The following is a 55,825-nucleotide window of genomic DNA, read 5'->3' on the forward strand; positions in this document are numbered from 1 at the left end:
ATGTAGGGCCAGGCGGTGCCGGGCTGCTCCAATGCGGGGCTGTGGAATATCTTCAGCATCTTCAACGATTCGGCCTTGGTACGGTTGGCGCGTGCGATCCGCGCGTGGTCATAGCGTTGCAGCGCCCCCGGAATATCGCCGCCGCCTGCCTCCAGACAGCGCGCGAGCACGTAGGCGTCTTCCATGGTCATGTTGACGCCCATGCCCAGGTAGGGCGTCATCGAATGGCAGGCGTCGCCCAGAAGGGTCACGTGGCCTTTGGACCAGGCGTCCAGCGGGTCGCGGACGAACAACCCCCACCGGAACAGGTTTTCCGAACTGATGAAAAGGTCGAGAATGTCCTGGTGCCAGCCTTCGAAGTCTTTGAGCGCGTCGGCCAGGTCGCCTTTTTCGGACCACGATTCGGTGTGCCAGGTTGAACTGTCGACCTGCGCAGAAAAGCTGACAAACAGCTCGCCATTGCGCTGCACAGGGTAGGTGGTGACATGCGCCGTAGGGCCTACCCATGTCGAGGCAAGCGGCTCGCGGTGCTGTGGCTTGAGCTTGTTCATCGGGGCAAGGCCTCGCCAGGCCAACGCGTCGGTATAGCGGGCAGGGGCGGGCCCGAAAAGCGATTGGCGCACGCGGGAGTGTGCGCCGTCGCAACCTACTACGACGTTGCCTTCCACATACTCGCCATTTTCGATCAGGAGGCGGGCGCGGCCGTCGACGGTTTCGGCGCCGATGGTGCGCACCCCGAAATGAACCGCGTCGGGTTTGAGGCGGACCACGGCTTCGTACAGCACGCGTTGCAGTTCTGCGCGCAACACCTGCACCAGCGTGTGGTCTGCCTTGGGCGAAGCGTTGGATGGCAGAACCGACTTGGATTCGCCGGTTTTCCAGTAGCGGATCAGTCGATCCTGCGGAGGCAGGTTGATTTTCTGCAACTGCTCGGCAAGGCCCAGCGCGTTCATGACCTTGGACCCGTTGGCCGAAATCCATAGGCCGGCGCCGACTTCGCGAAGTTCGGCCGACTGTTCGTAGACGTCGACGTCGTAACCTTTCTGAAGCAGGGCGAGCGCAAGCGTCAAGCCGCCCATTCCCGCACCCGCGATGAGCACGTGGGGGCGGCCTTGTTTATTCGTGGAGTCAGACATTTGTCCCTCTATTGATACTTTGACGGGTTATGGACGAGGTCCATGATGGCTTCGAGAATCTTCACGTATCCGGTACAGCGGCAGATGTTGCCGCGCAGATAGTGGCGCACGGTTTCTTCCGACGGGTTGTCATATCGCGCAAGCATCGACTTGACGGCCAGGATCATTCCGGGGGTGCAGAACCCGCATTGCAGCGCGCCATGGGCGATGAACGCACGCTGCACGGGGTCGAGCTGCCTGCCTTGCGCCAACCCTTCGATCGTGGTGATTTCGCGCTCGTGCGCGTCCGCGCACAAGGTGGTGCAGCTCGAGGCGGGATTGCCGTCGAGCAGGACGGTACAAGCGCCGCAGACCTGCACGTCGCAGGATCGTTTGGTGCCCTTCAGGTGAAGGCGGTCGCGCAATACGTCTATCAGCATTTCGCGCGGCTCGACTTCGACGCTCGCGTGCGCGCCATTGAGCTTGAAGTCTACGCGCATCAATGGAATTTCTTGGTCGATGTGGCTCATGATATGCATGCCCTGATAGCGCGCCCGGCAAGCACCGAGACGAGATGGCGTTTGTAGTCGGCGCCGCCGTGCAGATCGTCGTGGGCTTCGATACTGGCGGCGTCGGCGGCGACAGCGTCTTTGAGCCGGCCCCACGTCTGTTCGGCATCCAGGCCATGGGGAATATCCGAGGCGGCTTGTTCCGCGCGTGCCAGCCGCACGGGCCGCGAGGATATCGCTCCGGCCCACAGGCTCAGCCGTTGCGGATTGTCGGTAGACCAGACCGCTGCGACGCCGACCGCCGGCCGCTCGGTATGGCCGAAGGCGCGATAGGCCGACCGTGTCCCCCGAGATTGCGGCGCGATATTGATCGACACCAGAATCTCGTCTTCGTCGCGGGCAGTGGTGAACTCGCCCAGATGGAAATCCCTGGAGGGCACTTCGCGCACACCTTTGGGGCCGGCGAGCACGACCCAGGCGTCCAGGGCCGACAACATGGTGGGGGCGTCGGCGTGCGGTTCGCCAAAGCACAGCACGCCGCCCAGCGTACCGGCCACTCGTACGCGGATGTTCGCCACGTTCTCGCTCAGTTCGGCATATCCAGGCAGGCGCTCGCGCACAATGGGATGGTTGGCGATGGTGTCATGCGTGGCCAGTGCGCCGATGACGATGGTGTGGTCGGCGTCCAGGCGCACGCCTTTGAGTTCATCGACCTGCTTCAGGTCGATGACGTGTTCATAGCGCAGGACATGGGCTTTCAACGCCACCAGCAATTCGGTGCCGCCCGCGTGGAAGGCTGCCTCGTCACCATGCCGCGCCTTGAGGGCAAGCGCCTCGTCAAGGTTTTTGGGCCGGTGAAGAAAAAATCTCTTCGGCCGCATCACGCACCCCGCTTGCCCAGGCTGGCCGCAACGCCCAGCAGCGGCGCAGCCAGCCACCACCAGTGCGATTCGCCCAAGGCGACCGCCCCGTGTGCCACGCCGATGGCAACGGCAACATTGATGCCCAGCCGGGGCCACAGAAACACCAGTTCAGTAACCGTTGCCCTGGGCTCACGTGCGGCCGGCACAGGCGCGGCCGGCGAGGCGGCTGCTTGGGCGGGCTGGGCGGCGGCGCTTGGCGTCGCGTCCGCAGCCGCGCGTGGCTCGACCGCCGTAGGCGCGACGCGGCCCGTCGGTGTAGTTGCGGATGCGACCTGCTGTGCCGGGGACCTATCCTGGCCGACGCCGGACAGTTCGTCGCGCAGGCGCTGCTCGAATTCAGCGAACAACTGTTCCGAACGCTTGCGGACTATGGGATACCCCAACGATGCCAGCCGGCCGGCGACCTGCATCGTGGCGGTGACATCGAGCTTGCACATGGTGCGGTCGCCGTCGCGCTGTTCTTCCAGGTTGACCACCATGCCCACATCTATGGTGGTGCCGGTGGCTTTGTCGCAGCCTGCGGCCTTCAGCGACACCTGCCGCTGCGGATCGTAGGAGTCGATATGGATGGCGGTGGGAACTTCGAGCTTGAAGGGCCCGATTTTTTGGCGCATTACCGCCGAGAACTCTTTGAGGTTTTCGACTTCAACGACGTTGTCACAGCCGGGGATGAGCGCGGCCACGCGCTTTACGTCGAAGAAGATGGCCCACAACTGTGCAGCGGTAGCCGGCAGCAAGGCGTCGATTCTGAAGTCCATGGCGTCAATAGTTAGTCTTTGGTTGGTTTCTTGTCACGCAGGGCGCGCCAGACGCGCTCGGGCGTGAGCGGAAGTTCTTTCACCCGGATGCCCCACCCTTGGAACAGCGCATTGGCGATGGCCGGCGCGGCAGGCAAGATCGCGCCTTCGCCGCCCCCGCGGGCGCCGAACGGGCCGGGGCCGTCTCCGCTTTCGATCAGCGCGGTGCCGACGTGATGCGGGGCGTCTTCTGTCGTGGGCACCTTGTAGTCAAACAGGGTGCCGTTGACGACCTGGCCGTCTTCGTAGATGTATTCTTCGGACAGGGTGTGGCCCAGCGCCATGACCATGGCGCCTTCGTCCTGGCCTTCCGCCGCCTTGGGGTTGATCACCCGGCCCAGGTCCGCGGCGCCGCCGACACGCAGTACCCGGATGGCCCCTGTGTCTTCGTCGAGGGCGATCTCGAACGCTCCGGCGCCGGTTTCCCAGAACAGCGGCTGGATCTTGAACGCGCCATTCTTGGTATTGGGATTGACGCGGCCGACGCCCAGGAACTCACCGGCCGCCATGCCGTTGAAACGGCGCAGCAGTTCGATCAGTTCTATGGAACCCGCCGGGCCCTGTACGGCGTTATCGACGAGTTGGTAGTCTTGCGCAGACCCGCCCAGAATGTCCGCGGCGGTGTCGCAAACCTGGCGCACGATGTCTTCGCAGGCCAGTTGCACGGCCAGCCCGATGATGACGGTAGAGCGGCTGGCGCCAGTGCCCCAGTCGTAGGGGGCCTGCAAGGTATCGGGCTCGGCCACCGTGATTTTGTTCAGGGGCTGGTTCAGCACCTTGTTGGCGACGATGCGTAACACGCCGCGGCTTCCCTGGCCGATTTCTACCGTATTGGCCGATACGCTGACCGAGCCGTCGGCTCGCAGCCGGACAATGGCGCCGCCTATAGGCATGATGCCAGGGTCGGTGGCGCCCACCGCCACGCCTACCGCGCGGGGGCCTTCGTGGCGAGGTTCGGGCAGGCTGCCCAGGGTATCCAGGGCTGCGCGCAATGAGCGCCGCATGTCGACGTCGATCGGCCTGAGGTCGTGCTTGATGGTCTGGCCCTTGTCGGCCAGGTTGAGCATGCGGAATTCCACGGGATCGATGCCCAGCTCATGCGCGATGATGTCCATCTGGGATTCAGTCGCCCACACGGCCTGCGGGCCGCCAATTGACCGGAAGGCGGCGCCCGGCACTGTATTGGTATAGACGCCGACTGCCTCGAGCTTGAGGTTGGGTATGTGGTACGGACCGATGGCACGGATTGCGGCCTTGACGGCGATGGCCGGCCCCGTGTCGGCATATGCGCCCCCGTTGAGCACGGCGCGTACGGACTTGGCGACGATCTTGCCGTGCGGGTCCACCGCTGTCTTCAGGGTGAGTTCGGCGTCCAGGCGTCTGCAGGTCAGCATCGATTCGGCGATCGACAGGCAGATACGCACCGGCGCGCGGGCCTTCCAGGAGAGCGCCGCTACCAAAGGGTCGATCTTTACGGATGCTTTTCCGCCAAAGCCGCCGCCTACGTAAGGGGAATGCACGCGGACGCACGCCAACGGAACACCCAGGATCTCGGAGCAGACGCGCTGGATCGCGGTGGGCGTCTGGCCGCCGCTCCAGATCTCGAGCGATTTCGGGGTCCAGTGCGCAACGCAGACGTGGGGCTCCATTGCGTAGTGAAAGACCATCGGGAACGTGAACGTGTCTTCAAAGACCCTGACATCGCTCTGGAAAATGCTGTCAGGGTTGCCGCTTTCATAGCTCCATTGCTGAAACTGGTTGGTGCCTGCCACCGGATTGCAATGTCCGCGGAAGTAATAGTCCTTGAGGACGTCCATGTCTTCGTGGACCAGGGCGGCGCCTTCGCTGAGCGCGTCTTGGGCCGTGGTGGAATAGGGCAGCGGATCATATGTGACGTGGATGGCATCGACCGCCGCTTCGGCGGTGGCCTCGTCGATCGCGGCCACCGCGGCCACGGGGTCGCCCACGTACCGGACTTTATCCACTGCAATGACAGGCCTGTCACGCAACGAGAGGCCCCAGCGGATTTCCGTGCCAGGCAGATCTTTCAGATCGTCGCCCGTCAGGACGGCGGCCACGCCAGGCATGGCAAGCGCCGCGCTGACGTCGATCTGGACGATGCGCGCGTGCGGCACCGTACTGCGCAGAATTTTTCCGTGCAGCATATTCGGCACCGTGACGTCGCTTGCGTAGACCGCGGCGCCGGTTACCTTTTCAAGGTAGTCGGCGCGCGGCTCCGCGCCAAGTGAAAGGGGGGGCGTCGAATGCATGATCGGGCCTGGGCCTCAGTTTTCAAGCGAGATGTTCGAGCGTGCGATCACGTCTTTCCACATGGCGGTTTCCGCGGCCTGGCGCTTGGCGACTTCTTTGGGCGTGCTGGACGCGGGCTCTACGCCCACGGCGCCCAGGCGCGCTTTGACTTCCGGAGACGCCATGGTCTTGGCCACCTGCGGAACGACTTTGTCGAGCACTTCTTGCGGCAGCCCTTTGGGGCCGTACAGCGCGAACCACGTCACTGCCTCGAAACCGGGCAGTACGCTTTCAGCAAGGGTCGGCACGTCGGGCAGGGCTTCGGACCGCTTTGCGGTGGTGACGGCCAGGGCTTTCAGCTTGCCGGACTTGATGTGCTGCAGAACTGCGGGGCCTTGCTCGATGGCCATGACCACGCGGTCGGCGATCAGGTCTATGACCATGGGCCCGCTGCCCTTGTACTGCACGGCGAATACATCTACGCCGGCGCGTTGCTTGAACAACTCCATGAACACATGCTGGGACGTTCCCGCGCCTGCCGAACCGTAGCCGAATTTGCCGGGGTTGGCCTTCAGGTATGCGATAAGTTCCTGGATGGAGTTCACCGGCAGCGTGCCGGGGACGACGACGTACGACGGGTTGAAACCCAGCAACGATATGGGTTCGATCTTTTCATAGACGTCGTTCATGCGTGCGCTGAGCAGCGGCAGCACCGAGAACATGGACGAGGCGCCGATAAGCATGGTGTGGCCGTCAGCGGCCGCGCGCGACGCGTAATCGGCGCCGATGATGCCCGATGCGCCCGCGCGGTTCTCAACGACGACCGGCTGCCCCAGTGTTTCCAGGCCGGCAGCTACAGAGCGGGCATACAGGTCGGTGGCCCCGCCCGGCGGGTAAGGCGCGATAAGGGTGATGGGCGTGCTGGGATAGGACTGGGCTTGGACCGCACCCAATATGCCCAGTCCACAGGCTAGCCCGGCGACAAATCTCTTCCAATGAATGTTGCGCATGCTTCGGTACCCCCAGTTTGTAAAAACAATGAAATAGGCCGAGTGCCGCACGGCCCTGTGCGTTCTGTATAGAGGAACGATATTCTGCGTAGCAGTACGCTACAATGTCAACTAGGAAAAGCACCAGACAGAGAAACAAATGTCGGAAGCACCGGATAGCGACACGAAATCGGGCGGGGGCGTTGCCGCGGTAGAGCGGGCAATTGCTGTGTTGAACGCATTCCGTGCGGGCGATAGCTCTTTGTCCCTGAACGAACTTGCGCGCCGTACCGGGATGTACAAAAGCACGATCCTCAGGCTGCTCTCGACGCTGGTGCGTGAGCACTGCATCGTGCGCCTGGATGATGGTAGTTATCAGCTGGGTTCGATGCTGCTGCACTGGGGGGGGCTGTATCAGGCCGCGCTGCGCCTGGATGACCACGTGCCGCCCATCCTGCGCAAGCTCGTGCAGGAAACCGAAGAGGGTGCGTCGTTCTTTACCCGCGAGGGCGACCACCGCGTGTGCCTGTTCAGGGTGGATTCACCACGCTCTATTCGCGACCATATCCGCACAGGCGATCTGGTGCCGCTCGACAAGGGTGCGGCGGGCCGCGTACTCACAGTGTTTGACCCGGGGCTGGCATCCGGGTCGAAGCCGCCCGCGCAGCCGTACATCATTACCATCGGCGAGCGCGAACCCGATATCGCCGCCATAGCGGCGCCGGTGTTCGGGCCGCAGAAGCGCCTGCGCGGCGCGCTGGCATTGTCGGGGCCGGCCGCCCGATTCTCGGACGACTTGATTCCCGCCATGTCCGCCCGTTTGCTGGCCGCCGCGGCGGACTTGACGCGCCGGCTGGGCGGAGACACAACGCTGTTTGACAGCTGGGACGCGGCCGGGCGGTCTGCCGCGTAGCGGGCCCATGGCGGACATGGGCCCGTCGTGGTCAGGCGTGGCGCTCGACGCGCATCGCAGGGTGGACCACTTCGCCTTTTTCCAGGATCTGCTCGCCATCCAGCCATAGACTGCATTCGCGCATCGGCAGGTCAAGATGGCAGGCAGTATCGTTTGTGCCCCCCACCTCCAGGTTGGGGCCCAGGGAAAACAGCACATTGCCATAGAACGACAGCGCGTTCATCACATGTTCGGCAGGGAGCTGCCGCGTTACCGCGAACTGGTACCACCGGGCTTTTTCATTGAGCCCCCAGCCGATGTGGGAAATCGCATAGGCGCGGTCATCGTTGAAACTCTTGATGTAGCTGTCGATCAGGCGCGCGTCTACCCCGCTGCCGGAAATGTCCACCACGTAGCCATCCTTGATCTGCAGAGTGACCGGCGATTCGACATACCGCTTGAACGCGCACAGGATATCGCCCGGCTGCAGCACGACGGTGCCGTTCACGCCGCCATCGTTGCCCTGGGTGAACGCGAAGCCGGATGGAAAGTGGTCCCAGCGGCCGGGCTCGTAGGTGTACCCGTATTCGGAGATGACCGGGTATTGACCCAACTGATACGTAACGTCGGTGCCCGCCCCGGACGTAAAGCGCAGCTCCCTGGCTTGCTCGAGCATGCTCTTTGCATGCTCGACGCGCCGCCGCAGGTCTTCGGTGGGGAACATCTGCTTCAGTACATGGAAGGGTTCCATGACGCGCAGTATGCGCGCGCCCGCCGCCTGGATTTCGGCTTGCTCGCGAGAAAACAGCAGCCCCACCATGTCGATCACCAGGTGCGCCGATTTGAGCGTCCGCATGGCCAGCTCGTTGCCTACCAGAGGGTGGCGCCCCTGCACGCCCACGGCGTTTTTCTGGCCGCGGCGCACATTCAAGTTAAACGTCGTGGCGCCCAGGCTCTGCGCCGCCGCCATGAATGCATTTGCGTTTTCCTGCCATTCGTCGTCAGCTGTCAGGATGACCACAGTTTCTTCGGGGGTCACCTTGCAGAGCTTCAGCTCTTCAATGAACAGATTCAAAACTTCCGCGTCGATTTTCAACTGCGGCTCCTTTTCTATCGTTGGATGGTGGTCGCAAGAATGCCGTCGAGCGCATGCTTGAAAGCTTCGAAGTCTTCAGCTTGCAACTGGTGTCCGACGCCGGGCACCCGCGTAGTCTCCATGCCGGGGCGCAGCTTTAGCATTTCGGCAATGTCGGTGTCGGAAACCACTCCGCCTTCGCCCGCGCACAGCAGGGCGATGGGCGCTTGAGCACGCGCCAGGTCGGTGAACATGTCTTCCTGGTGGAAGTCGTCATACGTTACATGCACGGCGCGTTCGTCGCATGTGCACAGCCATTCTGCGCGCAGGCGTTGCAGGGCTTCGGGCCATGGCGCGGCCGTGCTCTGCTGCATAGCTTGCAGCGCTTCGCCTCGATGGGCTGCGCGCAGCAAAGCCACGGTACGCGCTTTTGGAATAGGGTAAGGGCGGCGACCTGGGCCGCTTGTGGGCGGATCGACCAGCACGATAGGCCCTATTGGCTTGCCGGCCAGCGCAGCCGCGCGCAAGGCGATTCGTGCGCCCATTGAATGACCGATGATAATGGGGTGGTTCAGCGCGGCCGCCGAGATGAAGGCAATGACATCTTGGGCGCAAGCATTGACGCCGTAGTCGATGTGCGGTCCCGATTCGGACAGGCCGCGCCCGCGCACGTCGATGATGTAGCAGTTGTAGCGGGTGGAGAGCCAATTCCCGACGTGCTGCCAGAGCGCGGCCGGGCTGACTATGCCGGGGATGATGAGTACGTCGGGGCCCGGCCCGGGAAAATGCAGGTAATGCTGGCGTATGCCATTTGCGCGCAGATGCGCCCCGATTCCTGGATTCACGCGGGCCCCCGGTGGCGGATAAAAGGTTCGTTTCGTCTAACAGAACCATATTCTATCAAGAAGAACTATATGATCCAATCCTGGTAAGCCCGGATAAAGTGCACAACGCGTGTGATCAAGGGGGCCGGGCGCTGCACCAATATCAGCCGTCCGACGCCGGTGTGCGCGACGCGCGTACCGCGAACACCGCGTTGGCCTTGAGCATGACTCGGCCGTCTACTTGCAGCAGGCACGTCGCGTACAGCAGCCGACGGCCTTGCTTGTCGATGTGCACGTGGGCTTCGAGCCAGTCGCCCGGCCGTACCGGGTTCAGGTATTCCACCGACATCTGCACCGTGACCACCGACAGGCCCGCTTCCTGGTTGATGTAGAACCCCAGCGCGCTGTCTGCCAGGGTGGCCAGCAAGCCGCCGTGGGCGATGTGGTGCATGTTGGTGTGGGCATCGGCCAGGCGCAGGGCCAGCACATGCCCGTGGTTACTTCGATACAGCGCGCCCACCTCGGCCAGGTGGCGCATGAAGGGGCTGCTGGGCGACCAGGGTGTAAAGCCTTCGGGTATGGGGTGGGTCATGGAAGAAGCGTCTTGTGAAAGTTTCCGCCGCCGCGGCGCGACGGGCGGGCGCATTGGCGGTCGAAATGAACGGGGAGCCCGGCCGTCACCGCCGGCCCTGGGCACAGTATAAGAATTGGCGGATGAAACCGACGATTGCGAACGCACAAATTCGGGTCAGGAGCCAGCGCGGCATCCGGTCATCCGGCGCAGGGTTTCGTTATATAGTCAACTTTATAGCGATTGGGTTCTTTCCAGGTAGAGCGCATGAAGGCATTTTCCCTTGCCGCGGGGCTGGCAGCCCTGGCGCTGTCGGCCGGCGCGCCGGCGGCCGAAGTGCAGGTGGCCGTGGCCGCCAATTTCACCGCGCCGATGCAGGCGCTCAGCCAGGCGTTCGAGCGGGACACGGGCCATCGGGCGGTGGCGGCCTATGGCGCGACGGGGCAGTTCTATGCCCAGATTCGGCACGGGGCGCCGTTTGAAGTGTTCCTGGCCGCCGACCAGGAACGGCCGGCGCGGCTGGAAGCCGAAGGGCGTATCGTGCCGGGCTCGTGCTTTACCTACGCCGTGGGGTCGCTGGTGCTGTGGTCGGCGCAGCCCGACCTGGTCGATGACCGCGGAGCGGTGCTGGCGCAGAACGGCTTCAGGCACCTGGCCATCGCCAACCCCAAGGCGGCGCCGTACGGCGTGGCCGCCATGCAGGTTTTGCACAACCTGGGCCTGGTCCCCGCCGTCGCGTCCCGGATCGTGGAAGGCCAGAGTATTGCGCAGGCGTACCAGTTCGTGGCGTCGGGCAATGCCGAGCTTGGCTTTCTGGCGTTATCCCAGGTGTATAAAGACGGCAAGCTCACTGCCGGGTCGGCCTGGATCGTGCCGCCCAGCTTGCACGAGCCCATCAGGCAAGATGCGGTGATCCTGGCCCGGGGCGCGAGCAACCCGGCCGCCCGGGCGTTTGTCGACTTTCTGAAAAGCCCCAGGGCGGCCGAAGTAATCAGGTCGTTCGGCTACGAGGTCGCCGCGCCGTAAGCCCTACCTTTCACGTGCCGCTGCATGCATCTGGACTCCTCTGATTTCGCCGCTATCTGGCTGACCCTGCAATTGGCAACGCTGACGACGCTGCTGTTGCTGCTCATCGGCACGCCGATCGCGTGGTGGCTGTCGCGCACACGTTCGCGCTGGAAGGGCCCCATAGGGGCCGTGGTTGCCTTGCCGCTGGTATTGCCGCCCACCGTCCTGGGGTTTTACCTGCTTGTGGCCATGGGGCCGCAAGGGCCGGTGGGGCAGCTTACGCAGGCATTGGGCCTGGGGGTGCTGCCGTTTACGTTCGCGGGGCTGGTGGTGGGATCGGTGATCTATTCGCTGCCTTTCGTGGTACAGCCGCTGCAGAACGCCTTTGAATCCATCGGCGCCCGGCCGCTCGAGGCCGCGGCCACCCTGCGCGCCAGCCCGCGCGACTGCTTTTTTACCGTGGTGCTGCCGCTGGCGCGCCCCGGGTTTATCACAGCGGCCATTCTGGGTTTTGCGCATACCGTGGGCGAGTTCGGGGTGGTGTTGATGATAGGCGGCAATATCGAGGGCAGGACCCGCGTGGTTTCCGTGCAGATCTATGACCACGTCGAGGCGTTGGAATACGCGCAGGCCCATTGGCTGGCAGGCGGAATGGTGGTGTTCTCGTTCGTGGTGCTGTTGCTGCTTTATACGCGGCGCCGCGCGGCGCCGCTTTGGTAGCGGCCATGGACCATACTGGCATCGACGCGCGGTTTCGCGTGGACTACGCGGGCTTTTCGCTGGACGTGGACCTGCGCCTGCCGGGCAGGGGCGTTACCGCGCTATACGGGCATTCGGGGTCGGGCAAGACCACTTTCCTGCGCTGCGTGGCCGGCCTGGCAGCAGAGGAGAAGGGATATCTGCGCATCAATGGGCAGGTATGGCTCGATACCGCGTCGGGCGCCAGGGTGCCCACACATCGGCGCGCCCTGGGTTACGTGTTCCAGGAAGCCAGCCTGTTTCCGCACCTGGATGTGCGGCGCAATCTGGAATATGGCCGCAAGCGCGTCCCCGCCGCCGAGCGCCGCGTGCAGCTGGACCAGGCGGTGCAGCTGCTTGGCATAGGGCACCTGCTGCAACGCATGCCGGTCGGCCTGTCGGGCGGGGAGCGACAGCGCGTGGGCATGGCCCGAGCGCTGCTGACCAGTCCGCGACTGCTGTTGATGGACGAGCCGCTGGCGTCGCTGGACCAGGCGCGCAAACAGGAAGTCCTGCCGTACCTTGAACGTCTGCATACCGAGCTGGACATCCCGGTGCTGTATGTCAGCCATGCGCCGCTGGAAGTGGCGCGGCTGGCGGATCACCTGGTGTTGCTGGAGAACGGGCGGGCGTTGGCAAGCGGCCCCATTGCCGACATGCTGGCCCGGCTGGATCTGCCGCTGGCCCTGGACGACGATGCATCGGTTGTAGTGGCGGGCACCGTGGCGGGTTTTGATGCCGCCTACAGTTTGTTGGCGATACGCCTGCCGGGCGGGCAGGCTTGCCTGCGGGTCGTGCATGCGGGCCTGCCCGCCGGCAAGCCGGCGCGCGTGGCGGTCAGGGCACGCGATGTGAGCCTGGCGCTGGCGCCTGCGCACGACAGCAGCATTGTCAATATCATCCCCGCTCGCGTGCGCGACCTGGCGCAGGCTGGCCACCCTGATCATGTGCTGGTGAGCCTGGACGCCGACGGCGCGCCGCTGCTGGCGCGCATTACGCGCTATTCGCGCGACCAGCTCGGCCTCGCGCCCGGCATGCGGGTATGGGCGCAGATCAAGGCGGTGTCGGTGCTGGGGTAAGTGAGGCTGATGCCTGCGGCCCGGTGTCCTGCATTGGCGTGGGTGTCAGACACCTGAAGGTGTCAGACACCGTAAGGGACCGGCATTGAGTGTGGCGATCTGGGTGTCAGACACCTGAAGGTGTCAGACACCGAAAGGGGCCGGCATTGAGCGTGGTGATCTGGGTGTCAGACACCGTAAGGGACCGGCATTGAGTGTGGCGATCTGGGTGTCTGACACCTGAAGGTGTCAGACACCGTACGTGCGAGCGTTGACGGTGGCAATGGGTGTCTGACACCTCCGGGTGTCAGACACCGTACGCCGGACCCCGTCGCGGGGCGGGTCAGGTCTCGGCGCTTTGCGGCGCCCGGGGGGTTCCGGTGAACAGCTGTTGCATGTCCAGGCCGCGGATGATGCGGGCGGTGGCGTCTACCAGGGTGGGCAGGGGTTGTCGCACCGGCGTGGCCAGCGTCAGGTTGTTCATGATGGTGGGGTCGACGATGGCCGAACACGCCAGGTGGTCTTGCCCCGGCATGTCGCGCAGCGCCGAGCGCGGCAAGATGGTGTAGAGCGTGTCCTGCGCAAGGGTTTCGAGGATGGTGTGCACGACATCGACCTCTGCCGCGATATTCAACGCCACGTCCAGGTCGCGGCAGGTTTTGTCGACCAGCGCACGTATCGTGTTGGGCGCGCTGGGCAGCACCAGCGGATAGCGCCCGAGCTCGCGGGCGCGCACCCGCGGCGGCGGACGCGGGCTGCACGATTTGCCGTAAGTCAGCACCAGATCTTCGCGATACACCGACTCGAACTGCAGCAACGTGGAAGGCGGCGGATCGTACAGCAGCGCCAGGTCGATGCGGTCTTTCACCAGCCATTCGTTCATTTCGGAACTGAGGCCCTCGGCAAGTGTCAGCGCCGCATCCGGATGCAGGCGGCGGAACACCTGCACGATCTGCGGCGCCAGGCGCCGCGCAACGCGGTGCGGCATGCCCAGCCGCACCTTGTCTTGTACCGGCGACGAAAAGGCGCGCATGTCCTGCCGCGCATGCTGCGCCAGGGCATCCAGTTCTTTTGCGTGCGCCAGAAAGCGCAGGCCCGCGGGGGTGGGTTCGACGCCGCGGCCCGTGCGCACCAGCAGGTGATGGCGCAGTTCCGCCTCCAGCAACTGGATCTGCCGGCTCAGCGACGGTTGCGACAGCCCCAGCACCTGGGCGGCACGGGACAGGCTGCGCATTTCGCAGGCCATGATGAACGAGCGGATTTGTCTCAGATCCATACGTCAATGGTATACGTTTTTGCTATATCAGAAGTCCGCGTGACACCATTGCCGGGGGCGCGTCCGCTGCGCATGATGTGAGCTTCAAGCTTCATCCATCGATACGCCATGCACGACTGCGCACCGCCCCTGCAAGAAATCACGCCTCCCGCCCAGGCGCTGCCTGCGCATGCCTGCGACGCCCATTTTCATATTTTCGGTCCGGCGCACCGTTTTCCTTACGCTGAAGAGCGCCCCTATACGCCGCCAGACGCGCCGTTCGAGCAAATGCGCGAGCTGCATCGGCGGCTGGGATTCGAGCGGGGCGTGATCGTGCATCCGGGTTGCCATGGTTACGACCTGGCGCCCACGCTGGACGCGCTGGACCGCGGCGCCGGGCAGTATCGCGCGGTAGCGCTGCTGGAGCCCGACACCACCGATGCGCGCATCGCGGAACTCGACCGCCGGGGCGTGCGCGCAGTTCGCTACAACTTCGTGGCGCACCTGGCCAATGCGGGCTGGAACGAACTGGCGGCGATGGCGCCGCGCATTGCGCCTTACGGATGGCACATCTGCGTGCACGCCGAGGCCGCGCTGCTGCCGGGGCTGCTGGAACGCTTGCGGACCTTGCCCGTACCCTTTGTCATCGACCACATGGGCCGCGCGCCCGCGAGCGAAGGCGTGGGCGGCGAGGCTTTCCAGGCCTTGCTGGGCCTGCGCGACCACCCCGACGCCTGGGTAAAGATATCCGGGCTGGACCGCGTGTCCGGCGCGGGCAGGCGGCCCTATGCCGACGGCGAGCCGCTGGTGTCGGCGTTGATGGAAGCCATGCCGCAGCGCCTGCTGTGGGGCACGGACTGGCCGCATCCGAACGTCAGGGGCGACATGCCCGATGACGGCGAACTGCTCAATACGTTCCTGCGCCTGTGCCCCGACGCGGATACGCAGCGCCGGATACTGGTAGACAACCCCCAGCGGCTGTATCGCTTCGGCGCCTGACCCCTTCACAACACAACATAGCGAGACATGGCATGGACCAGTTGCTGATCAAGATTCCGGACGCGGCGGTTGCCCCGTCGTCGCTGCGCGCCCTGCCCGGATGCGGCCCGGGCGAGCTGCGGGTGTTCCACGCCGCAGATCACGTCGAAACGTATGCGTGGCTTGCGGCGCCGGCCGACTTGCCGGCGCTGCAAGCGGCGTTGCTCGCCGGCTGGGGTGGGGCGCAGACAACGGAACTGGCCCTGACCACCGACGTGGCAGGGCAGGCTGCCGGACAGCCCGCCCCGTGGTTCTACGTGGTAGAGACCGATATCGCGCCGCAGGCGCGCGAAGACTTCGAACGCTGGTACGAAGAAGAACACCTGCCGGGCCTGGCCGCGGTGCCGGGCACGGTCAGGGCGCGCCGCTACCTGGCCGCGTCGGGCTCGCCCCGCTATTACGCGTGCTACGACCTCGCCAGCCGCGAGACCTTCGGGTCGCCGCCGTGGCTGGCGGTGCGCGGCACCGAATGGAGCAGCCGCGTGCGCCCGCATTTCGTCAATAGCAAGCGCACCATGTTCCGACTGGCTCAGGAGTGACCGCATGCCTCGCTTGAACCCTCCCGATCTGCAAACCATGTCGGCGCAACAGCGCCGCATTCATGACGCCATCGCCAGCGGCCCGCGGGGCCGGGTGCGCGGCCCCTTGGCCGTGTGGCTGCACCGGCCCGGGCTGGCCGAGCACGCGCAGGCGCTGGGCCAGTATTGCCGCTACGACTCCAGCCTGCCGCCGCGCCTTTCCGAACTGGGCATCCTGACCATGGCCGCCTGGTGGCGCTCTTCATTCGAATGGTGGGCGCACGAGCCCATTGCCGTGCAGGCGGGCCTGGATCCGCGCGTGGCCGAACGGATCCGCTTGGGTGAAGAGCCGGAGTTCGAGCGCGCCGACGAATCGCTGGTGTACCGCTTTGTGCGCGCCTTGCTGCAAACCCGTCAGGTGCCCGACGCGCTCTACCAGGAAGCAGTGCAGGTGCTGGGCACCGACGGCGTGGTGGATCTGGTGGGCATTGCGGGCTATTACACGCTGATCTCGATGACCATCAATGTGTTCGAGATCGAGCCGCCCGACGGAAGCACCGTCGACTTCGGGCGCTGAGCGCGAACCACGAACATTTGAACGGAGACACCATGACAGGTCGATTGCAGGGCAAGGTGGCGATCGTGGCAGGCGCAGGCAGCGTCGGGCCCGGCTGGGGCAATGGGCGCGCGATCGCCTATCGGTTCGCGCAGGAAGGCGCGCGCGTATTCGCCGTGGACATGAACGCAGACGCCATGGAAGAAACGGTGGCGCGCGTACGCGAAGTCGGGGGCGAGATCGCCACCTGGCAGGCCGACGTGACCGACTCGGACGCGGTGCGGGACCTGGTGCGCGCGTGTGCCGACCGGTGGGGGCGGGTGGATATCCTGGTCAACAACGTGGGCGGTTCCCGCAAGGGCGGCCCGGCGCACCTGGATGAAGATGCGTGGGATAAGCAGATCGACTTCAACCTGAAGAGCGTCTACCTGGGTTGCCGCTACGTTCTGCCTCTGATGGAGCGGCAGGGCGGCGGCGCTATCGTCAACGTGTCCTCTACCTCGGGTATCCGCTGGACGGGATCGGCGCAGGTGGGCTATGCCAGCGCCAAGGCCGGCGTCATCCAGCTGTCGCGTGTGGTGGCGCTGGAATATGCCAAGAAGAACATCCGCTGCAATACGGTGATTCCCGGGCAGATGCACACCCCCATGGTCGAGGTGCGGCTGGCCGGCCAGCGCGCCGGCGGCGATGTGAGCCGGTTGCTGGCCGAGCGGCAATCGCGGATTCCGCTGCCATTCATGGGCGACGGGCTCGATACCGCGAACGCGGCGCTGTTCCTGGCGTCGGACGAGGCGCGCTTCATTACCGCCACGGAAATCGTGGTTGACGGAGGCATGAGTGCACGCTGCGATTGATACTTCCGGCCCGGTGCGCTACCCCGACCCAGCCGTCATCGCGCTGGATCCGCGCTTCGAAAAGCTGGTATTGCCGCTGGCGGCCGTGGAACGCCTGGCCACGGGCTGCCGCTGGGCCGAGGGCCCGGTGTGGTTCGGCGACGGCCGGTATCTGCTGTGGAGCGATGTGCCCAATGACCGCATCATGCGGTGGGATGAGGTATCGGGCCAGACCCACGTGTGGCGTCACGCTGCGCAGCATGCCAACGGCAACACGCGCGACCGGCAGGGCCGGCTGATTACCTGTGAACATCTGGGGCGCCGTGTCACTCGCACCGAGCATGACGGCCGCATTACGGTATTGGCCGACCGCTACCGGGGCAAGCGCCTGAATTCGCCCAATGACGTGGTCGTGAAATCCGATGGCTCGATCTGGTTCACCGATCCGCCCTTCGGAATCATCGGCTATTACCAGGGCGAGAAGGCCGAGCAGGAATTGCCTGCGGGTGTCTACCGCATCTGCCCCGATACCGGGGCGGTCGAACTCATGTGCGACACGGTGAACGGCCCCAATGGCCTGGCATTTTCTCCGGACGAGAAGCAGCTTTACGTCATCGAGTCGCGCGCGCGCCCGCGCAACGTATTGGTGTTTGATGTGGCCGACGATGGCCGCGGCCTGGGCGCGCCGCGCGTGCTCTTCGATGCGGGCGAGGGTACGCCTGACGGTTTTCGCGTAGATGTGGAAGGCAACCTGTGGTGCGGCTGGGGCATGGGCACGCCCGAACTCGATGGCGTGCGGGTGTTCTCGCCACAGGGTGAATTGCTGGGCCGTATCGCATTGCCAGAGCGCTGCGCCAACTTGTGTTTCGGCGGCAAGCACCGCAACCGGCTTTTCATGGCGTCGTGCACGTCGATTTATTCGCTGTTCGTCAATACGCAAGGGGCAACAGCCCCTTGAACAAACGTGGCCGTCAGGCCGCAGAGGAGAAAACCATGTATACCAAAATGATCAAGCGCCTGGCGGCCGGCGTGATAGGCCTGGCGGCGATGGGCGCGCAGGCCCAGTCCAGCACCAACCTGGTGGTGGCGTTTCCGGCTGGCGGTCCGGCGGATTCTCTTGCCCGCGTGGTGGCCGCGCAGCTAGAAAAAGAGCTGAAGCATCCGGTGGTGGTCGAGAACAAGCCAGGCGGCAACGGCGCCATTGCCGCGACCTACGTCGGCCGCGCGCAGCCCGATGGCAGCACCCTGTTCCTGAGCTCGGTGGGCGCGATTTCCATCAACCCGGCCCTGTATCCCAAGCTGATCTACGACCCCTTCAATGACTTCGTGCCGGTGACGCTGCTGGTGTCGGTGCCCGAAGTATTGATCGTGGGCCCGGGCAGCGCCACGAAAGACGCCAAGGCGTTCGTGGAAAAGGCGCGCAGCGAAGGCGTATCGATGGCGTCGTCGGGCGTGGGCAGCATGCCGCACATGGCCATCGCGCAATTGAAGAAGGCCACCGAGTCCAAGATCCTGCACGTGCCCTACAAGGGCGCTGCGCCGGCCATTACCGACACCATCGGCGGCCAGGTGGATGCCTTCATCGGCGATGTGTCGGGCCTGATGCCGCACATCAAGTCGGGCAAGGCCGTTGCGCTGGCCATCGCGGCGCCCAAGCGTTCGCCCGTGCTGCCGGACGTGCCCACCTTCGACGAACTGGGCGTGCCCAATGTCTACGCCAACAACTGGTATGGCGTGTTCGCGCCCAAGGGTACGCCGGCCGACAAGGTGGCGGAACTGAACCAGGTGTTCGCCAAGGTGCTGGCCTCGCCCGAGCTGCAGACGTACCAGGCATCGACGGGCGTCGAGCTGTCGCCCACCACGTCCGAAGAATTCGGCGACATCGTGCGCGGCGACGCGAAGAAGTGGGGCGACCTGATCCGCGCCGAAGGGATCACGATGGACAACTGACGTCCGATGGCGGCGAAAATCCGCTACACTCGCGCGCCTGCAGATTATTTATTTATTCTTGGCGCTTCCATGTCGCGCCCGCCATCGAACCCCGTCGCTCCCGTCTCGCCCGGCATTCTTGCCGGGCACGCCGCCGCCAATCCCTGCCTCAGCTGCGGGGCCTGTTGTTCTCACTTCCGGGTGTCGTTTTACTGCGGCGAAACGGCCGGACCCAACGGCGGTACAGTGCCTGTGGACCTGGTGCGACCCATCAGCCCATTGCGGGTGTGCATGGCGGGCACCGAGCACGGCGGCGGCCGTTGCGTCGCGTTGCGCGGAGAAGTGGGCCAGCCGGGCGTGCACTGCGCCATCTATGCGCTGCGTCCCAGTCCGTGTCGCGAGTTTGAAGTCTGGCTACCGGACGGGTCGGTGAACCCCGACTGCCAGAGGCTGCGCGCCGCGCTGGGCCTGCCTGCCATTCCGCCCCGCCCGGACGCCGAAAACGATCCGCAGGGCCCCATGCACCCGGACCAGCCGGCGGCCGCCTAGGGGTCGCGCCCCGGGGCGGGCACGCTACGTGCGTCGGTGGTTTGCCGGCGCCGGCAGATCTGGAAAAATCCGCATACATTCTTTGGCGACCCGTCCGGCGCCGGCCTATACCCTGTAGCGGCCGGGCGGCATCATGCCGGCCGGGCAGAGGAAGGCGGCCATGACGCGCACGAAAAAACTATTCATCGCATTGGCGGGCACCCTGGCGTTGGCGACGGTCGCGCTGGTGGTGGTGATCGCGCTTTTTGACTGGAACCAGCTCAAACCCACTGTCAACGAACGGGTGTCAGCCGCCATCGGGCGGCCGTTCGCCATCAATGGCGACCTGGACGTACAGTGGCGACGCCCCGCGCAGGAGCAGGGCTGGCGCAGTTGGGTGCCATGGCCGCACATCAGCATGGAAGACGTCACGATTGCCAACGCCGAATGGGCCGAGGCGCCGCACCTGGCGACGCTGCAGCGTGCGGAGTTCAGCCTGTCGCCGTTGCCTTTGCTGGCGCGCCACGTCGTGATCCGCCAGATCCAGCTCACCGGCCCCGCGGCGAACCTGCAGCGCCTGAAGGATGGCCGCGCCAATTGGGAATTCACGCTGCCGGAAAGCGGCGAGCCGTCGCCCTGGGTGATGGACATCGACCAGATCGGCTTTGACCAGGGGCAGGTGAAATACCAGGACGAGGTGCTGCGCGCCGACCTGACCGCGCAGATCGATCCGCTGGGCAAGCCCATTCCGTTTGCCGCCCTTGCCGGGCAGCCCTCGGGGGATGGAGACGCGGATGGCCAGACCGCGGGCCGGCAAGCGCAGGGCGAGACGGCAAAGGGCGACCCTGCCAAAGCGCAGCCCGCCGATGCCGCAACACCGCCCGACTATGCGTTCGGCTGGAACATCAAAGGCCGCTACAAGGGTATGCCCGCCAAGGGCGAAGGCAAGATAGGCGGCATGCTGGCCGTGCGCGATGCCACGCGGCCGTTCCCGTTGCAGGCCGATGTGTCCGTGGGCGATACCCGCATCGCGCTGGCGGGCACGCTGACCGATCCGGCCCGGCTGGGGGCGCTGGACCTGCAGCTGGAACTGGCGGGCGCCACGATGTCCGACCTGTATCCCCTGATCGGCGTCACGCTGCCCGATACCCCGCGCTATGCGACGGATGGGCGCCTGATCGCCCGCCTGAACGAGCCGGGCGGCGCGGTGTACCACTATCGCGATTTCAACGGCAAGGTCGGCGCCAGCGACTTGCACGGAGACCTGACGTATACCGACGGCGAACCACGGCCCAAGCTGGCGGGCAAACTGGAATCGCGCCTGCTGCGCATGCGCGACCTGGGTCCTCTGGTAGGGATAGAGCCGCAAGGGCGAGGCAAACGCAAGGCAGCCGACGAAGCGCCCGATCGGCAGGCGGGCGACAAGGTGCTGCCCACGCAGGAATTCCGCACCGACCGCTGGAATGTCATGGACGCCGACGTCACCCTTGCCGCCGACCGCATCATCTATGACGAGAGCCTGCCCATAACCAAGTTCAATGTGCATCTGGTCATGGAAAATGCGCTGCTGACGCTGGACCCGCTGCGTTTTGGCCTGGCTGGCGGCACCATAGATTCCGCCATCCGCCTGGACGGCGGCCGTACGCCCATGGCAGGCCGCGCGCGGATCTCTGCGCGGGGGCTGCGCTTGAAGCAGCTGTTTCCCAATGTCGAGTCCATGCAGCGCGCCCTGGGCCAGCTCAACGGCGACGCGGCGCTCTCGGGCACGGGCAATTCCGTGGCGGCGCTGCTGGGCACGGCCAGCGGCGATACGCGCCTGCTGGTCAACGACGGCGTCATCAGCCGTGCGTTGATGGAGATCGCGGGGCTCAACGTGGGCAACTACGTGGTCAGCAAGCTGTTCGGCGATGAAGAAGTGCAGATCAACTGCGGCGTGGCCGACCTGGAAATGCAACGCGGGGTGATGACGCCGCGCCTGTTCTTGTTCGATACCGAGAACGCGCTCGTGCAGATCGAAGGCAACGTCAATTTCAAGGACGAGACGCTGGACCTGGACATCAAGCCGCAAAGCAAGGGCGTGCGCGTGTTTTCGCTGAGGTCGCCGTTGTACGTGCGCGGCACCTTCGGCAACCCAGACGCCGGCGTGCAGGTGCTGCCGCTGGCCGCGCGCGGGGCGGGCGCCGTGGCGCTGGGCGTGCTGCTCACGCCGGTGGCGGGCCTGCTGGCCCTGGTGGCGCCCAGCACCGGCGAAGAAGAAAACCAGTGCGGCACGCTGCTCAAGCAGGCGCAACAGCCGCCCAAGGCGCCGCCTGCGCAAGGCCGCGCCAACAGCGGCAAAGAATAAAGCGCGCGCGGCCTTACGCGGCGGAGCCGGCCAGCGCGTCCCAGGTCAGCATGGCCAGGCGCGCCGTCTGTTCGAGCGTGTCGCGCGCCACGCCGTCGCGCGCTTCGATGGCCAGGCCATTCAGCACGGTCGCGAAATACGCGGCCAGGGCCGGCAACGCCGCGTGCCGAGGCAGTTCGCCTTGCCGCACCGCCTGTTTCAGGCGCTTCAGTATCAGCCCCTGCATGCGCTGCCTGTCTTCGCACAGCAGCTGGCGTACCGGCAACTGATCTTCGGCGCCGGCGGGGGCGCTCAACACCACCATGCAGCCGCGCGGCCGGCCGGGCTGGGTGCCGGAAGCGACAGCGGCCAGCAGCATGTTTTCGATGCCGGCGCGCACCGTGGCGCCGGCCAGCAGCGCCGACGCGGTGGCGCCGCCTTCGTGCGCCTTGTAGCGGTCCAGCGCCTGGCGGAACAGCTCTTCTTTGGAGCCGAAGGTTCCGTACAGGCTGGGCGCGCCGATGCCCATCGCCGCCGTCAGGTCGGCCAGCGACGTGCCTGCATAGCCCTTTTCCCAGAACAGATCCATGGCCTTCTGCAAGGCCTCGTCGCGGTTGAAAGAGCGGGGGCGTCCTCGTCCTGTCATGGCAACGATTCTACTCTTTGCGTTAAGTGCTTGACGGGGCGGGCCGGCCGCGCGATGATATTTGTATTGATCATTACAAAATAGGGTGCGCCATGTCGGATTTGAAAGGCAAGATCGCGTTCGTCACCGGGGGCAGCCGGGGTATAGGGGCTGCCATTGCCCGTCATTTGGCCGGCCGCGGCGCCGACGTGGCCATTACCTACGTCAATACGCCCGATCGGGCGCATGCCCTGGCGCAGGCGTTGCGCGCTACCGGCGTGCGCGCCCAGGCCTACGCGGCCGATGCGGCCAGCCCCGATCAGGTTCGCCAGGCCGTGGGGCAGGCGGCCCACGACATGGGCGGTCTGGACATCCTCGTCAATAACGCCGGCATCTTCATTGCGGGCGACATGGCGACACTGCCGCAGGCGGATTTCCAGCGCACCATGGACGTGAACGTGGGCGCGGTGTTCGCCGCCATGCAGGCCGCGTTGCCGCATATGCGCCACGGCGGCCGCATCATCAACATCGGCAGTTGCCTGGCCGGACGCGCGGGCCAAGCCGGGCTGGCGGTATATGCCGCCAGCAAATCCGCGTTGGTGGGCCTGACCAAAGGCGCCGCACGCGACCTGGGCCCGCGCGGCATCACCGTCAATCTGGTGCATCCCGGGCCCATCGACACCGACATGAACCCCGCGCACGGCGAGGGCGCGGCCGAGGCGGCCGCCGGCCTGGCATTGCAGCGTTACGGCAACGTGGACGACATCGCCGGCATGGTCGGCTATCTGGCCAGCCCGGCCGCCAACTACGTCACGGGCGCGGAACTGTCGGTAGATGGGGGCTTCAGCGCGTAGCCCGGCAAGGCGAGGCCCGTACTTGTCCACATACTGTGCACAGCTTGTCCAGCCGTTATGCACCGGATATCCACGGGCCTTTCCACAGCCTTGTCCCCATGGCCAGGCGCGCGCGCTGGAGCCAAACTGGCGTGGCCAGAAATTCATGTATAATTTCGCTCTTCCTTGCAGCACGGCAGCTCTTTATGAGCGGTTTGCAGCAAGCGCGGGCTGTTAGCTCAGTTGGTAGAGCAGCGGACTCTTAATCCGTAGGTCGAGTGTTCGAGCCACTCACAGCCCACCAGGAATATCAAGCACTTAGGCCACCTTTCGGGGTGGCCTTTTTGCTTTGGGGGTACGACGATTGCAATTTCCACAAGGGTTCGGCCCTGTGGATCAGTCGTGATATCCAATCAGCGAACGCGCGCACCGTCGGGGAAAGATGGCGGTTCTTCGGGTACATCAGCGATAAAGGTACGACCGGCGCCTGTAGGTGCGGAAGCACCTGCTTCAGACTGCCGCTGCGCAGGTGCGGAATCACCATGTAGCTGGCGGCGCGGATCAGGCCCAGGCCTTCCAACCCGCTGCAGACATAGGCATCCGTGTCGTTGACGGTAATGCGCGCAGGAACATGGGCCGCGCACTCTTCGCCATTGATGACGAAGTTCCATTGCATGCTTCGACCGTTCTGGTTTGACAGAAAACCCACTGCGTGGTGGTTTTTCAGGTCGGCCAGTGAGGTTGGCTCGCCATATTGCTCGATATAGGCCGGTGACGCGCACGTAACCCATTCAAACCCGGCGATACGCCGGGCGACCAGAGTGGCGGAGTCCTGCGGAACACCCGCGCGAATCACGCAATCTACGCCTTCCCGGACGAGATCGATGGTTCGATCTCCTAAAGTAAGCGTCAGTTCCACCTCTGGATATTCTGCTTGAAACTCCTTGATGGCGGGCAACACGAACAGGCGTGCGAAAGACGATGTCATATCGACGCGCAGCTGCCCCCGCGGCCGTCCGGCGCTGCCGGGAAATGACGACTCCACTATTTCTATTTCTGCCAGCAGGCGGCGGCAGTGATCGTAGTAGACGCTGCCATCCGGCGTCAGGCTGATATGCCTTGTGGTCCGCTGGAGCAGCCTTACGCCCAGGTGAGCTTCCAGGTCTTTGATGGCGCGCGTTACCGATGATGGCGGAATGGCAAGACTGCTGGCGGCTTTGCTGAAGCTGTGCGCTTCGACGACACGAGCGAAGATCTGCATGGCCTGTAGCCTATCCATTCAAATATTCCTGTGCTTGGGGCCGTATCGCGGGGGGTACGGCGCGGTGAAGACAGCGGGATTCCGGCCGTATGCGCACCTGGCGCTGAACGCTGCTCGCGCCGACGCATGCTGGTATTCGGCTGGTGCGATCTATTGAAGCACAACAAGTATTCCGTTTTCGGGAATTGACTGTTCCCGGATCACCAAGAATTCAGTTTGCATGCATGGCGTCGCGCGGCATGGGCTCGATTATTCCGGGTTTGCGAATTTCAAAAGCCATTTTCCAGGCTATGTCGATGAGCCCTTCCGGCGCAAACTTGCGGGCGCAGCCGGTAAGGTTTTATCGATCAATCGACCGGATAAGCGTTGGCCAAAGCCGACGCATCAAACCATCTCATGAAGGAGCATTTACATGCGTACGCATGCAAACGATATTGACGCTGGTACTCCGGGTCTGATCCCCGAAAAGAATGATGAGCTGAACACGCCCAACGTAGACTTGCGCGACATCCTGGTGCTTGGCGCGGGGCAACTTGGAATGGCGGTCATAAAGGAGCTTGCTCCGCGTATACGAGCAGCAGGCGAACGGCTGACGGTGCTGGTCTCGCCGCAAACTGTGAATGCCGCTGCTTCGCAGGATGTGGCGACGCTCGTCGCGCTGCGCGAGCTTGGCGTTGAAGTTCTGGGGCAGGATCTGATGGCAGACGAGCAAACGCTGACCAAGCTGTTCAAACGCTACAGGACGGTGGTGAACTGCACGGGCTTTGTTGCCGGGCCGGGCACGCAGTTGAAGATAACCCGTGCGGTATTCGCCGCAGGCGTCAGGCGGTACTTTCCGTGGCAGTTCGGTGTGGATTATGACGTGGTGGGACGCGGCAGCGGACAGCCGGTGTTCGATGAGCAGAACGAGGTGCGAGGGCTGCTGCGCGGCCAAACTGGAACCGAATGGGTGATTGTTTCCACCGGCATGTTCACCAGCTTCCTGTTTGAGCCGGCGTTTGGCGTCGTGGACCTTGAACGCCGAACCGTCCACGGACTGGGTAGCTGGGAAACGAAGGTCACCGTCACGACGCCGGAAGACATCGGAAAGCTCACCACCGAGATACTGCTTGCCGAGCCTCGCATCGTTAATCAGATCGTCTATGTTGCCGGCGATACCCTCTCGTATGGGCAGCTCGCGCAATCGGTCGAGCGTGTGGTGGGCGTTCCGTTCGACAAGACGGTATGGACGCTTGACAAGTTGCGCGCCGATCTGGCGGTCGACCCGGGCGATGTCATGACGCGCTATCGCGCAGCGTTCGCCCAGGGTGACGGCGTGTGGTGGGAAAAGTCGGCCACCTATAACGCGCGCCACGGAATCGAGACATTGGATGTAGAAGGATACCTGCGGGCGCGACTGCGCTGACACCTTGGCGGCGTGGCCAAAGGGTTGTACTTTACCCCTGCTTGTTGTGTGGAACGACAATTCACTTCCAGGGTACTACGCATGAATAATTACATGAGATTCTGGGTGTTGTTTATTTCCTGCATCGTCATCGCGGCCGGCGCCGTGCCGGTGCACGCGGCAGACGTCAAGGGCAGCGCCGATCATCCGCTGGTGCCGCGCTACGAGGGGTCGGAGATCGTCGCCTACGACACGCAGGCCTACGCGCAGAAGCTGTTTGCGCGCTCGGCGCTGAAGTCCGGAAAGCTGGAAAGCAACCCGGATGCGGCGCTGAAACTGGAAGGCAAGCTCTTTTCCATCACCTACCGCGCGCCGGAGCAACGCTCGCCCCTGGAGGTTGCCCGGAATTATCGGGCGGCGCTCGAGGCGGCGGGGTTTTCCACCGTGTTTGCCTGCGCCCAGGCGGAATGCGGTGGCCGCACCTTCAACCATGCGCTGTCGCCGCGGAATTACTACATGGGGTTCGGCGAGTACTACGTCGACCAGCAGTACCTGCTCGCCCGCCTGCAGCGGCCGGACGGCGATGTGTACGTGGGCGCCTATGTCGTGCTGAATAAGGCGGGCGGCGGGCCAGACCGCAACCGCAGCATGGTCCAGGTCGACATCATGGAGCTCAAGCCCATGGAAAACCGCATGGTGGTGCTCCAGGCCGACGAAATGAATGCCGATCTGGCCGCACAGGGGCGCGTGGCGGTGTACGGCATCTTGTTCGATACGGACAAAGACACTATGCGCGTCGATTCCCGGCCCCAGCTGGAACAGATCGCACAATTGCTCAAGGCCCATCCGTCGCTGCGGGTCTTGATCGTGGGGCACACCGATGCCCAGGGCGGCCTGGAATACAACCGCGACCTGTCCATGCGCAGGGCCAGGTCCATCGTCACGGCCTTGTCCCGCGACTACGGAATCAAGGCGGAACGCCTGGTGGCCGAAGGCGTGGGCATGGCCGCCCCGGTGGCGTCTAACCGCACGGATGAAGGGCGCGCGAAGAATCGGCGCGTGGAACTCGTGGATATCGGAAAATAAGCCGGTTTTGTCTTGCCAAGAGGAGTGCATGGATCCGAACCCTGGTCCGTTCAAGCCGGCTGTGCCGTCCGGCCTGTCCCTGATCGAAAGAGCACAGGAACTGAAGTGGACGCTGCAGCTCGCCGCCGCGGTGTTGTTCGCGGACCTCGTCCTGGCGTGGCGCACCGGCCAGGGCCTGGCCCGCTGGTCTATCCAGGCCGATCAGCTCCTGGCCAATTCGGGCTTCTTGCTCGTGGCCGTGCTGGCGTTTGCGGTGCTGATGTCTATTGTTATTCCGCTGGTGGCGGAGTTCTTCCGGCAATTGGGCTGGCTGGTGCTGACCAGTGTGCCATGGCCCGGCTGGATGCGCACGACGCCGGATTTTCGCCGGCCCGCGGGCGGCGTTCTTCCCGGCGAATTGCGTGACCATGCCTACCGCACCGGCGACAGGTCACTGCTGGAAATGGTGGATGCGCACTGGCGGCGCGTCAAGCAGGAACATGCGGACAGGCTGGCCGCAGGCCAGATGGTGTTTGCGGTGCTGGTGCTGGGCATCGTGAATTTCTTTCCGGGGCTGCTTGGCATTCAGGCCGACACTTTGCTGCGCGACGTGCCCGCTGTCTTCGGTGAACCAGGCGGGCTGGCGCTGTGCCTGGCGTTGCTGCTGGCGCTTGCCGCGATAAAGCTGACCTGGTTCACGGACCATCAACACGAATGGATCGACTATCCGCCGCTATATCACGACCTGGAAAATAAGCGTCGCGAACTGCGCCGCGCGGGTTTAGCACCGCCGGGCGCGCGATGACAGCGCGCACGCGCCCCACTATGATGACCGATTGTTGTCTGACTCCAGGACTACCGCTATGTCATCTGCTCAACGCATTGTGCTGGCCAGCCGGCCCGACGGGCATCCGACGCTTGACAACTTCCGGTTGGAGACGTTCGAGCCCGAAGCCGCGGGCGAGGGGCAAGTGCAGCTGCGCACACTGTACCTGTCGCTCGACCCCTACATGCGCGGGCGCATGAGCGACGCCAAGTCCTATGCCGAGCCGGTGGCGATCGGCGGTGTGATGCAGGGTGAGACGCTCTGCGAAGTCATCGGGTCGCGGCATCCGGGGTTCAAGGCCGGCGACGTGGTGCGCGCACACACCGGGTGGCGCACACATGCCGTGATGGACGGCGATGCCGTCACGCCGGTCCGGACCTTCGGCGCACCCGTCACCACGGCGTTGGGCGTGTTGGGCATGCCGGGCTTTACCGCTTATAGCGGCATGAAGCTGATCGGCCAACCCAAGCCGGGGGAAACCGTGGTGGTGGCCGCTGCGTCGGGGCCGGTGGGCTCGCTGGTGGGCCAGCTGGCCCGGCTGGCCGGCGCGCGCGCGGTGGGCATCGCCGGCGGGCCGGGCAAATGTGCGTACGTGCGCGACGAACTCGGGTTCGACGCGTGCCTGGACCATCGCGACGCCAACCTCGGGACGGCCCTGGCCGCCGCGTGTCCACGCGGCATCGATGTGTACTTTGAAAACGTGGGCGGGCGCATCTGGGACCTGGTCTTTCCGTTGCTGAACCAGTATGCGCGCGTGCCGGTATGCGGGCTGATCGCGCAGTATTCCGTGGCGGATACGTCAGGCCCCGACCGGTTGCCGGCGCTGATGTCGGCTGTTCTGCGCCGCAGTATTCTGCTGCGCGGGTTCATCAACTACGAGTTCGCCCGCGACCACTACGACGCTTTTCAGCAAGAGCTGGGGCCGCGCGTGGCCCGGGGCGAGATCAAGTATCGCGAAGACATCGTCGACGGCTTCGCGAACGCGCCCGAGGCATTCCTGGGAATGCTCTCGGGCAAGAACTTCGGCAAGCTGATTATCCGCGTGGCCTGAATGCCTGCCGCGCCGCCGGGTCAGCGGTCGCGGGCGCGGCCGCCAATGGTGGCGGCAAAACTGGCGACAAAGGCGCCGATCAGCAGCGACGCGAATGCCCACAACGAGAACGCAGCGGCCGCCTTGCGCGCCGCGTCGGCGGCCTCGCGGGCCTTTTGTTCGGCTTGCTGTGCGGCTTGGCGGGCCTGGTCCTGAACCTGGGTCAGGCGGCGCTGGGCCGCCACTTCGTCCATGCCGGTCTGCTGCGCAATGCGCTGGACCAGGTAGGTCTGGTCGGGCTCGGAGATCTCGCCGTTGGCAAGGCTGCGGCCCAGGATGCGCGATACTTCCTGCCGAACGTCGGCCTGGCCGGACGCCGAGGCGGGGTCGTTGGGCCGCAGCAGCGCATCGGTAAAGTAGTCCAGCGACATCGAGCTGGAGCCTGCCTGCGCGGCTGAGCCCGCCGCCGCGACGACTGCTCCCGCACCGGCCCCGGCGACGGTGGCGCCGGCTTTGGCAGCGCCGGACGCAATGGAAGCGGCGGCCATGGCCAGCAGCACCAGGCTCACGACGGCGCTCAGGGCCCATACCAGGAATCCGTGCGCGGTGTCGCGAAAGTAGATCTCATCGCTGTGCACGTCGGTCCATTTGGTGCGCAGGCGGCCCGTCACATAGCCCGCGACGCCGTACGAAATGATCTGCGTGACCAGCATCCAGATAATGGAGCCTACGGCCAGGGTAGTGGCGGATGCGCCTTCTTCACCCCACGGCGACATGGATATGAACCCCAGGCCGGTGCCGCCGGAGAACAGCATGGCGGACACGGCCGCCGCGATGACGGCGCCGGCGATGACGGCGCCCCACGATACCGCCGATCGGGAAGATTCTGCCGGCATGGCGGAATAGCCGGGATACGCAACATTGGGCTGTGTGGTTTGCATGGAGGTTCCTTGTCAGGATGGCGCCCGCGCGAGGGCGGCCGTGGCATCAGGTCACGTAAGCAGGGCGATCAGGATAATCACCGGGATGGGAACACCCAGCAGCCATAACAGTATTGAACGCATTGATGCCTCCTTGAATTCGTCAGTTCACCTTGCCGGCAGGCGCCCGGGGCCTGGCCATGCTGCATGCGGGCGTGGAGTGGCGTGGCGGGCCGGCCGGCCCGCCACGCCACTCGCGCGCTCAGCGCGCGCCTTCCTGGATTTTCTCGCCGCCTCGTTCGATATCCTGGCCCGCGCCATGCATGGTGTTGCAGCCGGCCGTCGCGCTGGCGACGAACAGCATCAGTACGAGCATCTTCAGCTTGCTGGTCATATGATTCTCCTTAGTGAAGTCGGCAAATCCGACCTGCGCGCCGTTCAGCAAGCAGCGTGCCTGACGGCGCGCGCCATCGGTAGGTAAGGGTGCATCCGGGGGCCAGGGCAAGCATCCGCCGAAGCGCCCCGGCAGGCGCGTCACGATGCTTCGGAAGCGGGGCAAGCCGGGCGGTGCAGGGCCGCAGAGACCACAAGCGCCAGCAAGGCGGCCAAGGCCACGATAAGCGCGGCGGCGGGCCAGCCGTAGTGGTTGATTGCGCTGCCCACCGCCACGGGGCCGACGATCTGGCCCAGGTTGTTGCCCTGCATGACCAGGCCCAGCACGATGGGCGCCAGGCCGGCGGCCGGCGCTACCGAAGGCGCTGCCGACAGCAGCGCGGCGGGTATCACGCCGCCTATTGCAGAGAACGCTATACATAGCGTGAACGCCGCGGCGTCGGGCAATACGGGCAAGAATATGCCCCACGCGGCGGCGCCCATGGCCGTGAACGCGCAAGCCAGCAGCATGGGGCGGGATGCGCCGCGTGACAGCAGGTAGCCGGCCGCCAGGTTGCCCACGATATTGGCGGCGCAGGCCAGGGCGCTGAGTGCGCCCGCCGTATGCAGGCTGACCGCCATGCGTTCGATGAGCAGCACCGGCAGAAAGCTGAACAGGGCGAAGAACATCAGGCTGTAGAGGGCGAACCCCATGGCCAGCAATAACGGCGCGCCCGCCGTCATGACGCGAGCCGCGTCCCGCCGCAGGGCTGGCCCGTGCCACGGGGCGCGGGTGGTGTCGGCCGGCACGGTAAGCCGGGCCGCCAGTGCCGCCAGCAGGGCCAGCGCGCTGCTCGTCCACCACAGGCTGCGCCAGCCATTGAACGCCGGCCCGGCCAGCATGGCGATGGCCATGCCCGCCGGCATAAAGCAGCTCCACAGCGAAAAAGCGGCGTCGCGGCTGCGGCGCCGCACCACATCGTCGCGCTGCAGTATCGAGGGAGCCGCCACGGTGATGCACAGAAAGCCGGCTCCTTCGATGACGCGCGAGCCCAGCAGCCAGGCATAGGCGGGGCTGGCCGCGCCCATTGCGCTGCCGGCGGCCAGGGCCAGCAGGCCCGCGATCAGCACCCGGCGGCTGCCGGCGCTGGTGACCATGGCGCCGGCCGGGATGCCGGCCAGTACGCCCAATACGGCGAAAATTCCGGTAAGCCAGCCCAGCGCGTCCAGGTTCAGGCCCAGGTCGGCCTGCAACAGGGGGCCGGCGATGGCAGCTTTGCCCACTTGCAGGGCGGCGACGACGCCGCATGCCACCATCACCGTGACGGTAAGCCAGCGGGTCGGCGTGTCGTGCGTTGGCATTGAGTTTTCACCGGAAGATGACCAGCTCGCATGGTAGCGGCGACGCCTGGCCGGCACGAGTGACATAATTCTGATGAAACTGATCACTTGGATAGATCATGCTGGATGCCCTGACGCTGGACCAGATACGCACCTTTGTGTCGGTTGCCGAGCACGGCAGTTTCCGCGCGGCAGCCGGCAAGTTAAGGCGCGTGCAATCGGGCGTAAGCGCCAGCATCGCCAATCTTGAGGCGCAATTGGGTATTGCGCTGTTCGACCGCTCGGGTCATCGTCCCGCGCTGACCCCGCAAGGCCGGGCGCTGTTGGTCAATGCGCGCGATATTCTGCTGCGCGTGGACGCCATGCGGGCGCGAGCGCGCGGCTATGGCGAGGGTGTGGAGCTTGAGCTGCCGCTGGCGGTCGACACACTGTTTCCCCTGCCCGCGCTGGGCGCCGCCGTGGCGCAGCTGCAGGCGGTCTACCCGTCGGTGGCAGTGCGGCTTGATGTGGCGCCGTTGGGCGGGCCATTGCAGGCGCTGCTGGAACGGCGCTGCGTGCTGGGGCTTACCGCCGGCGAACACTTTCGGGACCCGCGCATCGCGCTCGAGGCCCTGGGAGAAGTCAGTCAGGTGGCGGTGGTCGCCGCAGGGCATCCGCTGGCCAGGCGCGGGCGCGGGGCCCGCGTGGCATCGACCGAGCTGGCCGATTATGTGCAGGTTGTGCTGGCCGACCCTACGGACCTGTCGAGCGGCCGCGATTTCGGCGTGATCTCGCCGCGCACCTGCCGCGTCGGCAACCAGGATGCCAAGCACGCCTTGATACGGGCAGGCGTGGGATGGGGGCGCCTGCCTGCATGGCAGGTCGAACAGGATCTCGCGGAAGGCCGGCTGGTGCGCGTGCGCGCGCCGTCACTGGGGCGCGATGGCGCCGTGGTGTCGGAGATCTACCTTGTGCATCGCGTGGATACGCCGCTGGGGCCGGCCGCCCGCGAGCTGGCGGCCATATTCAAGCGTCTGTGCGGCGCCTGAAGCCAGGCTTGCCGCGGCGTTGCTTGGCGGCGCGACGGAAACTGTCTAGTATCGAAGCCTGCTGCACGAACACATGAACAACAGGCAACCGGCGGCACCGCCAGGTGGCGCCCAGGAGACACCATGCTACGCATTAAACAGGTTCTGCTTTCATTGGCCCTTGGGGCGCTGCCGGTTCTGGCGGGCGCCGCTCCTGCCAAAGTCATGGCGCCGGGCGGGCCTGGCGGCGGCTACGATGCCGCGGCCCGCGTGCCTTTGCAGGTCATGCAAGAGGCGGGCATTTTCACCGATGGTTTCCAGGTCACCAACAAGGGCGGCGCGGGCGGCACCATCGGCCTGGCCGAGTTCATCAACAACAGCAAGAACGACGACAACGCCATCATGTCGATGGGCGCCATTCTGGTGGGCGGCATCATCCTGAACAAGTCGCCCGTGACGCTCGAGAGTGTCACGCCGCTGGTGCGACTTACCGACGACGCAGACGTACTTGCCGTGCCGGTGAACTCGCCCATCAAGACGGTGGACGACCTGCTCAAGGCGCTGCGCGAGAACCCGGGCGCGATGGCCATAGGCGGCGGCTCGGTGGGCGGCGTCGATCACGTGGCCGCGGCGCTCATCGCGCAGGCGGCCGGCGTGCCGCCCGGCAAGCTCAACTACATTCCGTATCCCAGCGGCGCCGAAGTGGTGCCGCAGCTGGTCAGCGGGCAGCTCAAGCTGGCGCTGTCGGGCCTGTCGGAATTCAAGCCCTACGCCGACCAGAAGCGCCTGCGCATCATCGCGGTCACGTCGGCCGAGCGGCTGCCCGGTGTGGATGCGCCCACACTGAAAGAGTCGGGCGTGGATGTGGTGATCGGCAACTGGCGCGGCATTGTCGGCGCACCGGGCATGAGCAAGGAAGGCCGCGCCATGTGGCTGGACTGCTACCAGAAACTGCACGCGTCGCCGCAATGGAAGAAAAAGCTGGCCGAACAGGGTTGGGCTGACGCGTACCTGGCGGGCGACGATTTCGCGAAGTTCCTGGACGAAGAAAAAGTGCGCCAGGAAAAAGTGCTGAAGGACCTGGGCCTGGTCAAGTAAGCCTACCCACAGGAGACCGTCTATGTCCGCAGTTGCGCAGCGCCGCCGGCCATGGTGGCTGGGGCTGGCCGTGATCGCGATCGGCGCGGTGTGGCTGCAGCAAGGCTACGCACTGCCGCAAGCCAGCGGTTATGCGGGGGTGGGCCCCGGCGATTTCGTGATGCTGGTGGGCGCCGCATTGGTCGTGCTTGGGCTGGCGCTGCTGGCCCAGGTCGCGCGCGGCGAGGCATTCCGGCCGCAAGAGGCCGAAAGCGCCCAGGCCGACGCGCCGCCGTCGCGCAGGGCGCTGGTCTTCGCTGCCGCGGGCGCCGGCATTCCTTTGCTGACGATGGAGCCGCTGGGCTTTCCGCTGACGGCCATGCTGTCGTTCGCGCTGGTGACGCATGCGTTCGGTTCGCGCCGCGTGCTGTTCGATTGCATCATCGGCCTGGCGCTTGGCAGCCTGTGCTGGTGGGGGTTTACCCGGCTCGGCGTGACACTGGGCGGCGTGTTGCCCTTGGCGGGGTGGTGACATGGACGCCTTCGATTCACTGATGGCCGGCTTCGGCGTGGCGCTGCAGCCGGCGCACCTGATGTGGGCCTTTGTCGGGTCGCTGCTGGGCACGGCTATAGGCGTGCTGCCCGGCATCGGGCCCGCGCTGACTATCGCCCTGCTGTTGCCCGTGACGGTGAAAGTCGCGCCCACCGCGGCCTTCATCATGTTCGCCGGTGTGCTGTACGGGGCGATGTACGGGGGGTCTACTACGTCGATCCTGCTGAATACGCCCGGCGAAAGCGGCTCGATGATGACGGCGCTGGAAGGCAACAAGATGGCCCGCGCCGGCCGGGGAGCGGCGGCCCTGGCCACCGCCGCGATCGGCTCGTTCGTGGCTGGCACGCTGGCCACGCTGGCGCTTACGTTCCTGGCGCCCGCGATCGCCGAACTGGCGTTTGTATTCGGGCCGGCGGACTACTTTGCGCTGATGCTACTGGCGTTTACGTCGGTGTCGGTGGTGCTGGGTACGTCGCGCGTGCGGGGGTTTATTGCGTTGTTCCTGGGGCTGGCCATGGGCGTGGTGGGCATCGACGGCCCTACCGGCCAGGCGCGGCTGGCTTTCGGCACCCCCGATCTGCTCGACGGCATCGACATCACGGTGGTGCTGGTGTCATTGTTCGCCATTGGCGAAATCCTGTATGTGGCCAGCCGCTACAGCCGTACGCCGCCGGCCGTCAGCCCGCTGGCGGGCGGGCGCTGGATGACGCGCAGCGATTGGCAGCGGTCGTGGAAACCCTGGCTGCGCGGTACTTGCCTGGGTTTTCCCATCGGCGCGCTGCCGGCCGGCGGCTCGGAAGTGCCGACCTTCCTGTCATACACCATCGAACGCCGGCTCAGCCGCCATCGGGACGAATTCGGCAAGGGGGCCATCGAGGGCGTTGCAGGGCCCGAGGCGGCCAACAACGCCGCGGCCGCCGGCATCCTGGTTCCGCTGTTGACGCTGGGCTTGCCCACGTCGGCCACGGCCGCGGTGTTGCTGGCCGCCTTCCAGAGCTATGGCCTGCAGCCGGGGCCGTTCTTGTTCGTCAACAGCGCCGACCTGGTGTGGGGGCTGATTGCGTCGCTGTACGTGGGCAACCTGATGCTGCTGGTGCTGAACCTGCCGCTGGTGGGCCTGTGGGTGCGGTTGCTGCTGATTCCGCGCCCCTATCTGTATGCCGGCATCCTGGTGTTTGCGATGGTGGGCATCTGGGGTGTGGGAACGTCCTGGATGGATCTGTTGCTGATGTTCGTGATCGGGCTCATGGGTTATGTGATGCGCGTGTACGACTTTCCCATCGCGCCGGTGCTTATCGGACTGATCCTGGGGCCGCTGGCTGAAACCCAGCTGCGGCGGGCGTTGTCGATAGGGCAGGGCGACCCGATGGTGCTCGTGTCATCGCCGTTGTCGTTGACCCTGGTTGCGCTGGCGCTGGCGGTACTGTTCCTGCCCGGGCTGCTGCGCAAGCTGCGGGCCGGCGCATGAAGGGATGGAACGGGCGGCAGGGGCGTATGGGGCGGTCGGATGCATAGCGGGTGGTGTCTGATCGCGGTGTAAGGTGTCTGACACCCTTACGGGAGTCAGACACCAAGCATTCAGCGGCGGTGGGCTTGCTCGCTCCGATCGGGGGCCCGGTGTCTGACACCCTTACGGGAGTCAGACACCAAGCATTCAGCGGCGGCGGGCCTGCTCGCTCCGATGGGTGGCCCGGTGTCTGACACCCTTACGGGAGTCAGACACCAAGCGTTCAGCGGCGGCGGGCTTGCTTGCTCCGATGGGTGGCCCGGTGTCTGACACCCGTACGGGAGTCGGACACCAAGCATCGGCGGCGGTGGGCTTGCTCGCTCCGATGGATGGGCCGGTGTCTGACACCCTTACGGGAGTCAGACACCAAGCGTTCAGCGGCGGTGGGCTTGACCGCTCCGATGGGTGGGCCCGGTGTCTGACTCCGGAGGTGTCAGACACCCCTCCGCACGCTCGCTCCGCTGGCGTCAGACACCACCTGCATACCTGTTGCTACAAAAAGTTGCCGTGCCGGCGCGCGCCCGCGCTAGGATGGGCATGCCGGCGGGGCCGGCATTGTTCAATAGCACCAGGAGGCTGCCATGCAAGCAAGAACATCAAGAACAACCTTCTCGCGTATCGCCGTGTTGGCGGCGGTCGTGGCATTGGCCACGGGTTGTGCAACGCCCCAGCAGACCAATACCGCGGTGGGCGCGGGCGCCGGTGCGGCAGCTGGCGCCGGCATCGGCGCGCTGATCGGCGATGGCCGCGGCGCGGCCATCGGGGCGGGCATCGGCGCCGTGGCGGGCGGGCTGATCGGCTACAACTGGTCGGGCGTCAAGAAAGACGTGCAGCAATCCGGCGCGACGTCGCTGGGTATCGACGTGGTCGAAATGCCCGACGGCAGCCTGAAAGTGAACATTCCCAGCAACGTCTCGTTCGATACCGACAAGGCCGTGCTCAAGCCCGCGCTGCTGCCCGTGCTGGACAGCGTGGCGCGCGCGCTGACGCAGCATCCCGAATTGCGCGCCAAGGTGGTGGGGCATACCGACAGCACGGGCTCGGCCGCGCATAACCAGACCCTGTCGGAGAACCGTGCGCGCAGTGTCACCACTTACCTGGCGCAACGCGGGGTGGCGTCGGACCGCATGACCATCGAAGGCCGCGCGGCGCGCGACCCGGTGGGCGACAACGCTACGGCCGAGGGCCGGGCGGCCAATCGCCGTGTCGAGGTCTATCTGTACGCGGTCAGGCAGTAAGGCGCGCGGCGGCCGCGCGCAGCCCGCGCGGCCGCGTTTTCGGGAGGCACACCATGAACACACCCACCCGCCTGGGCGCCCGCGCCGCGGTCGCCGGCCTGGCTGGCTGGCAGGCTCATGCAGACCGCGACGCAATACAGAAGCGTTATCGGTTCAAGGATTTCAATGCGGCGTTCGGATTCATGGCGCGGGTAGCCATGTACGCCGAGAAGCTGGACCACCACCCCGAATGGTTCAACGTCTACAACAGCGTCGACGTGGTGCTGGCCACGCATTCGGTGGGCGGCGTCACCGAGCTGGATGTGCGCCTGGCCCGGCACATGGACGAGGTTGCCTCGGACACGTGCCTGAAGGCCGATGGGGGCTGAAACCGCGTACGCGTCAGCCGCGCACGTAGTAAATGCGCATTGCCTGCTGCCGTTCCGATGGGTCCAGCACCTGGATGCGCACCGAGCGGGCCGTGAAGCCTTCGGGCATTTCGGCCTGGCCCTGCGCGATCTGGTAACGGGCCAGGTCGACGCTGATGGGGTCGAGTTCGATCGTGCCGGATCGGCCGTTGCGGTATACGCCCTGTACCGCCAGCTGTAGCGTGCCCTTGAATGCGGGGGCGTCGTACTTTTCGCGCATCAGCAGCACCTGGTAGTTCAGCTTGCCGGGTTCGCGAATGAACAGCCCCGAGCGCACGCCGATATCGGTGCCGCGCGGATCTGGCGGGATGGCGTCCTGGAAGATCTGGAATTCCTGCTTCATCGAGTCGATCTGCGCGCGGGCTTCTTCGAGCGCCTTGGTGGCCTGCTCGCGGGTGGCCTGGTTTGCGTCCCGTTGCTCGGTGGCTTCGGCAAGCTGCACGCGCAGACGCTGGCGGTCGAGGTTGGCGGTGTTGAGTTCCGACTGCAGTTGTTCGGACTGTTCGACGGTGAGACGTTGCGGGCCGTAGTTGGCTTGCAGGAACAGGACCCCGCCCGCGCCCAGGCCGATGCCTATCAGCAGCAATACCAGCCAGCGGGGCATGCGACGTGTGCGCTTGCCCGGCTGATATACCGACGGTTTGAAAACTGCCCGCTGCGAGCGTCCGAACATCCCCATGCCACAAAACCCTGTATTTAAGTGCCGTAGGCAGCAATTGCCGGCGAAAACCCTAGAGAATACCGTGTCCTTACTGATACAGGTTACGACAGATAAGTCTCGTTGCGTACCTACGGGCTTGGAAACAACCTGTTTAAGACCGCTGGCGCAGGGCCAGCCGGGCATCGAGCGCCTGCAGGCGCTCCGGGGTGCCCACGTCGGTCCAGAGGCCGCGATGGTGTGTGCCCAGCACCGCTTCGCGCGCCATGGCCTGCCGCAGTAACGGCGCCAGCGGGGCAGGTGTGGCTGCGGGCAAGCCATGGAACAGCGCGGGCCGGTAGATGCCTATGCCGGCGAAAGTCAGTTTGCGCGCGCCGGCCGCATGAACCCGCCCGCCGGCATCGAGCGCGAAATCGCCGTGGGGATGGTGTTCGGGGTTGTCGACCAGCGCCAGCCACGCATCGGCGCGTTCGGCATCCAGGCGGGCGGCGGCCTGCGCAGCCTGGCCGGGATCCCAGTCGCACCAGATGTCGCCATTGATAACCAGGAAGGGCTGTGCCCCCAGCAGCGGCAAGGCCTGCGCGATGCCGCCGGCCGTTTCCAGCGCGCTGGGCTCGGCCGAATAGGCGATATGCACGCCGAATGCGCTGCCGTCGCCGAGCGTGGCTGGCAGTTGTTCGCCCAGCCACGCGTGATTGATGACGATATCGCGGATGCCGGCGGCGGCCAGCCGCTCGATGTGCCAGACGATCAGGGGCTTGCCCCCGGCGGGCAGCAGGGGCTTGGGCGTGTGGTCGGTAAGCGGCCGCATGCGTTCTCCGCGCCCGGCGGCCAGGATCATCGCGCGCATCAGAAGGTGTACCCCACCTTGACCTCGCGGTTGTCCAGTTCGTCGAGCAGGCGCAACAGCGGCTTGAATACGCCGTAGCGCTGGGCCACCTGGCGCACGTAGCCGTTGACACGCGGGATATGGGCCAGGTAGCCCGATTTGCCGTCGCGATGATGCAGCCGCGCGAATACGCCCAGGATGCGCAGGTTGCGCTGCAGGCTCATCCATTCGTAGGCCTGGTGGAAATTGGCGAAATCGCTGTCTACGGGCAGGCCGGCGGCGCGCGCCATTTCCCAATAGCGCACGGCCCAGTCGAGCTGCTGCGGTTCTTCCCAGGTGGTGCGCGCGTCGGTGACCAGCGAAGCCAGGTCATAGGTGATGGGCCCGGCCAGCGCGTCCTGGAAGTCGATCACGCCCGGGTTGGGGCCATATGCCGGTTCGTCGCACACCATGAGGTTGGGCGAATGGAAGTCGCGGTGCACCAGCACCGTATGCTGCGCACCGTTGACCCGCGAAAGCAGCTCGAATATCTGCCGCAGCGCCGCGGCGCTGCGATCGTCGGGCTGCACGCCGTGGTGGCGTTGCACGTACCATTCGGGAAACAGTTCGAGTTCGGCCGCCAGCCGGGCCTGGTCGTAAGGCGGCAGGCCGCTGGTGCGAGCCTGCTGCATGCGCACCAGCGCGGCCAGGGCGTCACGGTAGAGTTCCTGCAGCTCGCCATCGGGCAGGCCGGCCTGGATGCGCTGATAGTAAGTATCGCGGCCCAGGTCGGACAGCAGCAGCAGGCCCTGGGCGTGGTCGTGGGCCAGCACCTGGGGAACGTTCAGGCCGGTTTCGCGCAGCAGGTCGCCCACGTGCAGGAACGGGCCGATGTCTTCGTGGGGCGGCGGCGCGTCCATGACGATCAGGGTGCGCGCCCCGGCATCCAGGCGGAAATAGCGCCGGAAGCTGGCGTCGCTGGAGGCGGGCCGCAGGGTGTCGAGGTTCAGTTCCAGGCTGGCCGGCAGCGTGCGCAGCCAGGCCAATACCGCTTCTAGGCGAGGATCGTGGTGGGTGGTCAAAGGTGCCGTCTCGGAATGCAGTAGAGTTTCGTTGCGTCCGCGGCCACCGACGATGGCGGCGCTGGCGCGCGGCTTCTCTATAATACCGGGTCGTTCCCGTCCGCACGCGGTTTCCGCACGCCTGCCGGGGCCGCCGCCGTCGCCATGCGCACCCGCGCAGGGGCGGGTCTTCTGTCGATAAGGTTTTCGTTCACGGTGCGTATGGTCCGGTGGTTGATTCTCTCTGCTGTCAGCTTGGCCGGGGCCGTGCACGCCCAGGGCAGCCAGCGCACCACGCCGCCCGACGCCGCGGCAGAGCCTCCATCGCACGAAACGATCCAGTTGCGCAGTTCGCCGGGGTTGCGGATGCATTCCCTTCCCGACGACCAGATTCCGGTCTTCACCGAGTCCGATCGCTTGCAAGGCGACCCCGACTCCAACGTCACCCTTACCGGGTCGGCAGAGGTCCGCCGCATCGATGGCGTGATCAAGGGTGACCGCATCGAATACGGCAATGCCACCGGCCAGGTGGATGTCCAGGGCAACGTGCGCATGATGCGCGACGGCACGCTGATCACCGGCCCCCAGGCGCAGTTCAACATCGACACCGACAGCGGCGAAATCGAATCGCCCGACTTCTGGCTCGGCGCGGCTGGCGGGTTCGCCCGCGCCGACCGCGCCGACATCTTCAGCCGCTCGCAAATGCGGCTGACCACCGTGCAGTACAGCGGCTGCCCCTGCCCGAATCCGTCCTGGTACATCAAGGCCGACAGCGTCGACCTCGATTTCGACGAAAACGAAGGCGTGGCGCGCAACGGCGTGCTGTACTTCAAGGACGTGCCGCTGCTGGCGTCGCCCTACCTGACCTTCCCGGTCAAGAAAGAGCGCAAGTCCGGCTTCCTGGTGCCCACCTACGGGCTGACCAGCAAGAGCGGCATCGACCTGTCGTTGCCGTACTACTTCAACCTGGCGCCCAATTACGACCTGACGCTGCAGCCGCGCTACCTGAGCAAGCGCGGGCCGCAGCTGGGCGCCGAATTCCGCTACCTGGGACGCTCTTACCAGGGCACCCTGGTGGGCACGTACCTGTCGAGCGACCGCCAGACCGGCGACGACCGCTGGATGTTCCGGTCGCGGCACCAGCAACTGCTGGGCAACGGCTTCTATACCGACTGGGACGTCGCCAAGGTTTCCGATGACGACTACTTCCGCGATTTTTCGGCGCTGGGCCTGAACGAGGCGTCCACCACCTACCTGCCGCAGCGCGGGCGCGTGGGCTGGAGCAGCCGCTACTGGCAGTCGTACGCACAGGTATACAAGTACCAGACCCTGCAAGACCCGGACGCCCCGCTGGCGCCGCCCTACGACAAGCTGCCCGAGCTGTACCTGAAGGGCGCGCGCTACGACATGAACGGGTTCGATATCGAATGGACCAACACCGCTGTGCGGTTCCGTCGTCCGCTGCTCGATGGCGTGCGCCTGGGCCCCGATGGCGACCGCCTGCAATCGTACTTGTCGGCCTCGTACCCCATCGTGCGGCCGGGCTGGTTCGTGACGCCGAAAATCGGCCTGCATCACACCCAGTACCAGACCGACTGGTACCAGCTGTCGAACAACCCGCGCGACATGTCCCGCACTTTGCCCATCATGTCGCTGGACGCCGGGCTGGTGTTCGAGCGCGATACCACGCTGTTCGGCAACGCATCCATCCAGACGCTGGAGCCGCGCCTGTACTATCTGCGCGTGCCGTATCGAGACCAGTCGCGCATGCCGGTCTACGACACCACGCTGGCCAACTTCAGTTTCGACCAGGCCTTCCAGGAAAACATCTATACGGGCGGCTGGGACCGCATTGCCAACGCCAACCAGCTTACCGCCGCGCTGACCACGCGCTGGCTCGACGCCGATACCGGGTTCGAACGCCTGGCGCTGTCGGCGGCGCAGCGCCTGTATTTCGAGGACCAGCGCGTCACCCTGCCGGGCGAGACGCCGCGCGACAACGTCCGCTCGGATTTCCTGGTGGCCGCCAGCGCCGCCCTGACCGACACGCTAAGCACCGAGGTGGCGGCGCAGTACGATCCGTACCGCAACAACTGGTCGCGCGGCCTGATCAGCGCGCGCTGGCGTCCGCAGCGCCTGACGTCGGTGGCGCTGTCGTACCGCTATCAGCGCGACCCCCTGCCGGGCGTGGCCTACCAGCCGCGCGGCCAGGACCAGATCAGCCTGGCCTTCCAGTGGCCGTTTACCGAGCGCTGGTACGGCGTGGGCCGTATCGATTATTCGCTGCGCACCGAGGGCGCCACCGCCACGGCCGCCGAAGAATCCCCGCGCGTCACCCAGGCCATCGCCGGGCTGGAGTACAAGGGCGATTGCTGCTGGACCGGTCGCGTGGTGTTCCAGCGCTATGCCGTGTCGGCCAACGACGCCAATACCGCGCTGTTCTTCCAGCTCGAACTCAGCGGCCTGGGCTCGCTGGGCACCGACCCCATGAGCCTGTTGAACAAGAGCATCCCGGGCTACCAGTCCGTGACGCCCCCCACCCCCCAGGGGACCACATTTGAAAGGTATGAATGATGCGTAGCTTGCACCACCTGCGCCGGCTGCCCGGTAACCTGCTGATCGCGGCTGCGTGCGCCGGCGTGCCGGCCGCGCATTCCCAGCCGGCGCGGGCGTCGGCCAGCCCCGCCGCAGCTGCACCGGCCGGGCAGCCCGCCGGGCAGGCCGCGGCCGCGCAGCCTCGCGAGCAATTCGTCGACGGTATCGCCGCGGTGGTCAACAAAGATGTCATCACGCTGCGTGAAGTCGACAACGGGGCGCTGCGCGCGACGGCCGACCTTACGCGGCGCGGCATCCAGGTGCCTCCGCAAGACATCCTGCGCCGGCAAGTGCTGCAAAGCCTCATCATGGACCGCCTGCAGGCGCAAGAGGCCGATCGCCTGGGCATCCGTGTCAACGACCAGCAGATCAACCAGGCCGTCCAGACCATCGCAGAGCGCAATCGCATGTCGGTTGAGCAGATGCGCGGCGAGATCGAAAAATCCGGCGTCAGCTGGGATGAATACCGCAAGACGCTCGGCACCGACATCCGCATGACCCGGCTGCGGCAGCGCGCGGTCGATTCCAACATCATCATCACCGACGCCGAGGTAGATGCTTTCCTGAAAGACCGCGCGCGCAACCCGGCGTTTGGCGCCGAGGCGCCCGGACGCCCCGCGGCGCAGCCGGCGCTGGCCGCCGCGTCCGGGCCCGAGGTCGTTGCGCTGGCGCAGATCCTGGTGCGGGTGCCCGAGGGCGCCAGCCCCACCGAAGTGGCGGCACTGCGCAACAAGGCCGAGAGCCTGCTGGCCGAGCTGAAACAGGGCGGCGATTTCGCCAGCCTGGCCGCGGCATCGTCTGACGGCCCCGAAGCCCTGCAGGGCGGCGTCATGGGCGCAAGGCCCATCGAGGGCTGGCCCGACCTGTTCGTGCAGGCCATCGGCTCGGTCGCGCAAGGCCAGGTCAGCGGCCTCATCCAGAGCGGCAACGGCTTTCATATCCTGAAGGTGCTGCAGCGCACGGGCGGCGGTTCGCAGCAGCCCGCCCCGGCGCCGCAACCCCCGATGATGCCGCAGGCGGGCGGCGACATGCGCGCGCCCCAGGGCCCGGTGCAGGTGACGCAGACGCATGCGCGGCACATCCTGATCAAGACGTCGGCCGTCATGAGCGACGACCAGGCGCGCCAGCGGCTGTCGCAGATACGCCAGCGCATTGTCAACGGCGGCGCGTCGTTCGCCGACATGGCCCGGCAATATTCGCAGGACGCCAACGCCCCGCAGGGCGGCGACCTGGGCTGGGTCAACCCCGGCGAAATGGTGCCCGCCTTCGAACAGGCCATGAATGTGCTGCCCGAGGGCGGCGTCAGCGAACCCGTGTTGTCGCCTTTCGGTTGGCACCTGATCCAGGTCGAGGCGCGGCGCGAGCATGACGTCAGCGACGAACTGCAGCGCATGCAGGCCCGGCAGATTCTTTTCGAACGGCGCGCCGAGCCCGCCTACGAAGACTGGCTGGCGCAATTGCGCAACGAAGCCTACATCGACAACCGGCTCGAAAAGCAAGAGCAGATCGAGCAGAACAACCGCTGAACGGCTGCGAGCCCACCATGAGCAGGCATCAGGCGCGCAAGCGTTTCGGACAACACTTCCTGACCGACGACAGTGTGGTCGAAGGCATCGTGCGCGCCATCGCCCCGGCGCGCGACGACCTGGTGGTGGAAATCGGGCCGGGCCTGTCCGCGCTCACCCAGCCATTGCTGCGCAGCCTGGCGCACCTGACGGTCATCGAAATCGACCGTGACCTCGCCGCGCGGCTGCGCACTCAGTATCCGCCCGAACGGCTGACCGTGATCGAGGCCGACGCGCTGACGGTCGACGTGGCGAGCCTGGGGGTGGGGCTGCGGGTGGTGGGCAACCTGCCGTACAACATTTCCAGCCCGCTGCTGTTTCACTTGATGCAGGCAGCCGACACGGTGCGTGACCAGCATTTCATGTTGCAGCGTGAAGTGATCGACCGTATGGTCGCCGTGCCGGGCAGCGCCGACTACGGCCGCCTGTCGGTCATGCTGCAGTCGCGCTACCGCATGGAAAAGCTCTTCGACGTGCCCCCCGAGGCCTTCGATCCGCCTCCGCAGGTGGTGTCGGCGGTGGTGCGCATGGTGCCCTTGCCCGCCGACCGCCTGCGCCCTGCGAGCGACGCCGCGTTGCAGGCCGTGGTGGCGCGCGCCTTTGCACAGCGCCGCAAGATGCTGCGGCGCGCGCTGGGCGATTGGGCGCCCCTCGTGCCCTGGGAAGAACTGGATATTGCGCCCACCGCGCGCGCCGAAGAAGTCGGGGTTGATAAATTCATCCGCCTGGCCGATGCGCTGCTTCAAGCCGGCGCGCCAGGCCTGGCATAGCGAAACGGGCGGCGCGCGCGGCGCCGCCGTTGCGCCCCATGTGGTGCGCCCGATAACCTTGCCCTTTAAAGCATGCGCTTGCCGGCCGCCAGCCATAGCTGCATGACGTCGCGAGCCCGGTCGCACAGGTACTGCGCCGCGTTGTCGCATGCCTGTTCCAACGTGACCGGCCCCGGCGCCAGGCTGAAGGCGGCTGTAATGCCGCCGGCATGCAAGGCCGGGTAGTCTTCTCCTAATGATCCGGCCAGCGCCACCACCGGCACGCCGGCCTGTCGCGCAATGCGGGCCACCCCCGCCGGCGTCTTGCCGCGCAAGGTCTGGGCGTCCATGCGGCCCTCGCCGGTAAAGGCCAGCGCAGCGCCTTCCATGGCCTGGGCCAGCTTGCCGAGTTCGGCCACGACCTCGACGCCCGGGCGGAAATCGGCGTTCAGGAAGGCGTGGGCCGCATAGCCCAGGCCCCCTGCCGCGCCCGCGCCGGGCGCGTGGCGGGGGTCGCGTCCCAGATGGCTGGCGCATAGGTCGGCCAGCCGGGCCAGGCCGCTGTCCAGCAGCGTCACCTGGTCGGGCGTGGCGCCCTTTTGCGGCCCGAATGTATGGGCAGCGCCTTGCGGGCCGCACAACGGGTTGTCGACGTCCGAAGCGATTTCGATCCGCACCTGTGCCAGGCGTGCATCCAGTTGCCCGGTGTCGATGCGGTGCAGCTGCGGCAGCGCGCCGCCGCCGGGCGGCAGGTCGCGACCCTGCGCGTCAAGAAAACGCACGCCCAGCGCGGCCAGCAGGCCGGCGCCGCCATCGGTGGTAGACGAGCCGCCCAGGCCCAGGATCACCCGGCGTGCGCCTGCATCCAGCGCCGCGCACAGCAATTCGCCCACGCCCCGGCTGCTGGCGCGCAGGGGATCGCGTTGCGCAGGGGGAGTCTGCTCGAGCCCTGCGGCCGCCGCCATTTCGATGACGGCCGTGCCGTCGTCCAGCCACCCCCAGGATGCCTGCACGGGTTCGCCCAGGGCGCCGCGCACCTGGCTGGTGCGCCATTGGCCTCCGGTGGCCGCCAGCACGGCCTCTACCGTGCCCTCGCCGCCGTCGGCCATGGGTATGCACACCGTGCGGGCGCCGGGATAAGCTTGCTTTACCCCGCGCGCGATGGCCGCCGCGGCGTCGGGGGCGGACAGGCTTTCTTTGAACGAGTCGGGCGCGATGACGATCTTCACGGAGTGGGTGGCTGGTTGACAACGGTGGAGGACGGAACGGCTCCATAATACCCGCGGCGCCGGTCTGCGTCGTACCATAGGGCTTTCCTTGTCAGCCAGGGGTAGTCCATGTCTGTTATGCGCCGCACCAAAATCGTTGCCACGCTCGGTCCGTCCACGTCCACGCCCGAGCAGCTGGAAGCCCTGGTGCGTGCGGGCGTGGATGTGGCGCGCCTTAATTTCTCGCACGGCACGGCCGACGATCATCGCGAGCGGGCCCGCCTGGTGCGCGAGATCGCGGCAAAGCAGGGGCGCTTTGTGGCCATCATGGGCGACCTGCAAGGCCCCAAGATCCGTATCGCCCGTTTCGCAGACAGGCAGGTCGTGCTGCGGGCGGGCCAGCCATTCACCTTGTCCAACAGCCACCCGAAGGAAGCAGGCGATTCCACGATAGTCGGCATCGACTACCCCGAACTGGTGCAAGACTGCCAGCCCGGCGACGAACTGCTGCTGGATGACGGGCGCGTCGTGCTCGTGGTTGACCGCGTGGCCGATGACTCGGTGCATACCACGGTCACGGTGGGCGGCCCGTTGTCCAATAACAAAGGCATCAATCGGCGGGGCGGGGGGCTGTCTGCGCCCAGTCTTACCGACAAAGACCGCGCCGACATCCTGGTGGCGGCCGAGCTCGAGCTCGATTATGTGGCCGTCTCGTTTCCGCGCTATGGCCGCGACATCGAAGAAGCGCGGCAACTGGTGCGCGCCGCAGGCAGCCAGGCGTGGATCATTGCCAAGATCGAACGCGCAGAAGCGGTGGCCGACGACGAGGCGCTGGATCTGCTGATCCGCGCCAGCGATGGCGTGATGGTGGCGCGCGGCGACCTGGGCGTCGAAGTCGGCGATGCCGAATTGGTGGGCATCCAGAAGCGCATCATCCAGCATGCGCGCACGCTCAACAAGGTGGTGATCACCGCCACCCAGATGATGGAATCGATGATCTCCAGCCCCTTGCCCACACGCGCCGAAGTATCGGACGTGGCCAATGCGGTGCTCGATTACACCGACGCGGTCATGCTGTCGGCCGAAAGCGCGTCCGGCCAGTATCCGGTCGAAGCCGTCCAGGCCATGGCGCGCGTGTGCCTGGGCGCCGAAAAGCACCCGACTACCACGCGTTCGCACCACAGGCTGGGCGAGACATTCTCGCGCTGCGACGAAACCATTGCGCTGGCGGCCATGTACGCGGCCAACCACTTTCCGGGGGTCAAGGCGATCATCGCGCTGACCGAAAGCGGGCACACGCCGCTGATCATGTCGCGCATCCGCTCGGGGGTGCCCATTTATTGTTATAGCCCCCACCGGATCACCCAGCATCGGGTCGCGATGTTCCGCGGCGTGTATACGGTGCCGTTCGACGCGTCCGCCTACGACCCGGCCGACCTCAGCACCGCCGCCATCGACGAACTGAAAAAACGCGGCCGCGTGCAGCCGGGCGACTGGGTCATCCTGACCAAGGGCGATTTTTATCGCGACAGCGGCGGCACCAACGGCATGAAGATCCTGATGGTGGAGTAAGCATCAGCCTCGCGTTCTGGCGTCAGGCGCCGCCTGGGGCGAGGATGCGGGTCGGTTGAGCGGTGTCTGACACCCTTCGGGAGTCAGACACCTATCTGCATGGCGGACATGGGGCGTCGCTTGAGCGGTGTCTGACAACCTTTGGGAGTCAGGCAGCTATCTGCATGGCGGACATGGGGTATCGCTTGATTGGTGTCTGACAACCTTTGGGAGTCAGACACCAATCTGCATGGCGGATGTGGGGCGTCGCTTGATCGCTGCTTGGTCGGTGTCTGACTCCCGAAGGGTGTCAGACACCCGCCATGCATTAATCGGCGTCGATGGGGGCGGCCAGATGGAACAGGCCGTCTCCGCGGGCGCACAGCGTGGGAAAGCGGCGGCACGACACAATGCCGTCTGCGCTGAAATGCAAAGAAAGAGGTTCGGCCAGCGGATCGTCGATTGAATACAGGCGCAGCGCGGCCTGCCCGGCACGCACGTGTTCGCCCACCTTGGCAAGCGGTTCCATCATCCCCGCGCAGGGCGCGTAGATTGCGTGGCGCGGCCCCAGCGACGTGAGCAGTTGCGTGGGCGGCGCGGGCTCGCATGCAAGGTCGGGCGCGATGCCGTAGTGGCGCAGTACGCGGCGCACGCCTTGTTCGGCAATCTCGAGCCCGGCGGGGTCCAGCGTCGCGCCGCTGCCCAGTTCCGTGGTCAGTGCCGGTATGCCACGCCGAGTGGCGGCCGCGTAGAGGGTGGTGGCGCCGCCGCCGCCCGAGCCTGTGGTCAGCACGCTGTGAGGCGCGCCAAAGGTGGTCAACAGTGTGCGCAGGGCGGCGCCCTGCGCCGCGTCCGTCACGCGTTGGGCAAGGGCGGTGTGCGCATAGTCCAGAGAGCGCCCGCCGGAATGCACGTCTATCACCACGTCCGCCATGGGAAACAGTACGCTGTCGACGTAGTGCGCAATCATCTCGGTCACGTTGCCGTTGGCCCGGCCGGGAAAGACGCGATTCAGGTTGCCCTCGTCCACGGGCGAGACGCGCCTGCCTGCGGCTGCCGCAGGGTAGTTCAGCGATGGGATGATGATGACGCGGCCCCGCAGCGCTTCGGGACGCAGTGCCTGCGCCAGTTTGCGCAGGGCGATCTGCCCCTCGTATTCGTCGCCGTGGTTGCCTGCCGTCAACAGGGCGGTGGGCCCTTCGCCATTGCGGATGCAGATGATGGGAATCTGGATCATGGCATAGGCCGACAGGTCGACCGAGTGCGGCACGTGCAGGTTGCCGGCTTGCTTGCCATCCAGGTTGAAATCAATGTGGGTCCAGATGCGGCTGGGTTCCGCCATGGTGGTTCCTTGCTAGGGTAGCGAGCCTATAACAACTGGCTCAAGAACTGCCTGGCTCGCGGGTGCGCGGGGGCCGTAAAGAACGTTTCGGGATCTGCCTGCTCGACTATGCGCCCGGCGTCCATGAACACCACCCGGTCGGCCGCGGTGCGCGCGAAATTCATTTCATGGGTGACGCAAATCATCGTCATGCCTTCCTTGGCCAGGTCGGTCATGACGTCCAGCACTTCTTTGATCATTTCCGGGTCCAGCGCCGAGGTGGGTTCGTCAAACAGCATGACCTTGGGGTTCATGCAAAGTGCGCGCGCGATGGCCACACGCTGTTGCTGGCCGCCGGACAGCTGGCCTGGATACTTGTCCTGCTGCTCGGGAATGCGTACCCGCGTGAGATAGTGCCGCGCGATGTCCTCCGCCCGAGCCTGGTTCATGCCGCGCGCCTTGCGCAGCGCCAAGGTGCAGTTCTGCAGCACGGTCAGGTGCGGAAATAGGTTGAAGTGCTGGAATACCATGCCTATGTCGCGGCGGATGATGTGCATGCGCGGAGTATGCCTTCCGACTTCCAGCCCATTGACTTCGATGGTGCCGCTGTCGTGCGTCTCGAGTTGGTTGACACAACGTATCAGCGTGGATTTTCCTGACCCGGATGGTCCGCAGACCACGATGCGTTCGTTGGGCCGCACGGTCAAGTCGATGTCGTGCAATACCTGAAAGTTGCCATACCATTTTTGCAACCCGGCTATGCGCACGGCCGGCGCGGAGGAGGATGAAGTCATGTTCTGTGTCCTTGGCGTGACCTAGCGCTGGTGGGCAACCTGCAGGCGCCGCTCGAGCCGGCGCACGAAGAAGTTGATGCACAGCGCCAGGATCAGGAAAATGATGCCGACCGACACCATGGGCTCGGCGTAGCGGAACGAGTCCGCGCCTACTTCCATGGCGATGCCCAGCATCTCGGGCACGGCGATCACGGCCAGGTAGGGCGTGGCCTTCAGCGCCGACACGAAGTAGTTGCCCATGGGCGCGGCGATATTGCGCAGCATCTGCGGCAGTATTACCGACAGGATAACGTCGCGGCGTCGCAGGCCCAGAGCCTTGCCGGCTTCGAACTGGCCCGCGTCGATGCTGTCGATGCCGCCCTTGAATACCTCGGCCAGGTAGCCGCTGTAATAGATCGACAGGCCAAGCACGCCAGAGGCAGCTGCCGGCAGCGTCAGGCCGTACACCGGAAGCACGAAATAGATGAAATACAGCTGGACCAGTACCGGCGTGGACCGGATGGCGTCGATGATGAAGCGCATCGCGTAGCCGAGCCAGCGGTTGCTGCGGCGCAGGATCTCCAGGGCAAAACCGAGCACGGCGGCGCCCAGAGATGCTGCCACGGTAATCCACAGCGTGGTGCCCAGCCCCCCCAGGATTACGGGCACCACCGAAACGGCGAATTCTGGATCAAATCTCACGGTTGCCTCGACTTTGCACCTGCACGCGGCGTTCGAGGTAGCGCCCGAACAGCGTGGCGGGGTAGCAGACGATCAGGTAAGCCAGCATCAGGGCGCTGTACACCCCCACGGGGTTGTATTGCAGTTCGGCAATCTGCTTGGCCCGGAAGGTCATGTCGGTGAGCGTGATCAGCGATACGATCGCGGTGCCCTTGACCAGTTGGATGAACTGGTTGACGAAGGTGGGCGTCATGGCCGATAGCGCCTGTGGCAGCTCGATCAGCCACAGGATATGCAGCCGGTGCAACCCCAGTGCGCGCCCGGCCTCGACCTGGCCCCGGTCCAGCGACTGCAGCGCGGCCCGCACGGCCTGGCTGCCGTAGCCGCCGATGTTCAGCCCCAGGGCCATTGCGCCCACCGTCATGCTGGACAGCCGTATGCCGAAATCGGGCAAGGCGTAATACAGCACGAACAGCAGGATCAGAACGGGAGAGCTGCGCCAGAACTCGATCAGGCAAGTGACGGCAAGCCGGACAGGGCCTCGCGTGAAATACTGCAAGACCCCTGTCACCAGGGCGAACGGCACCGCCCACATCATGCCGTACAGCGTTACCAGCGCCGTGACACGGAACCCCTCGAGAATGCCGGCAAGAATGTCGAAACCTTCCATGGAGTCATCCTGATCTATGAATCAGAACTCGCCGGCGCAGACCTTTTGCGTGGTCACCGCCGGGTCCACCTTGTCGTCATCGGTAAAGCCGTATTTCGCGCGGAGCTTGTCCACCGTGCCGTCGGCTTTCAGCGCTCGCAGCTGCTCGTCGTAAGCGTCGCGCAACGCAGTGTCGTCGGACCGGAACGCAATAGCCGTGTACATCATGGCCGGCACGCCGTTACGCACCAGGCCCGTGAATGGCTGGGCGCGTTCCACCCCCTGCAGTTTGGGATCTTGCAGCAGCCCGACTACGCTGGGAGCCGAAAGCGTGGCCGCGTCGACGCGGTCTGCCAGCAGCGCCGACAACATGGCTTGCGCGTCGCCCAGGTAAGTTATCTGCGAGGTGGGCACACCGGCGTCGATGGCGTTCCTGGTGTTGAGCGTGCCGCGTCCGCCGGCCAGGCGCACCTTGGCATTGGCCACGATGTCGGCGTAGCTGTGCAGCTTGAGCGGGTTGCCCTTCTTGACGATGAGGCTGTCGCCCACGGCCAGGTCGGGCTCGCTGAACACCACCACCTTGCAACGCTCGGGCGTAATGGCGATGCCGGAAGCCACCATATCGAAGCGGCCCGCGTTCAGGCCCGGGATCAATGCGCCGAATTCGGTAATGACGAAGTCCACCTGCTTGACACCCAGGCGTTCGAATGCGGCGCGGATGAGGTCGGGGTGAAAACCTGCCGCGGATCCATCTTCGGCCCGAAAGCCCCACGGCTGGCGATTGTGGATGCCGATCGTGACCGTCTTGCTTTCCAGGATATCGTCTTTGGTGTCTGCCCAGGCCGTGCTGCCCAGCAGCGTAGTGGCGATGGCCAGGCAGGCGGCCTTGCTCGCGAGTTTGGAGATCATGATGGTTTTCCTCTTGGACTGTGGTTTTATCGCGGCGGGCCGCGGCGGGTGGTGCTGGTCAACGAAAACTCATGCGCGCGCCCTGGCGTAGGCCGCCAGGGCGTTCTGCAGGTCGTTCTGCAGCGCGCCGCAGTCTTCCAGACCGATGGAAAGGCGTACCAGCGGCTGGTCGGTGGCCGGGTACAGGCGCGCACACTGCAGTTCGGCGGGATAGAAGGCTGCCAGACTGTGTACGCCGCCCCAGCTCGCGCCGATGGAAAAATGCTTCAGCGCGTCGAAGAACGCGCGATAGGCCTGTTCCGGCGCAGGCACGAGCTGCAGCGAGAACAGGCAGCCCGGGCTGCGGTAGTCGCGCTTCCATAGCCAGTGGCCGGAGTCCGACGGCAACGGGGGATACCACACCTTTTCCACGAGCGGTTGCTGCGCCAACCACGCAGCGATGCGCAGCGTCGATTCGCCTTGGGCATTCACGCGCAGCTCCAGGGTCTCCAGCCCGCGCAGAACCAGGAAGCAATCTTCCGGGCTGACCTGCTGGCCCAGCGTGCTCTGGGCGTCGCGCAGCACGGCGTAGTGGCCGGCGTCGTTGGTGGCGATGCTGCCCATCAGCACATCGGAATGCCCGCTGAAGAACTTGGTGGCGGCTTCGACACTGAAATCCACGCCATGGTCCAGCGGACGAAAACCCAACGGGCTGGCCCAGGTGTTGTCCATCATGGTCAGCACCCCGCGTCCGCGCGCAATGGCGGCAATTGCCGGGACGTCGCACATTTCCATGGTCAGGCTGCCCGGCGATTCCAGGCAGATCATGCGGGTGTTGGGGCGGATCTGCTTTTCGATGTCGGCGCCTATGGCGGGCGCGTAGTACTCGACGTCCACCCCAAGCGAGGCCAGCCACTTGTCGGCCAGCGCAGACAGCGACCCGTAGCAGGCTGCCGACAGCAGCAGATGATCGCCCGCGCGCACGTAGGCCAGCACCGTCGTCATCAAGGCGGCTGCACCCGATGGTGTAATGACGCAGTGCGTGCCGTTCTCGAGCGCCGCGATGCGGTCTTCGAGCAGGCGAGCCGTGGGCGTGCCCGTCACGCCATAGCTGTAGCCGTCGGGTTGACGATGCTTGCGAGCCGCGAAGTCGTCCAGGGTATCGAACACCACCGTGGATCCGCGCCAGACGGCAGGAGACAGGCTGGCATAGGCACGGCCGGCGGGGGAAGGCTTGTCAGGGGAAAAGGGCATGGGCAGAAACCGCTGTCGTCATCTATTGCGATGGCGCAGTTTGGGCCGCGCATACTATTATTTCAATACTTAAGTTTACTTAATCGATAAGTGCAAGTTATGGATATGCGGGACATCCAGATCTTCCGGGCCGTGATGCGGGCTGGCACGACCAGCAAGGCGGCCGTGCTGCTGAATATCTCGCAGCCCGCGGTCAGCCAGGCCATCCGGCGGCTCGAATCAGACGCGGACCTGCGCCTGTTCGACCGCGTGCGCAACCGGCTCGTGCCGACCCAGGAGGCCGACGCCCTGCTTATCGAGGTGGACCGGTGCTTTGCCGGTTTCGAGCAGATCGAGCATCGCATCCGCAGCCTGAAGTCGTTCGGTGTAGGCCGCATGGCAGTGGGGGCGCTGCCGGCCCTGGGCGCCGGTTTCATGCCGCGTGCGATCGCGGCGTTCAATCCCACTTCGCGGCGTGTGCAGATGTCCTTCCAGATCATGAGCTCGCGCGAGGTACTGCAGCAAGTCGGCGCCGGGCAGCTGGACTTCGGCCTGATGGCCGATGAGATTGCGGTGGTCGGCCTGGAGCATTCGCCCTTTATCGAAATACCGGGCGTGATTGCCATGACGCCTGAGCATCCTCTGGCCCAATGCGCGACGGTGTCGCCCGAGGCGATCGTGCAGCACGACTTCATCGTGTTGAACCCGGAAGACGCGAGCCGCCGTCGGCTTGAAGGAATGCTGGCCGATCGCGGGCTGGCATTGCGGCCGGTACTCGAAACGCCGTATGCCTTTTCAGTTTGCGAACTGGTACTGCGCGGCATGGGTATCGGCCTGATCCATCCGATGACGGCGGTGGACTATCTGCCGCGCGGGTTGGTCATCAAGCGACTGGACATTGACGTGGCGTTCCGGTCACTGCTGGTTTTCCGTCCGGGCAAGCCGTTGTCGCAGAATGCCCGCGACCTGCTGAGCATTATGCGCATACAGGCCGAGCGCGATCTGGCGGTGATCAAGCAGGCGTTGCGCTGAACCGCAGCCGGGCAAACTACCCGAAGAACCAGTAGCAGACCCCGATGGAAGCCAGCACGCCTGCCAGGTCGGCCGCGAGCGCGCAGCCGACGGCGTGGCGCGCGCGCAGAATGCCCACGGACCCGAAATACACGGCCAGCACGTAGAACGTGGTTTCGGTGCTGCCTTGCATGACGGCGGCAAGCAGGGCAGGGAAGCTGTCTGCGCCGAAGTGTTCCATGGTTTCCAGCATCATGGCGCGGGCCGCGCTGCCCGAAAAAGGTTTGACCAGCGCCGTGGGCAGGGCGTCGACAAAGCGCGTGTCCCATCCGAATGCCTGGACCATCCAGCGTACGCCTTCCAGGGCGATGTCCAGGGCGCCGGAAGCCCGCAGTACTCCCACGGCGCACAGCATGGCCACCAGGTAGGGCAGCAGGCTCTTTGCCACGTCGAAGCCGTCTTTGGCGCCGGCGATAAAGGTTTCGTACACGGGCACGCGCTTATACGCGCCCACCAGCATGAAGGCGAGCAGCACGCCGAACAGGGTGACGTTGCCCAGCAGCGATGAGAGGCTGGCAAGGGCGGCGGCCGACAGGCCCGCCAGGAAGGCCATGAACCCGCCCAGGGCCAGGGCCGCGCCGCCCAGCCAGGCCAGCGCCACCGGGTCGTGCAGCTTCAGGCGCTGGCACGCCGCCACGGTAAGCAGGCCGGCGAGCGTCGAGGCGCTGGTGGCCAGCAATATCGGCAGGAACACCAGGGTGGGGTCGGCGGCGCCCTGCTGCGCGCGGAACATGAAGATCGTCACCGGCAGCAGTGTCAATGACGAGGCGTTGAGCACCAGGAAAAGGATCTGCGCATTGGTGGCGGTTTCCGGGGCCGGGTTCAGCGTCTGCAATTCGCGCATGGCGCGCAACCCGATGGGCGTGGCGGCGTTGTCCAGGCCCAGCCCATTGGCGGCGAAGTTCAGGGTGATGAGCCCGATGGCCGGATGGCCGCGCGGAACTTCAGGCATCAGCCGTGCGAACAGCGGCCCCAGCAGCGCAGCCAGCTTTTCTACCAGGCCGGCGGCTTCGGCAATGCGAAGAAAGCCCAGCCACAGCGTCAGGGTGCCGAACAGCAGCACCATGACTTCGACCGAGACGCGCGCCATGTCGAAAAGGCTGGCGACGATGTCGCGAAAGACATCGACGTCGCCCAGCGCAAACCAGCGATACAGGCCCGCCGCGGTGGCGGCCAGAAAAAAACCCAACCAGAGCTTATTGAGCATGATGGAACACAAGGGCTGCGTGGAAACCGCCTGCCGCGGCGACGCCCATTGTCGCAGACTTGGCCCGCCGGGGATGCCAACGCCGTGCCGATTCTGTTAACTTGCCCGGGTACGTGCATTTCACAAAAGGCTGATATGGACTTCAATGCCTGGCGGCGGCGCCGCATATCCGATCCTGCATACCGCTGGGCCCGCAAGGCGATGCCGGGCCTGTCCGACACCGAGCGCGACGCCATCGAGGCGGGCGACGTCTGGTGGGATGCCGATCTGTTCACGGGCGACCCCAACTGGAACACCTTGCTTGCCGTGCCGCAGGCCACCCTGACGGCTGCCGAACAGCAGTTCATCGACGGCCCCGTGGCGCAGCTGTGCGCCATGCTCAACGAATGGGACATCACCTGGTCTTACGGCGATCTGCCCGAACCCGTGTGGCGCTTCATGCGCGAGCACCGGTTCTTCGGCATGATCATCCCCGAGTCATACGGGGGCCTGGGTTTCTCGCCGTACGCGCATTCCGAAGTCGTGCGCCGCATTTCCGCCTATTCCGTCACGGCCGGCGTCACCGTGATGGTGCCCAATTCTCTGGGGCCGGGCGAACTCCTGTTGCAGTTCGGAACGCGCGCACAGCGCGA

The 55,825-nt window shown here is 65.6% G+C and carries 55 protein-coding genes and 1 tRNA gene (2 of these 56 only partly in view); 30 read left to right on the forward strand and 26 right to left on the reverse strand.

Annotated elements, in window-relative coordinates; genetic code table 11:
- The 6 genes in view from CAL19_RS02580 to CAL19_RS02605 are tightly spaced (at most 15 nt apart) and all read right to left on the reverse strand, a layout consistent with a single transcriptional unit that may run on beyond the window.
- On the reverse strand, positions 1-1,136 hold the 5' portion of the coding sequence (locus tag CAL19_RS02580) for an FAD-dependent oxidoreductase (RefSeq protein ID WP_094795944.1). 82 nt of this gene lie to the left of the window's left edge; 1,136 of the gene's 1,218 nt are visible here — the first part of the coding sequence; the start codon lies at positions 1,134-1,136; its stop codon lies off the left edge, out of view.
- A gap of 8 nt (positions 1,137-1,144) precedes the next feature.
- Positions 1,145-1,645: a (2Fe-2S)-binding protein gene (locus CAL19_RS02585; protein ID WP_081745763.1), complete on the reverse strand. Its 501-nt coding sequence runs from the start codon at positions 1,643-1,645 to the stop codon at positions 1,145-1,147.
- Positions 1,642-2,505: an FAD binding domain-containing protein gene (locus CAL19_RS02590; RefSeq protein WP_094795945.1), complete on the reverse strand. Its 864-nt coding sequence runs from the start codon at positions 2,503-2,505 to the stop codon at positions 1,642-1,644. The genes CAL19_RS02585 and CAL19_RS02590 overlap by 4 nt, the downstream gene beginning before the upstream one ends.
- On the reverse strand, positions 2,505-3,305 hold the full coding sequence (locus tag CAL19_RS02595; protein ID WP_094795946.1) for a CoxG family protein: 801 nt from the start codon (positions 3,303-3,305) through the stop codon (positions 2,505-2,507). Before CAL19_RS02595 ends, CAL19_RS02590 begins: the two co-directional genes overlap by 1 nt.
- Positions 3,306-3,316: 11 nt before the next feature.
- Entirely contained in the window at positions 3,317-5,614 is a 2,298-nt protein-coding gene (locus tag CAL19_RS02600; protein WP_094795947.1) for a xanthine dehydrogenase family protein molybdopterin-binding subunit, read from the reverse strand.
- 15 nt (positions 5,615-5,629) lie between these two features.
- Positions 5,630-6,547 (reverse strand): Bug family tripartite tricarboxylate transporter substrate binding protein, encoded by a 918-nt coding sequence (locus tag CAL19_RS02605; RefSeq protein WP_170941495.1) that lies wholly within the window; start codon positions 6,545-6,547, stop codon positions 5,630-5,632.
- Between the two features lie 196 nt (positions 6,548-6,743).
- Between CAL19_RS02605 and CAL19_RS02610 the strand changes: the two genes are divergently transcribed.
- Complete coding sequence (locus tag CAL19_RS02610; RefSeq protein ID WP_026641036.1) at positions 6,744-7,496, forward strand: IclR family transcriptional regulator; 753 nt, start codon at positions 6,744-6,746, stop codon at positions 7,494-7,496.
- Positions 7,497-7,527: 31 nt separating this feature from the next.
- Here CAL19_RS02610 and CAL19_RS02615 read toward each other — a convergent pair whose 3' ends face one another.
- The 3 genes from CAL19_RS02615 to CAL19_RS02625 all read right to left on the reverse strand — a co-directional run bounded on the left by CAL19_RS02615 (position 7,528) and on the right by CAL19_RS02625 (position 9,966).
- Positions 7,528-8,571: a leucyl aminopeptidase gene (locus CAL19_RS02615; protein WP_094795949.1), complete on the reverse strand. Its 1,044-nt coding sequence runs from the start codon at positions 8,569-8,571 to the stop codon at positions 7,528-7,530.
- 14 nt (positions 8,572-8,585) lie between these two features.
- The gene (locus tag CAL19_RS02620) at positions 8,586-9,395 is read right to left on the reverse strand and encodes an alpha/beta fold hydrolase (RefSeq protein WP_094795950.1); all 810 of its coding nucleotides are present in this window, start codon (positions 9,393-9,395) and stop codon (positions 8,586-8,588) included.
- 142 nt (positions 9,396-9,537) lie between these two features.
- Positions 9,538-9,966, reverse strand: a complete 429-nt coding sequence (locus CAL19_RS02625) for a PaaI family thioesterase (RefSeq protein ID WP_094795951.1) — start codon at positions 9,964-9,966, stop codon at positions 9,538-9,540.
- Between the two features lie 246 nt (positions 9,967-10,212).
- On the opposite strand from CAL19_RS02625, the gene modA reads away from it, so the two are divergent.
- Genes modA through modC form a run of 3 tightly spaced genes read left to right on the forward strand, consistent with a single transcriptional unit; the run spans position 10,213 to position 12,770 of the window.
- The gene (modA, locus tag CAL19_RS02630) at positions 10,213-10,971 is read left to right on the forward strand and encodes a molybdate ABC transporter substrate-binding protein (protein ID WP_094795952.1); all 759 of its coding nucleotides are present in this window, start codon (positions 10,213-10,215) and stop codon (positions 10,969-10,971) included.
- Between the two features lie 24 nt (positions 10,972-10,995).
- Positions 10,996-11,673 (forward strand): molybdate ABC transporter permease subunit, encoded by a 678-nt coding sequence (gene modB, locus CAL19_RS02635; protein ID WP_094795953.1) that lies wholly within the window; start codon positions 10,996-10,998, stop codon positions 11,671-11,673.
- Positions 11,674-11,678: 5 nt separating this feature from the next.
- Positions 11,679-12,770: a molybdenum ABC transporter ATP-binding protein gene (modC, locus tag CAL19_RS02640; protein ID WP_094795954.1), complete on the forward strand. Its 1,092-nt coding sequence runs from the start codon at positions 11,679-11,681 to the stop codon at positions 12,768-12,770.
- A 322-nt stretch (positions 12,771-13,092) separates the two neighbouring features.
- Here modC and CAL19_RS02645 read toward each other — a convergent pair whose 3' ends face one another.
- Positions 13,093-14,025: a LysR family transcriptional regulator gene (locus CAL19_RS02645; RefSeq protein WP_094795955.1), complete on the reverse strand. Its 933-nt coding sequence runs from the start codon at positions 14,023-14,025 to the stop codon at positions 13,093-13,095.
- Between the two features lie 108 nt (positions 14,026-14,133).
- Here CAL19_RS02645 and CAL19_RS02650 point away from each other — a divergent pair, with 108 nt between their 5' ends.
- The 8 genes from CAL19_RS02650 to CAL19_RS02685 all read left to right on the forward strand — a co-directional run bounded on the left by CAL19_RS02650 (position 14,134) and on the right by CAL19_RS02685 (position 21,750).
- Positions 14,134-15,003 (forward strand): amidohydrolase family protein, encoded by an 870-nt coding sequence (locus CAL19_RS02650; protein ID WP_094795956.1) that lies wholly within the window; start codon positions 14,134-14,136, stop codon positions 15,001-15,003.
- Between the two features lie 32 nt (positions 15,004-15,035).
- On the forward strand, positions 15,036-15,581 hold the full coding sequence (locus CAL19_RS02655; protein WP_026641027.1) for a DUF4286 family protein: 546 nt from the start codon (positions 15,036-15,038) through the stop codon (positions 15,579-15,581).
- A 4-nt stretch (positions 15,582-15,585) separates the two neighbouring features.
- Positions 15,586-16,137: a carboxymuconolactone decarboxylase family protein gene (locus tag CAL19_RS02660; protein WP_026641026.1), complete on the forward strand. Its 552-nt coding sequence runs from the start codon at positions 15,586-15,588 to the stop codon at positions 16,135-16,137.
- A 32-nt stretch (positions 16,138-16,169) separates the two neighbouring features.
- A complete protein-coding gene (locus CAL19_RS02665) occupies positions 16,170-16,970 on the forward strand; it encodes an SDR family NAD(P)-dependent oxidoreductase (protein ID WP_026641025.1) in 801 nt (266 codons plus the stop codon).
- Positions 16,954-17,907, forward strand: coding sequence for an SMP-30/gluconolactonase/LRE family protein (locus CAL19_RS02670; RefSeq protein ID WP_094795957.1), 954 nt, complete (start codon positions 16,954-16,956; stop codon positions 17,905-17,907). The genes CAL19_RS02665 and CAL19_RS02670 overlap by 17 nt, the downstream gene beginning before the upstream one ends.
- Before the next feature lie 35 nt (positions 17,908-17,942).
- On the forward strand, positions 17,943-18,899 hold the full coding sequence (locus CAL19_RS02675) for a Bug family tripartite tricarboxylate transporter substrate binding protein (RefSeq protein WP_094795958.1): 957 nt from the start codon (positions 17,943-17,945) through the stop codon (positions 18,897-18,899).
- A gap of 69 nt (positions 18,900-18,968) precedes the next feature.
- Positions 18,969-19,427 (forward strand): YkgJ family cysteine cluster protein, encoded by a 459-nt coding sequence (locus CAL19_RS02680; RefSeq protein ID WP_094795959.1) that lies wholly within the window; start codon positions 18,969-18,971, stop codon positions 19,425-19,427.
- Between the two features lie 160 nt (positions 19,428-19,587).
- A complete protein-coding gene (locus tag CAL19_RS02685) occupies positions 19,588-21,750 on the forward strand; it encodes an AsmA family protein (protein ID WP_094796379.1) in 2,163 nt (720 codons plus the stop codon).
- Between the two features lie 13 nt (positions 21,751-21,763).
- Here the strand turns inward: CAL19_RS02685 and CAL19_RS02690 are convergent, their stop codons facing one another.
- Positions 21,764-22,375 (reverse strand): TetR/AcrR family transcriptional regulator, encoded by a 612-nt coding sequence (locus tag CAL19_RS02690; protein WP_094795960.1) that lies wholly within the window; start codon positions 22,373-22,375, stop codon positions 21,764-21,766.
- Positions 22,376-22,467: 92 nt separating this feature from the next.
- On the opposite strand from CAL19_RS02690, the gene CAL19_RS02695 reads away from it, so the two are divergent.
- Both CAL19_RS02695 and CAL19_RS02700 read left to right on the forward strand, forming a co-directional pair.
- On the forward strand, positions 22,468-23,208 hold the full coding sequence (locus CAL19_RS02695; protein ID WP_094795961.1) for an SDR family NAD(P)-dependent oxidoreductase: 741 nt from the start codon (positions 22,468-22,470) through the stop codon (positions 23,206-23,208).
- 207 nt (positions 23,209-23,415) lie between these two features.
- Positions 23,416-23,491: transfer RNA gene (locus CAL19_RS02700), tRNA-Lys, on the forward strand.
- 6 nt (positions 23,492-23,497) lie between these two features.
- Here CAL19_RS02700 and CAL19_RS02705 read toward each other — a convergent pair.
- Positions 23,498-24,448 (reverse strand): LysR family transcriptional regulator, encoded by a 951-nt coding sequence (locus tag CAL19_RS02705; protein ID WP_249276244.1) that lies wholly within the window; start codon positions 24,446-24,448, stop codon positions 23,498-23,500.
- Positions 24,449-24,860: 412 nt separating this feature from the next.
- Between CAL19_RS02705 and CAL19_RS02710 the strand changes: the two genes are divergently transcribed.
- From CAL19_RS02710 to CAL19_RS02725, 4 genes are all read left to right on the forward strand, one after another.
- A complete protein-coding gene (locus CAL19_RS02710) occupies positions 24,861-25,853 on the forward strand; it encodes an aromatic alcohol reductase (RefSeq protein WP_094795963.1) in 993 nt (330 codons plus the stop codon).
- Between the two features lie 93 nt (positions 25,854-25,946).
- Entirely contained in the window at positions 25,947-26,918 is a 972-nt protein-coding gene (locus CAL19_RS02715; protein WP_094795964.1) for an OmpA family protein, read from the forward strand.
- Positions 26,919-26,946: 28 nt separating this feature from the next.
- Complete coding sequence (locus CAL19_RS02720) at positions 26,947-27,702, forward strand: hypothetical protein (RefSeq protein ID WP_094795965.1); 756 nt, start codon at positions 26,947-26,949, stop codon at positions 27,700-27,702.
- A gap of 58 nt (positions 27,703-27,760) precedes the next feature.
- Positions 27,761-28,774: an NADP-dependent oxidoreductase gene (locus CAL19_RS02725; protein WP_026641006.1), complete on the forward strand. Its 1,014-nt coding sequence runs from the start codon at positions 27,761-27,763 to the stop codon at positions 28,772-28,774.
- Between the two features lie 20 nt (positions 28,775-28,794).
- Here CAL19_RS02725 and CAL19_RS02730 read toward each other — a convergent pair whose 3' ends face one another.
- The 3 genes from CAL19_RS02730 to CAL19_RS02740 all read right to left on the reverse strand — a co-directional run bounded on the left by CAL19_RS02730 (position 28,795) and on the right by CAL19_RS02740 (position 31,407).
- Positions 28,795-29,694 (reverse strand): hypothetical protein, encoded by a 900-nt coding sequence (locus tag CAL19_RS02730; protein ID WP_026641005.1) that lies wholly within the window; start codon positions 29,692-29,694, stop codon positions 28,795-28,797.
- A 241-nt stretch (positions 29,695-29,935) separates the two neighbouring features.
- Positions 29,936-30,049 (reverse strand): entericidin A/B family lipoprotein, encoded by a 114-nt coding sequence (locus tag CAL19_RS02735; RefSeq protein WP_419670216.1) that lies wholly within the window; start codon positions 30,047-30,049, stop codon positions 29,936-29,938.
- A gap of 158 nt (positions 30,050-30,207) precedes the next feature.
- Positions 30,208-31,407: an MFS transporter gene (locus tag CAL19_RS02740; protein WP_094795966.1), complete on the reverse strand. Its 1,200-nt coding sequence runs from the start codon at positions 31,405-31,407 to the stop codon at positions 30,208-30,210.
- 98 nt (positions 31,408-31,505) lie between these two features.
- Here CAL19_RS02740 and CAL19_RS02745 point away from each other — a divergent pair, with 98 nt between their 5' ends.
- The 6 genes from CAL19_RS02745 to CAL19_RS02770 all read left to right on the forward strand — a co-directional run bounded on the left by CAL19_RS02745 (position 31,506) and on the right by CAL19_RS02770 (position 37,136).
- Positions 31,506-32,414 carry a LysR family transcriptional regulator gene (locus CAL19_RS02745; RefSeq protein WP_094795967.1) on the forward strand — a complete coding sequence of 303 codons (909 nt, stop codon included), beginning with the start codon at positions 31,506-31,508 and terminating at the stop codon, positions 32,412-32,414.
- Between the two features lie 123 nt (positions 32,415-32,537).
- Positions 32,538-33,491: a Bug family tripartite tricarboxylate transporter substrate binding protein gene (locus CAL19_RS02750; protein WP_094795968.1), complete on the forward strand. Its 954-nt coding sequence runs from the start codon at positions 32,538-32,540 to the stop codon at positions 33,489-33,491.
- Between the two features lie 22 nt (positions 33,492-33,513).
- The gene (locus tag CAL19_RS02755) at positions 33,514-34,002 is read left to right on the forward strand and encodes a tripartite tricarboxylate transporter TctB family protein (RefSeq protein WP_094795969.1); all 489 of its coding nucleotides are present in this window, start codon (positions 33,514-33,516) and stop codon (positions 34,000-34,002) included.
- Position 34,003: 1 nt separating this feature from the next.
- Positions 34,004-35,491 carry a tripartite tricarboxylate transporter permease gene (locus CAL19_RS02760; RefSeq protein ID WP_026641000.1) on the forward strand — a complete coding sequence of 496 codons (1,488 nt, stop codon included), beginning with the start codon at positions 34,004-34,006 and terminating at the stop codon, positions 35,489-35,491.
- Between the two features lie 620 nt (positions 35,492-36,111).
- Positions 36,112-36,768 carry an OmpA family protein gene (locus CAL19_RS02765; protein WP_026640999.1) on the forward strand — a complete coding sequence of 219 codons (657 nt, stop codon included), beginning with the start codon at positions 36,112-36,114 and terminating at the stop codon, positions 36,766-36,768.
- Positions 36,769-36,821: 53 nt separating this feature from the next.
- A complete protein-coding gene (locus CAL19_RS02770) occupies positions 36,822-37,136 on the forward strand; it encodes a 4a-hydroxytetrahydrobiopterin dehydratase (RefSeq protein ID WP_038852587.1) in 315 nt (104 codons plus the stop codon).
- Positions 37,137-37,149: 13 nt separating this feature from the next.
- On the opposite strand, the gene CAL19_RS02775 is transcribed toward CAL19_RS02770, so the two are convergent.
- The 3 genes from CAL19_RS02775 to CAL19_RS02785 form a co-directional block, all read right to left on the reverse strand.
- Positions 37,150-37,848 carry a DUF6776 family protein gene (locus CAL19_RS02775; RefSeq protein WP_026640998.1) on the reverse strand — a complete coding sequence of 233 codons (699 nt, stop codon included), beginning with the start codon at positions 37,846-37,848 and terminating at the stop codon, positions 37,150-37,152.
- Positions 37,849-37,987: 139 nt separating this feature from the next.
- Positions 37,988-38,683 (reverse strand): N-acetylmuramate alpha-1-phosphate uridylyltransferase MurU, encoded by a 696-nt coding sequence (murU, locus tag CAL19_RS02780; protein WP_026640997.1) that lies wholly within the window; start codon positions 38,681-38,683, stop codon positions 37,988-37,990.
- Positions 38,683-39,723 (reverse strand): aminoglycoside phosphotransferase family protein, encoded by a 1,041-nt coding sequence (locus CAL19_RS02785; RefSeq protein WP_094795971.1) that lies wholly within the window; start codon positions 39,721-39,723, stop codon positions 38,683-38,685. The genes murU and CAL19_RS02785 overlap by 1 nt, the downstream gene beginning before the upstream one ends.
- 195 nt (positions 39,724-39,918) lie before the next feature.
- On the opposite strand from CAL19_RS02785, the gene CAL19_RS02790 reads away from it, so the two are divergent.
- Genes CAL19_RS02790 through rsmA form a run of 3 tightly spaced genes read left to right on the forward strand, consistent with a single transcriptional unit; the run spans position 39,919 to position 44,632 of the window.
- The gene (locus CAL19_RS02790) at positions 39,919-42,276 is read left to right on the forward strand and encodes an LPS-assembly protein LptD (protein WP_026640995.1); all 2,358 of its coding nucleotides are present in this window, start codon (positions 39,919-39,921) and stop codon (positions 42,274-42,276) included.
- Complete coding sequence (locus tag CAL19_RS02795; protein WP_094795972.1) at positions 42,273-43,823, forward strand: peptidylprolyl isomerase; 1,551 nt, start codon at positions 42,273-42,275, stop codon at positions 43,821-43,823. The genes CAL19_RS02790 and CAL19_RS02795 overlap by 4 nt, the downstream gene beginning before the upstream one ends.
- A 17-nt stretch (positions 43,824-43,840) precedes the next feature.
- Entirely contained in the window at positions 43,841-44,632 is a 792-nt protein-coding gene (rsmA, locus tag CAL19_RS02800) for a 16S rRNA (adenine(1518)-N(6)/adenine(1519)-N(6))-dimethyltransferase RsmA (protein WP_026640993.1), read from the forward strand.
- A gap of 65 nt (positions 44,633-44,697) precedes the next feature.
- Here rsmA and CAL19_RS02805 read toward each other — a convergent pair whose 3' ends face one another.
- Complete coding sequence (locus CAL19_RS02805) at positions 44,698-45,840, reverse strand: glycerate kinase (RefSeq protein ID WP_094795973.1); 1,143 nt, start codon at positions 45,838-45,840, stop codon at positions 44,698-44,700.
- Positions 45,841-45,948: 108 nt separating this feature from the next.
- Here CAL19_RS02805 and pyk point away from each other — a divergent pair, with 108 nt between their 5' ends.
- Positions 45,949-47,391, forward strand: a complete 1,443-nt coding sequence (gene pyk, locus CAL19_RS02810) for a pyruvate kinase (protein WP_094795974.1) — start codon at positions 45,949-45,951, stop codon at positions 47,389-47,391.
- 307 nt (positions 47,392-47,698) lie between these two features.
- Here the strand turns inward: pyk and CAL19_RS02815 are convergent, their stop codons facing one another.
- The 6 genes from CAL19_RS02815 to metC all read right to left on the reverse strand — a co-directional run bounded on the left by CAL19_RS02815 (position 47,699) and on the right by metC (position 52,936).
- On the reverse strand, positions 47,699-48,712 hold the full coding sequence (locus tag CAL19_RS02815) for a succinylglutamate desuccinylase/aspartoacylase family protein (RefSeq protein WP_094795975.1): 1,014 nt from the start codon (positions 48,710-48,712) through the stop codon (positions 47,699-47,701).
- Between the two features lie 26 nt (positions 48,713-48,738).
- Positions 48,739-49,485 carry an amino acid ABC transporter ATP-binding protein gene (locus tag CAL19_RS02820; RefSeq protein ID WP_094795976.1) on the reverse strand — a complete coding sequence of 249 codons (747 nt, stop codon included), beginning with the start codon at positions 49,483-49,485 and terminating at the stop codon, positions 48,739-48,741.
- A 21-nt stretch (positions 49,486-49,506) separates the two neighbouring features.
- Positions 49,507-50,166 carry an ectoine/hydroxyectoine ABC transporter permease subunit EhuD gene (ehuD, locus tag CAL19_RS02825; protein ID WP_094795977.1) on the reverse strand — a complete coding sequence of 220 codons (660 nt, stop codon included), beginning with the start codon at positions 50,164-50,166 and terminating at the stop codon, positions 49,507-49,509.
- The gene (locus tag CAL19_RS02830; RefSeq protein ID WP_026640987.1) at positions 50,156-50,815 is read right to left on the reverse strand and encodes an amino acid ABC transporter permease; all 660 of its coding nucleotides are present in this window, start codon (positions 50,813-50,815) and stop codon (positions 50,156-50,158) included. Before CAL19_RS02830 ends, ehuD begins: the two co-directional genes overlap by 11 nt.
- Before the next feature lie 21 nt (positions 50,816-50,836).
- Complete coding sequence (gene ehuB, locus CAL19_RS02835) at positions 50,837-51,703, reverse strand: ectoine/hydroxyectoine ABC transporter substrate-binding protein EhuB (RefSeq protein WP_038852585.1); 867 nt, start codon at positions 51,701-51,703, stop codon at positions 50,837-50,839.
- Between the two features lie 69 nt (positions 51,704-51,772).
- Positions 51,773-52,936, reverse strand: a complete 1,164-nt coding sequence (metC, locus tag CAL19_RS02840) for a cystathionine beta-lyase (protein WP_094795978.1) — start codon at positions 52,934-52,936, stop codon at positions 51,773-51,775.
- A 99-nt stretch (positions 52,937-53,035) separates the two neighbouring features.
- Here metC and CAL19_RS02845 point away from each other — a divergent pair, with 99 nt between their 5' ends.
- On the forward strand, positions 53,036-53,947 hold the full coding sequence (locus CAL19_RS02845; RefSeq protein WP_026640984.1) for a LysR substrate-binding domain-containing protein: 912 nt from the start codon (positions 53,036-53,038) through the stop codon (positions 53,945-53,947).
- A gap of 16 nt (positions 53,948-53,963) precedes the next feature.
- Here the strand turns inward: CAL19_RS02845 and CAL19_RS02850 are convergent, their stop codons facing one another.
- The gene (locus CAL19_RS02850; protein ID WP_026640983.1) at positions 53,964-55,193 is read right to left on the reverse strand and encodes a nucleoside recognition domain-containing protein; all 1,230 of its coding nucleotides are present in this window, start codon (positions 55,191-55,193) and stop codon (positions 53,964-53,966) included.
- A gap of 135 nt (positions 55,194-55,328) precedes the next feature.
- Here CAL19_RS02850 and CAL19_RS02855 point away from each other — a divergent pair, with 135 nt between their 5' ends.
- On the forward strand, positions 55,329-55,825 hold the start of the coding sequence (locus CAL19_RS02855; RefSeq protein WP_081745759.1) for an acyl-CoA dehydrogenase. It continues 1,729 nt past the right edge of the window; the window shows 497 of its 2,226 coding nt (coding positions 1-497); the start codon lies at positions 55,329-55,331; its stop codon lies beyond the right edge, outside the window.

It is taken from the genome of Bordetella genomosp. 7 (genome assembly GCF_002261265.1).
Lineage (GTDB): Bacteria > Pseudomonadota > Gammaproteobacteria > Burkholderiales > Burkholderiaceae_B > Bordetella_A.

Coding starts and splice junctions, on each gene's coding strand:
- CAL19_RS02585 (WP_081745763.1), bottom strand. CDS start 1,645: ATGAGCCACATCGACCAAGAAATTCCATTGATGCGCGTAGACTTCAAG.
- CAL19_RS02590 (WP_094795945.1), bottom strand. CDS start 2,505: ATGCGGCCGAAGAGATTTTTTCTTCACCGGCCCAAAAACCTTGACGAG.
- CAL19_RS02595 (WP_094795946.1), bottom strand. CDS start 3,305: ATGGACTTCAGAATCGACGCCTTGCTGCCGGCTACCGCTGCACAGTTG.
- CAL19_RS02600 (WP_094795947.1), bottom strand. CDS start 5,614: ATGCATTCGACGCCCCCCCTTTCACTTGGCGCGGAGCCGCGCGCCGAC.
- CAL19_RS02610 (WP_026641036.1), top strand. CDS start 6,744: ATGTCGGAAGCACCGGATAGCGACACGAAATCGGGCGGGGGCGTTGCC.
- CAL19_RS02625 (WP_094795951.1), bottom strand. CDS start 9,966: ATGACCCACCCCATACCCGAAGGCTTTACACCCTGGTCGCCCAGCAGC.
- modA (WP_094795952.1), top strand. CDS start 10,213: ATGAAGGCATTTTCCCTTGCCGCGGGGCTGGCAGCCCTGGCGCTGTCG.
- modB (WP_094795953.1), top strand. CDS start 10,996: ATGCATCTGGACTCCTCTGATTTCGCCGCTATCTGGCTGACCCTGCAA.
- modC (WP_094795954.1), top strand. CDS start 11,679: ATGGACCATACTGGCATCGACGCGCGGTTTCGCGTGGACTACGCGGGC.
- CAL19_RS02645 (WP_094795955.1), bottom strand. CDS start 14,025: ATGGATCTGAGACAAATCCGCTCGTTCATCATGGCCTGCGAAATGCGC.
- CAL19_RS02650 (WP_094795956.1), top strand. CDS start 14,134: ATGCACGACTGCGCACCGCCCCTGCAAGAAATCACGCCTCCCGCCCAG.
- CAL19_RS02655 (WP_026641027.1), top strand. CDS start 15,036: ATGGACCAGTTGCTGATCAAGATTCCGGACGCGGCGGTTGCCCCGTCG.
- CAL19_RS02660 (WP_026641026.1), top strand. CDS start 15,586: ATGCCTCGCTTGAACCCTCCCGATCTGCAAACCATGTCGGCGCAACAG.
- CAL19_RS02665 (WP_026641025.1), top strand. CDS start 16,170: ATGACAGGTCGATTGCAGGGCAAGGTGGCGATCGTGGCAGGCGCAGGC.
- CAL19_RS02675 (WP_094795958.1), top strand. CDS start 17,943: ATGTATACCAAAATGATCAAGCGCCTGGCGGCCGGCGTGATAGGCCTG.
- CAL19_RS02680 (WP_094795959.1), top strand. CDS start 18,969: ATGTCGCGCCCGCCATCGAACCCCGTCGCTCCCGTCTCGCCCGGCATT.
- CAL19_RS02685 (WP_094796379.1), top strand. CDS start 19,588: ATGACGCGCACGAAAAAACTATTCATCGCATTGGCGGGCACCCTGGCG.
- CAL19_RS02690 (WP_094795960.1), bottom strand. CDS start 22,375: ATGACAGGACGAGGACGCCCCCGCTCTTTCAACCGCGACGAGGCCTTG.
- CAL19_RS02695 (WP_094795961.1), top strand. CDS start 22,468: ATGTCGGATTTGAAAGGCAAGATCGCGTTCGTCACCGGGGGCAGCCGG.
- CAL19_RS02705 (WP_249276244.1), bottom strand. CDS start 24,448: ATGCAGATCTTCGCTCGTGTCGTCGAAGCGCACAGCTTCAGCAAAGCC.
- CAL19_RS02710 (WP_094795963.1), top strand. CDS start 24,861: ATGCGTACGCATGCAAACGATATTGACGCTGGTACTCCGGGTCTGATC.
- CAL19_RS02715 (WP_094795964.1), top strand. CDS start 25,947: ATGAGATTCTGGGTGTTGTTTATTTCCTGCATCGTCATCGCGGCCGGC.
- CAL19_RS02720 (WP_094795965.1), top strand. CDS start 26,947: ATGGATCCGAACCCTGGTCCGTTCAAGCCGGCTGTGCCGTCCGGCCTG.
- CAL19_RS02725 (WP_026641006.1), top strand. CDS start 27,761: ATGTCATCTGCTCAACGCATTGTGCTGGCCAGCCGGCCCGACGGGCAT.
- CAL19_RS02730 (WP_026641005.1), bottom strand. CDS start 29,694: ATGCAAACCACACAGCCCAATGTTGCGTATCCCGGCTATTCCGCCATG.
- CAL19_RS02735 (WP_419670216.1), bottom strand. CDS start 30,049: ATGCTCGTACTGATGCTGTTCGTCGCCAGCGCGACGGCCGGCTGCAAC.
- CAL19_RS02740 (WP_094795966.1), bottom strand. CDS start 31,407: ATGCCAACGCACGACACGCCGACCCGCTGGCTTACCGTCACGGTGATG.
- CAL19_RS02745 (WP_094795967.1), top strand. CDS start 31,506: ATGCTGGATGCCCTGACGCTGGACCAGATACGCACCTTTGTGTCGGTT.
- CAL19_RS02750 (WP_094795968.1), top strand. CDS start 32,538: ATGCTACGCATTAAACAGGTTCTGCTTTCATTGGCCCTTGGGGCGCTG.
- CAL19_RS02755 (WP_094795969.1), top strand. CDS start 33,514: ATGTCCGCAGTTGCGCAGCGCCGCCGGCCATGGTGGCTGGGGCTGGCC.
- CAL19_RS02760 (WP_026641000.1), top strand. CDS start 34,004: ATGGACGCCTTCGATTCACTGATGGCCGGCTTCGGCGTGGCGCTGCAG.
- CAL19_RS02765 (WP_026640999.1), top strand. CDS start 36,112: ATGCAAGCAAGAACATCAAGAACAACCTTCTCGCGTATCGCCGTGTTG.
- CAL19_RS02770 (WP_038852587.1), top strand. CDS start 36,822: ATGAACACACCCACCCGCCTGGGCGCCCGCGCCGCGGTCGCCGGCCTG.
- CAL19_RS02775 (WP_026640998.1), bottom strand. CDS start 37,848: ATGTTCGGACGCTCGCAGCGGGCAGTTTTCAAACCGTCGGTATATCAG.
- murU (WP_026640997.1), bottom strand. CDS start 38,683: ATGCGCGCGATGATCCTGGCCGCCGGGCGCGGAGAACGCATGCGGCCG.
- CAL19_RS02795 (WP_094795972.1), top strand. CDS start 42,273: ATGATGCGTAGCTTGCACCACCTGCGCCGGCTGCCCGGTAACCTGCTG.
- rsmA (WP_026640993.1), top strand. CDS start 43,841: ATGAGCAGGCATCAGGCGCGCAAGCGTTTCGGACAACACTTCCTGACC.
- pyk (WP_094795974.1), top strand. CDS start 45,949: ATGTCTGTTATGCGCCGCACCAAAATCGTTGCCACGCTCGGTCCGTCC.
- CAL19_RS02815 (WP_094795975.1), bottom strand. CDS start 48,712: ATGGCGGAACCCAGCCGCATCTGGACCCACATTGATTTCAACCTGGAT.
- CAL19_RS02820 (WP_094795976.1), bottom strand. CDS start 49,485: ATGACTTCATCCTCCTCCGCGCCGGCCGTGCGCATAGCCGGGTTGCAA.
- CAL19_RS02830 (WP_026640987.1), bottom strand. CDS start 50,815: ATGGAAGGTTTCGACATTCTTGCCGGCATTCTCGAGGGGTTCCGTGTC.
- ehuB (WP_038852585.1), bottom strand. CDS start 51,703: ATGATCTCCAAACTCGCGAGCAAGGCCGCCTGCCTGGCCATCGCCACT.
- metC (WP_094795978.1), bottom strand. CDS start 52,936: ATGCCCTTTTCCCCTGACAAGCCTTCCCCCGCCGGCCGTGCCTATGCC.
- CAL19_RS02845 (WP_026640984.1), top strand. CDS start 53,036: ATGGATATGCGGGACATCCAGATCTTCCGGGCCGTGATGCGGGCTGGC.
- CAL19_RS02850 (WP_026640983.1), bottom strand. CDS start 55,193: ATGCTCAATAAGCTCTGGTTGGGTTTTTTTCTGGCCGCCACCGCGGCG.